51 protein-coding genes (1 of these 51 running past the window's edge) are annotated in these 57671 nt (G+C 72.8%); 15 read left to right on the forward strand and 36 right to left on the reverse strand.

Annotation, left to right across the window (positions count from 1 at the left end):
• Window positions 1-566 precede the first annotated feature (566 nt).
• Window positions 567-1058 carry a hypothetical protein gene (locus ACIGG8_RS32065; RefSeq protein ID WP_396552199.1) on the forward strand — a complete coding sequence of 164 codons (492 nt, stop codon included), beginning with the start codon at window positions 567-569 and terminating at the stop codon, window positions 1056-1058.
• A 7-nt stretch (window positions 1059-1065) separates the two neighbouring features.
• Here ACIGG8_RS32065 and ACIGG8_RS32070 read toward each other — a convergent pair whose 3' ends face one another.
• A complete protein-coding gene (locus ACIGG8_RS32070) occupies window positions 1066-2490 on the reverse strand; it encodes a BTAD domain-containing putative transcriptional regulator (RefSeq protein WP_396552200.1) in 1425 nt (474 codons plus the stop codon).
• Between the two features lie 130 nt (window positions 2491-2620).
• Between ACIGG8_RS32070 and ACIGG8_RS32075 the strand changes: the two genes are divergently transcribed.
• The 5 genes from ACIGG8_RS32075 to ACIGG8_RS32095 all read left to right on the forward strand — a co-directional run bounded on the left by ACIGG8_RS32075 (window position 2621) and on the right by ACIGG8_RS32095 (window position 9225).
• Entirely contained in the window at window positions 2621-5539 is a 2919-nt protein-coding gene (locus tag ACIGG8_RS32075) for an AfsR/SARP family transcriptional regulator (RefSeq protein ID WP_396552201.1), read from the forward strand.
• Between the two features lie 134 nt (window positions 5540-5673).
• The gene (locus ACIGG8_RS32080) at window positions 5674-6579 is read left to right on the forward strand and encodes a CAP domain-containing protein (RefSeq protein WP_396552202.1); all 906 of its coding nucleotides are present in this window, start codon (window positions 5674-5676) and stop codon (window positions 6577-6579) included.
• A 48-nt stretch (window positions 6580-6627) separates the two neighbouring features.
• Window positions 6628-7512, forward strand: coding sequence for a peptidoglycan-binding protein (locus ACIGG8_RS32085; protein ID WP_396552203.1), 885 nt, complete (start codon window positions 6628-6630; stop codon window positions 7510-7512).
• Window positions 7513-7549: 37 nt separating this feature from the next.
• Window positions 7550-8134, forward strand: a complete 585-nt coding sequence (locus tag ACIGG8_RS32090; RefSeq protein ID WP_396552204.1) for an RICIN domain-containing protein — start codon at window positions 7550-7552, stop codon at window positions 8132-8134.
• Window positions 8135-8505: 371 nt separating this feature from the next.
• Window positions 8506-9225: a hypothetical protein gene (locus ACIGG8_RS32095; protein ID WP_396552205.1), complete on the forward strand. Its 720-nt coding sequence runs from the start codon at window positions 8506-8508 to the stop codon at window positions 9223-9225.
• Between the two features lie 97 nt (window positions 9226-9322).
• Here the strand turns inward: ACIGG8_RS32095 and ACIGG8_RS32100 are convergent, their stop codons facing one another.
• Entirely contained in the window at window positions 9323-9970 is a 648-nt protein-coding gene (locus ACIGG8_RS32100; protein WP_396552206.1) for a TetR/AcrR family transcriptional regulator, read from the reverse strand.
• Between the two features lie 422 nt (window positions 9971-10392).
• Here ACIGG8_RS32100 and ACIGG8_RS32105 point away from each other — a divergent pair, with 422 nt between their 5' ends.
• From ACIGG8_RS32105 to ACIGG8_RS32115, 3 genes are all read left to right on the forward strand, one after another.
• Complete coding sequence (locus tag ACIGG8_RS32105) at window positions 10393-10851, forward strand: DUF6542 domain-containing protein (RefSeq protein ID WP_396552207.1); 459 nt, start codon at window positions 10393-10395, stop codon at window positions 10849-10851.
• Window positions 10844-12544, forward strand: coding sequence for an LCP family protein (locus ACIGG8_RS32110; RefSeq protein ID WP_396552208.1), 1701 nt, complete (start codon window positions 10844-10846; stop codon window positions 12542-12544). Before ACIGG8_RS32105 ends, ACIGG8_RS32110 begins: the two co-directional genes overlap by 8 nt.
• Window positions 12545-12694: 150 nt before the next feature.
• Window positions 12695-13075 carry a VOC family protein gene (locus ACIGG8_RS32115; RefSeq protein WP_396552209.1) on the forward strand — a complete coding sequence of 127 codons (381 nt, stop codon included), beginning with the start codon at window positions 12695-12697 and terminating at the stop codon, window positions 13073-13075.
• Window positions 13076-13169: 94 nt separating this feature from the next.
• Here the strand turns inward: ACIGG8_RS32115 and ACIGG8_RS32120 are convergent, their stop codons facing one another.
• The 20 genes from ACIGG8_RS32120 to ACIGG8_RS32215 all read right to left on the reverse strand — a co-directional run bounded on the left by ACIGG8_RS32120 (window position 13170) and on the right by ACIGG8_RS32215 (window position 37267).
• Window positions 13170-14225, reverse strand: a complete 1056-nt coding sequence (locus ACIGG8_RS32120; protein ID WP_396552210.1) for a 2-oxoacid:ferredoxin oxidoreductase subunit beta — start codon at window positions 14223-14225, stop codon at window positions 13170-13172.
• On the reverse strand, window positions 14222-16219 hold the full coding sequence (locus ACIGG8_RS32125; protein WP_396552211.1) for a 2-oxoacid:acceptor oxidoreductase subunit alpha: 1998 nt from the start codon (window positions 16217-16219) through the stop codon (window positions 14222-14224). Before ACIGG8_RS32125 ends, ACIGG8_RS32120 begins: the two co-directional genes overlap by 4 nt.
• Before the next feature lie 297 nt (window positions 16220-16516).
• Window positions 16517-17179 (reverse strand): response regulator transcription factor, encoded by a 663-nt coding sequence (locus tag ACIGG8_RS32130; protein ID WP_350524947.1) that lies wholly within the window; start codon window positions 17177-17179, stop codon window positions 16517-16519.
• 169 nt (window positions 17180-17348) lie between these two features.
• Window positions 17349-18359, reverse strand: a complete 1011-nt coding sequence (locus tag ACIGG8_RS32135) for a polyprenyl synthetase family protein (protein WP_396552212.1) — start codon at window positions 18357-18359, stop codon at window positions 17349-17351.
• A gap of 311 nt (window positions 18360-18670) precedes the next feature.
• On the reverse strand, window positions 18671-20308 hold the full coding sequence (gene nuoN, locus ACIGG8_RS32140; RefSeq protein ID WP_396552213.1) for an NADH-quinone oxidoreductase subunit NuoN: 1638 nt from the start codon (window positions 20306-20308) through the stop codon (window positions 18671-18673).
• Window positions 20305-21972, reverse strand: coding sequence for an NADH-quinone oxidoreductase subunit M (locus ACIGG8_RS32145; protein ID WP_396552214.1), 1668 nt, complete (start codon window positions 21970-21972; stop codon window positions 20305-20307). Before ACIGG8_RS32145 ends, nuoN begins: the two co-directional genes overlap by 4 nt.
• A 37-nt stretch (window positions 21973-22009) precedes the next feature.
• On the reverse strand, window positions 22010-23905 hold the full coding sequence (gene nuoL / locus ACIGG8_RS32150) for an NADH-quinone oxidoreductase subunit L (protein WP_396552215.1): 1896 nt from the start codon (window positions 23903-23905) through the stop codon (window positions 22010-22012).
• A 13-nt stretch (window positions 23906-23918) separates the two neighbouring features.
• The gene (nuoK, locus tag ACIGG8_RS32155) at window positions 23919-24218 is read right to left on the reverse strand and encodes an NADH-quinone oxidoreductase subunit NuoK (RefSeq protein WP_030235394.1); all 300 of its coding nucleotides are present in this window, start codon (window positions 24216-24218) and stop codon (window positions 23919-23921) included.
• Entirely contained in the window at window positions 24215-25135 is a 921-nt protein-coding gene (locus tag ACIGG8_RS32160; protein WP_396552253.1) for an NADH-quinone oxidoreductase subunit J, read from the reverse strand. The genes nuoK and ACIGG8_RS32160 overlap by 4 nt, the downstream gene beginning before the upstream one ends.
• Complete coding sequence (gene nuoI / locus ACIGG8_RS32165) at window positions 25135-25755, reverse strand: NADH-quinone oxidoreductase subunit NuoI (RefSeq protein ID WP_396552216.1); 621 nt, start codon at window positions 25753-25755, stop codon at window positions 25135-25137. The genes ACIGG8_RS32160 and nuoI overlap by 1 nt, the downstream gene beginning before the upstream one ends.
• Window positions 25756-25761: 6 nt before the next feature.
• Window positions 25762-27090, reverse strand: coding sequence for an NADH-quinone oxidoreductase subunit NuoH (gene nuoH, locus ACIGG8_RS32170; RefSeq protein ID WP_396552217.1), 1329 nt, complete (start codon window positions 27088-27090; stop codon window positions 25762-25764).
• Window positions 27087-29606 carry an NADH-quinone oxidoreductase subunit G gene (locus ACIGG8_RS32175; RefSeq protein WP_396552218.1) on the reverse strand — a complete coding sequence of 840 codons (2520 nt, stop codon included), beginning with the start codon at window positions 29604-29606 and terminating at the stop codon, window positions 27087-27089. Before ACIGG8_RS32175 ends, nuoH begins: the two co-directional genes overlap by 4 nt.
• Window positions 29603-30964, reverse strand: coding sequence for an NADH-quinone oxidoreductase subunit NuoF (gene nuoF, locus ACIGG8_RS32180; RefSeq protein WP_350524939.1), 1362 nt, complete (start codon window positions 30962-30964; stop codon window positions 29603-29605). Before nuoF ends, ACIGG8_RS32175 begins: the two co-directional genes overlap by 4 nt.
• Window positions 30964-31770 (reverse strand): NADH-quinone oxidoreductase subunit NuoE, encoded by an 807-nt coding sequence (nuoE, locus tag ACIGG8_RS32185; RefSeq protein WP_396552254.1) that lies wholly within the window; start codon window positions 31768-31770, stop codon window positions 30964-30966. The genes nuoF and nuoE overlap by 1 nt, the downstream gene beginning before the upstream one ends.
• Before the next feature lie 17 nt (window positions 31771-31787).
• Entirely contained in the window at window positions 31788-33140 is a 1353-nt protein-coding gene (locus ACIGG8_RS32190) for an NADH-quinone oxidoreductase subunit D (RefSeq protein WP_350524938.1), read from the reverse strand.
• On the reverse strand, window positions 33140-33853 hold the full coding sequence (locus ACIGG8_RS32195) for an NADH-quinone oxidoreductase subunit C (RefSeq protein ID WP_350524937.1): 714 nt from the start codon (window positions 33851-33853) through the stop codon (window positions 33140-33142). Before ACIGG8_RS32195 ends, ACIGG8_RS32190 begins: the two co-directional genes overlap by 1 nt.
• Window positions 33850-34404: an NADH-quinone oxidoreductase subunit B family protein gene (locus ACIGG8_RS32200; RefSeq protein ID WP_350524936.1), complete on the reverse strand. Its 555-nt coding sequence runs from the start codon at window positions 34402-34404 to the stop codon at window positions 33850-33852. Before ACIGG8_RS32200 ends, ACIGG8_RS32195 begins: the two co-directional genes overlap by 4 nt.
• A gap of 136 nt (window positions 34405-34540) precedes the next feature.
• A complete protein-coding gene (locus ACIGG8_RS32205; protein WP_030060100.1) occupies window positions 34541-34900 on the reverse strand; it encodes an NADH-quinone oxidoreductase subunit A in 360 nt (119 codons plus the stop codon).
• 497 nt (window positions 34901-35397) lie between these two features.
• Entirely contained in the window at window positions 35398-36099 is a 702-nt protein-coding gene (locus tag ACIGG8_RS32210; RefSeq protein ID WP_396552219.1) for a response regulator, read from the reverse strand.
• A 103-nt stretch (window positions 36100-36202) separates the two neighbouring features.
• Window positions 36203-37267 (reverse strand): sensor histidine kinase, encoded by a 1065-nt coding sequence (locus ACIGG8_RS32215; protein WP_396552220.1) that lies wholly within the window; start codon window positions 37265-37267, stop codon window positions 36203-36205.
• 187 nt (window positions 37268-37454) lie between these two features.
• Between ACIGG8_RS32215 and ACIGG8_RS32220 the strand changes: the two genes are divergently transcribed.
• Window positions 37455-38051, forward strand: coding sequence for a hypothetical protein (locus ACIGG8_RS32220; RefSeq protein ID WP_396552221.1), 597 nt, complete (start codon window positions 37455-37457; stop codon window positions 38049-38051).
• Window positions 38052-38064: 13 nt separating this feature from the next.
• Here the strand turns inward: ACIGG8_RS32220 and ACIGG8_RS32225 are convergent, their stop codons facing one another.
• On the reverse strand, window positions 38065-39054 hold the full coding sequence (locus ACIGG8_RS32225) for a DMT family transporter (RefSeq protein WP_396552222.1): 990 nt from the start codon (window positions 39052-39054) through the stop codon (window positions 38065-38067).
• A gap of 338 nt (window positions 39055-39392) precedes the next feature.
• Window positions 39393-40058 carry a CatB-related O-acetyltransferase gene (locus tag ACIGG8_RS32230; RefSeq protein WP_396552223.1) on the reverse strand — a complete coding sequence of 222 codons (666 nt, stop codon included), beginning with the start codon at window positions 40056-40058 and terminating at the stop codon, window positions 39393-39395.
• Between the two features lie 94 nt (window positions 40059-40152).
• Between ACIGG8_RS32230 and ACIGG8_RS32235 the strand changes: the two genes are divergently transcribed.
• The 3 genes from ACIGG8_RS32235 (at window position 40153) to ACIGG8_RS32245 (ending at window position 42428) form a co-directional block, all read left to right on the forward strand.
• Complete coding sequence (locus tag ACIGG8_RS32235) at window positions 40153-40857, forward strand: TetR/AcrR family transcriptional regulator (RefSeq protein WP_396552224.1); 705 nt, start codon at window positions 40153-40155, stop codon at window positions 40855-40857.
• A 242-nt stretch (window positions 40858-41099) separates the two neighbouring features.
• Window positions 41100-41813 (forward strand): peptidylprolyl isomerase, encoded by a 714-nt coding sequence (locus ACIGG8_RS32240; RefSeq protein WP_350524929.1) that lies wholly within the window; start codon window positions 41100-41102, stop codon window positions 41811-41813.
• 156 nt (window positions 41814-41969) lie between these two features.
• Window positions 41970-42428, forward strand: a complete 459-nt coding sequence (locus tag ACIGG8_RS32245) for a MazG-like family protein (protein WP_396552225.1) — start codon at window positions 41970-41972, stop codon at window positions 42426-42428.
• On the opposite strand, the gene ACIGG8_RS32250 is transcribed toward ACIGG8_RS32245, so the two are convergent.
• From ACIGG8_RS32250 to ACIGG8_RS32280, 7 genes are all read right to left on the reverse strand, one after another.
• Window positions 42425-43735, reverse strand: a complete 1311-nt coding sequence (locus ACIGG8_RS32250) for a geranylgeranyl reductase family protein (protein WP_396552226.1) — start codon at window positions 43733-43735, stop codon at window positions 42425-42427. The genes ACIGG8_RS32245 and ACIGG8_RS32250 overlap by 4 nt on opposite strands.
• 207 nt (window positions 43736-43942) lie before the next feature.
• The gene (locus ACIGG8_RS32255) at window positions 43943-44638 is read right to left on the reverse strand and encodes a demethylmenaquinone methyltransferase (RefSeq protein ID WP_396552227.1); all 696 of its coding nucleotides are present in this window, start codon (window positions 44636-44638) and stop codon (window positions 43943-43945) included.
• A gap of 91 nt (window positions 44639-44729) precedes the next feature.
• A complete protein-coding gene (locus tag ACIGG8_RS32260) occupies window positions 44730-45317 on the reverse strand; it encodes a hypothetical protein (RefSeq protein ID WP_350524926.1) in 588 nt (195 codons plus the stop codon).
• Between the two features lie 334 nt (window positions 45318-45651).
• Window positions 45652-46353, reverse strand: coding sequence for an imidazolonepropionase-like domain-containing protein (locus ACIGG8_RS32265; RefSeq protein WP_396552228.1), 702 nt, complete (start codon window positions 46351-46353; stop codon window positions 45652-45654).
• A 16-nt stretch (window positions 46354-46369) separates the two neighbouring features.
• On the reverse strand, window positions 46370-47590 hold the full coding sequence (gene mqnC / locus ACIGG8_RS32270) for a cyclic dehypoxanthinyl futalosine synthase (RefSeq protein WP_396552229.1): 1221 nt from the start codon (window positions 47588-47590) through the stop codon (window positions 46370-46372).
• A gap of 73 nt (window positions 47591-47663) precedes the next feature.
• Complete coding sequence (locus tag ACIGG8_RS32275) at window positions 47664-49442, reverse strand: serine/threonine-protein kinase (protein ID WP_396552230.1); 1779 nt, start codon at window positions 49440-49442, stop codon at window positions 47664-47666.
• A gap of 174 nt (window positions 49443-49616) precedes the next feature.
• Window positions 49617-50453, reverse strand: coding sequence for a menaquinone biosynthetic enzyme MqnA/MqnD family protein (locus tag ACIGG8_RS32280; RefSeq protein ID WP_396552255.1), 837 nt, complete (start codon window positions 50451-50453; stop codon window positions 49617-49619).
• 473 nt (window positions 50454-50926) lie between these two features.
• Between ACIGG8_RS32280 and ACIGG8_RS32285 the strand changes: the two genes are divergently transcribed.
• The gene (locus ACIGG8_RS32285; RefSeq protein WP_045692393.1) at window positions 50927-51130 is read left to right on the forward strand and encodes a cold-shock protein; all 204 of its coding nucleotides are present in this window, start codon (window positions 50927-50929) and stop codon (window positions 51128-51130) included.
• 259 nt (window positions 51131-51389) lie between these two features.
• Here ACIGG8_RS32285 and ACIGG8_RS32290 read toward each other — a convergent pair whose 3' ends face one another.
• Entirely contained in the window at window positions 51390-52733 is a 1344-nt protein-coding gene (locus tag ACIGG8_RS32290) for a dicarboxylate/amino acid:cation symporter (RefSeq protein ID WP_350524922.1), read from the reverse strand.
• Between the two features lie 462 nt (window positions 52734-53195).
• On the opposite strand from ACIGG8_RS32290, the gene ACIGG8_RS32295 reads away from it, so the two are divergent.
• Window positions 53196-54407 carry an MFS transporter gene (locus ACIGG8_RS32295; protein ID WP_396552231.1) on the forward strand — a complete coding sequence of 404 codons (1212 nt, stop codon included), beginning with the start codon at window positions 53196-53198 and terminating at the stop codon, window positions 54405-54407.
• 98 nt (window positions 54408-54505) lie between these two features.
• Here the strand turns inward: ACIGG8_RS32295 and ACIGG8_RS32300 are convergent, their stop codons facing one another.
• The 4 genes from ACIGG8_RS32300 to ACIGG8_RS32315 all read right to left on the reverse strand — a co-directional run.
• Complete coding sequence (locus tag ACIGG8_RS32300; protein ID WP_396552232.1) at window positions 54506-55642, reverse strand: LacI family DNA-binding transcriptional regulator; 1137 nt, start codon at window positions 55640-55642, stop codon at window positions 54506-54508.
• A 64-nt stretch (window positions 55643-55706) separates the two neighbouring features.
• On the reverse strand, window positions 55707-56051 hold the full coding sequence (locus ACIGG8_RS32305; protein ID WP_350524919.1) for a DUF4229 domain-containing protein: 345 nt from the start codon (window positions 56049-56051) through the stop codon (window positions 55707-55709).
• A gap of 177 nt (window positions 56052-56228) precedes the next feature.
• Window positions 56229-56756, reverse strand: coding sequence for a GNAT family N-acetyltransferase (locus ACIGG8_RS32310; protein WP_396552233.1), 528 nt, complete (start codon window positions 56754-56756; stop codon window positions 56229-56231).
• A 10-nt stretch (window positions 56757-56766) separates the two neighbouring features.
• Window positions 56767-57671 carry the 3' portion of an MFS transporter gene (locus tag ACIGG8_RS32315; RefSeq protein WP_396552234.1) on the reverse strand. It continues 571 nt past the right edge of the window, so the window shows 905 of its 1476 coding nt (coding positions 572-1476); its start codon lies beyond the right edge, outside the window — the gene reads right to left on this strand; the stop codon is at window positions 56767-56769.

Consider the following 57671-nt stretch of genomic DNA (forward strand, 5'->3'; position numbering starts at 1 on the left):
GCTTCGTTCTTTCGTGTTTCCAGCTTATCAGATGTTTTCCGCTCCGTTTCCGGGGCTTCATTCATCCAACTCGCCGGTGTCTTCCGGGGCTTGACGCCCCGTCCGACGTTTCAAACTCTAGCCGATCCCTGCCCCGAAAGGCGAATCGACCGCAATCCGATAAAACGACACACCAAATACATGCCGAGCCGCGACGCGGAAATGCGAACGCAACCCAGCCCGAACCTGGGAAGTGGTGTTTCAGGGGATTGGCCGCCCCGGGACCGTCCGCGCTGTTGCGTGTCCGGTGCTCCCTGCCGAGCGACTAGAGAACACTACTCCTCCTTCGCGCCCAAGCCAAACGCCCCTGCCAGGCCCCACCCAGAACCCCACCCCGCGCCCGGTCCCTAGGCGGCCGGATCCGCGCTCGGCGTCCCGCCGACGCCCCACCGACGCCCCGCCGGAGCGCCGGCCGCTCGCGCCTCAACGCGGCGTTCATCGTTTGTCTATCGCCTCCCCCCAGGATCGTCCCCGCAGGGTGCCCGACACGATGGCGGGCGCCCCCGTTCGAGAGAGGTAGCGGGGACATGAAGGCGACGAAGACACTGCAGCGGCTGGCGATCGGGGCGGCGACCAGCGGGCTGGCGCTGGCCGGGGTGCTGGTGGGAGCAGGAAACGCGACCGCGGCGATCGGCGACTACCAAGCGGTGCAGATGCCGGAGCCGGGGATCCTCTACAAGGGCTACCAGCTCAGCGCCGGCGACACCCGGCTGGTCATGCAGGACGACGGGAACCTCGTCATGTACGTCACCGACCCTTCCGGTGCGGTCACGGCCCCGTGGTCCAGCCACAGCGTCGGCTGCGGCGACAGGACGATCATGCAGGGCGACGGGAACCTCGTCGTCTACGATCGGGCCGGCAAGCGCTGCTGGGCCAACGACGTGTACAAGACCGGGCCCGGCACGGCCTCCCTCGAAGTGCACAGCGGCGGCGGTCTCCACATCAACATGGGCGCCGGCAGCACCAACTACTACATGAACCAGCTCACCCTCCGGCTGGGCTCCTCGGACCCGTACTAAAGGGCCCTCATCCCCGTTCGGCGAGCCACCTCACCAGGTCCGCCACCGACCACCAGGGCCGGGCCGCGAGCCGTGTCGCCGCCGTCCGCAGCAGGACGGGCAGGTGCCCGCAGAGGCCGGCCAGCTCCACCGCCGCCGCCGGCTCCCGGCTGATCCGCTCCACGCCCACGATCCGCGCCAGCAGCTCGTGGGCGTCGTGCGGTTCCAGCGGTCCGACCGCCAGTCGGACCGCCTCGGCGGGCAGCACCTCCGGGTCCGCCCCCGTCACCACGGCCGCGCACCCCGGTACGGCGGGCAGCAGCGGTGTGGGGTCGGCCGCCCCGTCGAGCACCACCAGCACCCGCCGCCCGGCGAGCGCCGCCCGGTAGTGCGCGGTCAGCTCGCCGACCGGGGCGCAGCCTGCGGGCCGCTCCCCCAGGGCCCGCAGGAAGGCCGCGAGGATCGTGCCGGGGTCTCCCCCGCCCGCGTACAGCTGCCCGTCCGGGAAAGCGTCCTGGACGCCGTGCGCGACGTGCACGGCCAGCGTCGACGTCCCGCAGCCCGCCGGGCCCGACAGCGCCACCACCGGCGAACCGCCGGCCGTGCGGAGGACCTGTTGGGCCTGCCCCGCCAGGCCGGCCCGGCCGACCAGGTCGGGGATGTCCGGCGGGAGCTGGCCGGGCCGCGGCAGCCGCCGCAGCGACATCGGGGCCTCCCCGCGCCGGATCCGCTCGGCCAGTTCGACCACCACCGGCACCGGTTCGAGCCCCAGCTCCCGGTCCAACCGTTCCCGCAGCGCCTCGTACACCGCCAGCGCCTCCGCCGTGCGGCCGCAGCGGTGCAGCGCCAGCAGGTGCAGCCGGTGGACCTCCTCGTCCTGCGGGTGCGCAGCCGCCAGTACGGCCAGCGGCTCCACCACGTCGGCGTGCCGCCCGAGGGCCACCTCCAGGTCGAACAGCGTCTTCACCAGGGCGAAACGGCCGGCCGACAGCCGTTCCCGCGTCCGCTCCGCGAACGCCCCGGGCACGCCGTCCAACGCGCGGTCGCCCTCCCACGTCGCGAGCGCCGCCACCAGCAACTCCCGTGCCCCGGCCGGATCCTCGTGACGCAGCGCAACGGCCTCCGCCGTCGCGCCCTCGTAACGGAAGAGGTCCACCGCCTCCCGCGGCACCGCCAGCCGGTACCCGCCCGCAGCCGCCACCAGCAGCTCGGGAGCGCCGAGCGCCCGCCGCAACCGGTGCGCATGGGTGCCGATCTGCCCCACCGGATCCTTCGGCCAGCAGGTGTCGTCCTCGCCCCACAGGCCCTCCACCAGCCGGTCCGTCGGCACCAGCTGCCCGGGGGCGAGCAGCAAAGCGGCCAGCACGGCCCGCTGCTGCGGCCGGCCGAGGTCCACCTCGCGGCCGTCGCACGTGGCGCACAACGGCCCCAGCACGCGGAATTCGAGCCGCACAGCCCACCCCTCGAAGCTCGGAATCCGGTGCACAATCTGTGACAGAGCATAGGCCGCCGGGGTATGGGGGCGCCGCTGTCCGGCCGGAAGTGGCGGAATCACGGCGCAGGGACGACTCTCGGGACGGGACATGGACGACATGGGGGGATCCGGACTGCGGTTCGGACTGCTGGGGCCGCTCCGGGCCTGGTACGGGGAACAGGAACTGGAACTGGGCAGACCGCAGCAGCGGGCCGTGCTCGCCGTGCTGCTGGCCGCCGCCGGGCGGACCGTGGCGGTCCCGGTCCTGGTCGAAGGGGTGTGGGGCGGGGCGGCCGCGCCCGCCGACCCGCGCAAGGCCGTCCAGCTCGCCGTATCCCGGCTGCGCAGCGCGTTCCGGCCGTACAGCGACGCCGCCCCGGACCGGCCGCCACTGGTCCGGGTCGGCGACGGCTACGCGCTGCGGGTGCCCGGGGCCGAGGTGGACGCGGCCGCCTGGGAGGCGCTGCTGGCCGAGGCCGAACGGCTGCGGGCGGCCGACGCACCGCCGCGGGAGGTCCGCGAGGTGCTGCGGCGCGCCCAGCAGCTGTGGGTCGGCGAGCCGCTCGCCGGGTTGCCCGGGCCGCACGCCGACGCCGTCCGGGCCCGGCTCGCCGAGCAGCGGATCTCGGCCAGGGAGACCCGGCTGGAGCTGGACGCCGAACTCGGCGACCGCACCGACCTGACGGCGGAGGCCGAGGCACTCGCCCTGGAGCACCCCGGGCGCCCCCGGCTCACCGCCGTCCTGATGCGCGCCCTCTACCAGTCGGGCCGCAAGGCCGAGGCGCTCGCCGTGTACGAGGACGCCCGCCCGTCACTGCCGCCGGACGCACCGGGCCCGGCCGAGGTGCAGCTGCGCATCCTGCGCGAGGACGCCACCCTGCTGCCCGCCGGGGCCGCGTCCGAAGCCGCCGCCGACACCTGGCAGGCGCCCAACCAGCTGCCCTGCGACCTGCCCGACTTCACCGGACGCGACGACGAGGTGGAGACCCTCGCGGACCAGCTCTCCGCGGCCGGCGGACGCGCCGTCGTGGTCTCCGCCCTGGACGGCATGGGCGGCGTCGGCAAAACCACGCTCGCCGTGCACGTCGCCCGGCAGATCCGTGCGCGGTTCCCCGACGGGCAGCTCTTCGCCGACCTGCGCGGCGAGGACCGCACCCCGCCCGACCCGGGAAGGGTCCTCGCCGGATTCCTGCGCGTCCTGGGCGTCGACCCCGCGGACGTCCCGCCGGACACCGGCGAACGCAGCGCGCTCTACCGCTCGGCGCTGGCCGGGCGACGCGTCCTGGTCGTCCTCGACAACGCCGCCGATTCCGCCCACGTCGAACCGCTGCTGCCCGGCTCGGCCGGCTGCGCCGTGCTCATCACCAGCCGCCACCGGCTGGCCGGTCTCGCCGGGGCGCACCAGTTGCGCCTGGACACCCTGCCACCGGAACGGGCCCTGGAGCTGCTCACCCGCATCGTCGGCGCCGAACGCGTCGCCGCGGAACCCGCGGCCGCCGAGGAGGTCGTCCGGGCCTGCGGGCTGCTCCCGCTCGCCGTCCGCATCGCCGCCTCCCGGCTCGCCACCGACCCCGCGCTCACCCTCGCGGCGCTCGCCGAAGGCCTGCGCCACGAACACCGGCTGGCCCAACTCAGCGACGGCGAACGGACCCTGGAAGCCACCTTCGCGCTGTCCTACCGCCGTCTGGCACCCGAACTCGCCCGCGCCTTCCGCCTGCTGTCGCTGCCCGACGCCCCCGACCTCCCGCTGCCCTGCGCCGCCGCCCTGCTCGGCCGCGACGAGGACGAGGCCGACCGGCTCCTCGAAGAGCTCGTCGACCTGAACCTGCTGCACTCCTTCCGGTTCGGCCGCTACGGCTTCCACGACCTCGTCCGCGCCTACGCGCGCGGCCGGCTCGCCGCCGAGGAGAGCGCCGCCGAACGGACCGCCGCCACCGACCGGCTGCTCGACTTCTGCCTCGCCACCGCCCGCAACGCCGACCTCGCCGCCCGCAAGGCCGAGCCCGCCGAGCTCAGCCTGCTCGGCGCACCCGTGGCCGTTCCCGGCCGGCCGATCGCCGACGGCCCGGAAGCCGTGCAGTGGATGCGCGACCAGGCCGAGGTGCACGCCGCCGTCATCGCGCTCGGCTGCGCCGATCCGGCCCTGCCGCTCGACCGGGCCGCCGAACTCGCCGACCGGATGGGCGCCGTGCTGCCGGAACGCACCCAGACCACCGTCATCGTCGACCTCGCCGGAGCCATCGCCCGGCAAGCGGCCGCCCGGGGCGAGCACGGGCCGCTCGCCCTCGCCCGCTACCTGCGCGGCAGCATGCTCTGGCACATCAACCGCTACGCCGAGTCCGAGGAGGAGATCGGCCGGGCCGTCGCCCTGTCGGACGGGGACGAGCGGACCGAACGCGTGCTCGCCAAGGCCCTGGTCACCCTCGGCAGCAACGCCCGGACGCACGGCCGGTACGCGGAGGCCGCCGAACACGCCGGCCGCGCCGCCGGCCTGTTCCACCGCCTCGGCGCCCAGCGCGCGGAAGGCAGCGCGCTCGGCGAGTTCGCGTTCAGCGCCGCCCAGACCGGGCGCCTCGACGAAGCCCGGGACGCCGCCGAACGCAGCGCCCGCCTGATGAGCGCCTCGGGGCCGGTCTCCGCGGCGATCGGCCGCTACTACCTCGCCCGGGTGCTGCGGCTGTGCGGCGACCCGGAGGCGGCGCTGGACCACGCCGTCGGTGCCCGCGAGGAGTTCACCGAGCTCCAGGTCACCGTGTTCGCGGCCGCGGCCGGCGACCTCGCCGCCCGCATCCACGCCGAGGCCGGCCGCTGGCTGCTCGCCGTCGACTCCGCCGAGGCCGTCCTCCCGCTCGCCCGCCGCACCAGTGCCGCGCTGGAGGCCGGCCTGCTGCGCACCCTCGGCACCGCGCTCACCGGCCTCGGCCGCCCGCGCCAGGCCCGGGCCTGCCTGGCGGACTCCCTGGAGGTGTACGAGCGGCTGGGGCTGTCGGAGGAGGCCGCGCAGGTCAGGGGGCTGCTGGCGCAGTAGACGCGGCATCAACGCGCTTGTCTGCTACGCGTGTTGACCGCCCGTCTGCCGCGATCCTGGAACGTCCTCCTCGTCAGGCCCCGGGCCACCGCGAACGCGGCCCGGGGCGACACCACAGACGAGAGGCGCAACCCATGCCCGCGCTCCCGCAGCACGGCCAGACCCTCACCCTCAGGTCCGCCAACGGAACCGTCGCCGACGTCCGTTCCAGCCAGACCGCCGCCGGCACCGCCGTCCAGTCCTGGGGCCCCAACGGCACCGCCGCACAGGGCTGGACCTTCTGGGCCAAGGAGAACGGCAGCTTCCTCCTGGAGACCCAGCTGACCACCGGGCGCCACGCCCCCGGCCAGGCCATGGTCATGGACTACAACTACTCCATCGGCCAGGCCTGGCTGTTCAACGAGCACAACCAGCCCAACCAGCACTGGTGCTTCGAGCCCGTCGACAACGACTGGGTCCGCATCCGCACCACCCGCGCCGACGAGGGCGCGCTGTTCCTCACCGCCGCCGCCCCCGGCTCCCCGCTCACGCTGGGCCGGCAGGACGACGGCAACCCGGCGCAGCGGTGGCAGCTCGTCCCGGCCGCAGCCGGCGGCGCGGGCGGCGGTGGCCGACCGCAGCCCCAGCCGCAGCCGCAGCCCCAGCCGGGGGGCGGCGGTGACTTCCGCACCGAGATGCTGAACGCCGTCAACGCCGAGCGCGGCCGGGTCGGCGCCCCGGCACTGCTCCTGGACGACCGCCTCGGCTCGGCCGCCCAGCGCCACGCCGACGACATGGCCTCGCACGACCTCACCCAGCACGACGGCACCGACGGCAGCTCCCCCTGGGACCGCATCCGGGACGCCGGCCTCACCAACGTGGCCGCCGCCGAGAACGTCACCCCGGGCAACAGCGTGGGAGAGGCGATGCAGATGTGGATGAACAGCCCGCACCACCGGGACAACATCCTCAACCCCACCTACAACCGCCTCGGCGTCGGCTACGCGCCCCGCCAGCGCGGCAACTGGGGCCGCTACGTCCAGACCTTCGCCAAGGTCTGAGACCCGACCGACACCTTTCGAGCATCGAGCAACAAGGAGTCCACACCCATGTCCTCGAACGCGGCGGACCTGATCCGCGTCGCCCGAGACGAGGTCGGCTACCACGAGGGTCGCAGCGGCGGGCACTGGAACAACGTCCAGAAGTTCTCACCCGCCGTCTCCGGCCTGGAGTGGTCCCAGGGCGAGGCCTGGTGCGCCACCTTCGTCGCCTGGTGCGCCCAGGAGTCCGGCAACGCCGGCCTCTTCCCGGTCAGCGCCTCCTGCGCGGAGGGCGTCGCCTGGTTCACGGAGCGCGGCCGCTTCACCGAGTATCCGGTGATCGGCGGCCAGGTCTTCTTCGGGCCCGGCGGCGGCAGCCACACCGGCATCTGCATCGCCTACACCGGCTCCACCATCACCACCGTCGAGGGCAACACCGGCGCGGGCGGCGGCTCCGAGGGCGACGGCGTCTACATGAAGACCCGCGATCGCCGCTCGGACTGGGTCCACGGCTACGGCATCCCGGACTTCGCCGGCGGCGTGGTCCTCGCCGACCCGGAGTGGAAGGACCGGCCCGGGGCGATCTACTTCGGGCAGGAGGCCTCCGCGGACGACAGTCCGAGCGGCGGCGCGTCGTCCGGCGGCGCGTCGTCCGGTGGCGCCCCGTCCGGCGGCTCCGGCCCGGCGGGCGACGCCGGCGGGGACGGCTTCGAGCCCTTCCCCGGCGCCGACTTCTTCCACGACGGCCGGCACAGCGACGTCGTCACGCGGATGGGCGAGCGCCTCGTTGCCGAGGGCTGCTCGGCCTACGCCGAGGGCCCCGGCCCCGAGTGGTCCGACGCCGACCGCAAGTCCTTCCGCAACTGGCAGCACAAACTCGGCGACTCCGGTCCGGACGCCGACGGCATCCCCGGCCCCAAGCAGTGGGCCGCACTCCGGGTCCCGCGCGGCTGACGCCGGGCCCGTCCACCACACCAGAAGGAGAACACCGATGAGAACCACCACGGGAACCACCGGCCGCACCCGCAGGGTCCTCGCCTCGTTCGGCGCCGTCGCGGCCGTCGCGGGGGCGGTCGTGGCCGGTGCGCCGGCCGCGCAGGCCGCGTCGTCCGCGCAGGCCGGCTGCGAGCTGTCGCCCTCCCTGCACAGCCCCGCGAAGATCTACAACGGCGCCGCCGGCGTCCTCGACCTGCCGCAGAACAACGAGGCCAACGGCCAGCGGATCGGCGTCTACTCGTCCAACGACTGGTCCTCCGCCCAGTCCTGGTTCGTCTGGGGCTACTGCGACGGCACCACCGCCATCTCGCACGGCAGCGGCGGCAAGGTCGTCGACCTGGACACCGCTTCGGGCTCCGTCCGGCTCTGGGACACCCCCGGGGGCTGGGACGGGCTCAACCAGCCGGCCGGGGACTGGATGCCGGCCGACCAGAAGTGGCGGCTGACCGACGAGGACCGCGGCTGGTACCTGGTCCGCAACGCGGCCACCGGGCAGTGCCTCCGGGGCAACGGCGTCGGCCAGTACACCTCGATGGCGAACTGCAACGGCAGCGACCCGGCCCAGCGCTGGATGCTCTGACCCATCCCCGGGGGCCCGGTCCGTTCGTCGGCGCCGACGAACGGACCGGGCCCGGCGGTCTCCACGGTCTGGGGCCCGGCGCGGGCGGCGGCGAGCGTGTCCGGGCAGCGTTCGGCCGCCAGCCGACGGGCCTGATCGATCATTTGCGGAACCACGGCGAACAGATTCGCGCGAACATGATCGGCCCGGGGTTGCGCCCCCGCCCCGCCTCCTGATCACGGCTCGATATCCCTTGTCACGGACCCGCGGGGGAGTCGTCACGGACCAGTCAAGACGGCGTCAAAGCGATGGCACCCCGCCCCCGCACTGCGCTATGAACGTCCCTCAGGAGGACCGCCCACCGGCGGTCCGCAATGACGGGGGAACGTCACATGAAGCCCATCCGCAACAACCGCCGTGCGCTGGCCCTGGCCGCGCTGGCCGCGGTCGGCGCACTCACCATGACCGCCTGCAACGACGACGCGTCGTCGTCCGACACCGCGACGACCCCGCCGGCGGCACCGTCCGCGCCGTCCGCGTCCGCGTCCGCCACGGGTGCCCCGTCGCCGAGCGGCGGCGCCATCACCCCGGCCGCCCCGACCTCCGCCCCGGCGGGCGGCGCGGCGTCCGGTTCGGCCGCCGCGCCCGCGCCCGCCGGCTCGACCCCGGCGCCCGGCACCACGGTCAAGGTCGGCGACGCCGTCACCATCCCGTTCACCTCGGGCAGCACCAGCGGCACCATCGCGCTCGCGGTCACCTCGATCGAGAAGGGCGACCCGGCCGACCTGACCTCGCTGAACCTGGGCGACAAGGCCAAGGGGCTGGTGCCGTACTACATCCACTACAAGGTCACCAACGCCGGCAGCAGCGACCTGTCCTTCACCAGCGTCAACCACATGAAGGGCCTGCTGGCGGACGGCACCGAGGCGCAGGAGCTGATGATCATCGGCTCCTTCGCCAAGTGCAAGAGCGACTCGCTGCCCAAGGGCTTCACCAACGGGCAGTCGGCCACCTCCTGCGCGGTGGCGATGTCCCCGGAGGCGTCGAAGGTGGCGGGCGCCGAGTACTGGGGCGACCCGTACACCCTCGGCAAGGGCGTCAACTGGAAGTGACCGGTACGGACTTCGGGCGGGGGCGGCGCACTGCCGCCCCCGCCCCCGGTTCCGGCCCCGGCGGGACCCGCTCCGCCCGGACCCGGCCCGCCGGGTCTCAGCCGCGGGCCGCCGGGCCGCCGTGGATCCGCAGGAAGGCGTCGACGCCGACCGTCGCGATCCGCACGACCTCCTCGTCCGCCACCGGGAGGGCGCCCCAGAAGGAGCGCTCGGCGATGCCGTGGAAGGTCAGCAGCGTGTACTGCTCGGCGGCCAGGCCGGCGTCCTCGACCACCAGCAGTCCGCGCTCCGCGAGCGCCTCGAAGTGCGCCGCGAGGTCGCGCATCGAGGCGATCGGCCCGGCCTCCAGCCAGGCCTCCAGGACGTCCGGCGGGATGTTGGCCACCTCGGCGCGGATCGCCCGGCCGAGCGCCCCGTGCTCCCCGGCGGACAGCACCGCGCGCGCCCGCTCGACCGCGAAGTCGACCAGGTCCTGGCGGAGGTCCACCACCCGGTCGAGGTACTTCGCCATCAGCTCCCGGATCTTCTCGGTCAGTTCCGCCGAGTTCTGCAGCGCCACCGACAGGAAGAGGGTCTCCTTGTCGGCGAAGTGGTTGTAGACCGTGCGCTTGGAGACCCCGGCCTCGGCCGCGATCGCGTCCATGCTGGCCCGCACGTAGCCCTCGCGCCCGAACACCACCATCGCGGCCTGCGTGATCGCCTTGCGCTTCTCCGGACGCCCCGCCGCTCCACCCGTGGTCGCCACGGCCCACTCCTCATCCGTCGGCCCGGTGGCCGACCCGCTCAGAAACTACCCGGTGTAGTTTATCCGACGCACCGCGGACCGAGCCACGGACCGAGCAACGGACCAGGCCCCCGACCAGGCCGCCGACCAGGCCGCCGACCGGGTCGCGCGCAGAGCCGCCCGCCGATCCGTAGTCGCCCGGAGCGCTTGCCACCGGACGCACGTCATCTATGCTGCCTACGGCCTCTACACCCGCGTAGAGGCCATGCGGAACCCTCCGCCCCCGCCCACCGGCGGCCCGGCCGCGCACGGGAACCGACCGACCGGCCCGAGCGTCCAGAACTGGCAGCGCCACGAACGGAGTTCCGGACACCGGGAGGACGATCGACAACCGGCGCGCGCCATCGTGGCGCACGACACACGGGAACACCGGGGGTGAATGCGTGGCGGGACAACGAGGACGGTCATCCGACCAGGGTGCGCGGGAGCGGGCGGCGGGCAGGCCCGGGGCGTCCGTACGCCCCCTGGCCGGCGGAGCCGCCCTGCCCGTCGCCGCGGCCCTCGGGCTGCCCCTGGCGGGCGCCGCGGTCGACGAGCTGTCCGGCCCCGGCATGGGGCTCGCCTTCGCGGTGGGCGCGGTGCTCGGGACGGCGGCCGCGGCGGCGCTGAGCAGCCGGAACGGCTGGTGGTGGGTCCTGGCGGCCTCGCCGCTGGTCGTCCTGGGCGCGACGGCCGCCGTCGAACTGGCGGCCCACCGGGACGACTACCGGGGCAAGGGCCTGGCCACCGGCGCCGCGAAGTGGGTGGTGCACGGCTTCCCCGTGATGGCCGAGGCCGCGGCGGCGGCCCTGCTGGTGATCGTGGTCCGGCTGGTCCGGGACCGGAGGAGGCACCGTGGCTGACGACGCCGAGCACACCGAGGGCACCGCGGAGGCCGGGAACGGCGGCCGGGCGGCCGCCCGCAGGCGCGCCGCGGGCCGCGGGGGCGCCGAGTCCCGCCGGGGCGCCGGCGCCCGCCGGCCCTCCCCGTTGCTGATCGCGGGCCGGGTGGTGGCCTGCACCGTCGGACTGGCGGTGTTCGCCGCCAGCGGGGTGGTCTGGTACGAGGTCAAGCAGCTCACCGACGGGATGACCACCTCCAACGTCATCGCCGACACCAAGAAGGACGCCCCCAAGCACCTGGACAACTCGGTCAACCTGCTGCTGATCGGCCTGGACAGCCGCAAGAACATGGACGGCTCGGACCTCCCGCCGCAGTTCGTCCAGGACGAGCTGCACGCCGGCCACAGCTCCGACGTCGGCGGCTACAACACCAACTCCCTGATCCTGCTGCACATCCCCGCGAACGGCGGCAAGGTGCAGGCGGTCTCCATACCGCGCGACGACTACGTCATGACCTACAACGCCGACGGGTCCCAGCTGGGCATGGCCAAGATCAAGGAGGCCTACGGCGCCGCCAAGGACAAGGCGGACCCGGGCCTGCGGGCCAAGGGCCTCAAGGGCGCCGACCTGGAGAAGGCCGGCCGTGACATAGGGCGCGCGGCCACCATCCGCACCGTGCAGAAGTTCCTCGACCAGCCGATCGACCACATCGCCGAGGTCAACCTGATGGGCTTCTACGACATCGCCAAGGCGGTCGAGCCGATCCAGGTCTGCCTCACCCACGACACCAGGGACCCGGCCATGGAGGGCCAGGGCTCCGGCGCGGACTTCAAGAAGGGCATCAACACCCTCAACGCCGCCCAGGCCCTGTCCTTCGTCCGCCAGCGCCACAACCTCGACGGCCCCGACGGCAACTCCGGCGACTTCGCCCGCACCCACCGCCAGCAGGCCTTCATCTCCGCCGTCGTGCACAACCTGAAGCAGAAGGGCGTCATCGGCGACCTCGGCAAGCTGCAGCAGCTGATGGGCGTGGTGCAGAAGGACCTCGTCATCGACAACGAGTGGAACATCCTCGACTTCGCCCAGCAGGCCCCGGCGCTGACCGGCGGCAACGTCGAGTTCAACACCCTGACCTTCGACGGCTTCGGCACCCGCAACGGCCAGGACGTCAACCTGGTCACCCCGTCGAAGATCCAGAAGGTGGTCAAGCAGCTGTTCGGCTACGCGGACGCCGCCGCGCCGGCCGACGCCGCGGACGCCTCCGCCACCCCCGCCCCGTCGGCCCCCGCCGACACCCCGACACCGACGCCGACGCCGACCGCCGCGAAGGCCGTCACCGTGGACGTCCTCAACGCCTCCTCGGCCGCCGGGGTCACCTCGACGGCCGAGTCCAGGGCCCTGGTCGCGATGGGCTTCAAGGAGGGCCGGACCGGCCCGGCGGCCACCAGGCCGAAGACCACCACCGTCGCCTACGGCAAGGGCGCCAAGGAGGCGGCCGACCAGATCGCGGCCCGCTACGGCGTGACCGCCACCGAGTCCGCCTCCGTCGGCGCGGACCGCGTCGTGGTGACCCTCGGCACCGGCTTCACCGGCGTCGACGCCGACAGGCCCGCCGCCCCGACCGGTGCGCCGTCCGACCCGACCGCCAACCTCCCGATGCAGGGCCCCGGGGTCGACGCCCAGTCCGACGGCGGCATCCCCTGCGTCTACTGACGCGTCCCGCACCGAACGCCTGAGGGAGGCTCCCACCCGGGAGCCTCCCTCGGGCGTCGCGGCGGCGACCTCTGGCGTAATTCTCCGTACTATGTATAGTGTACTGCGTACGGGATAACCGGGCACGTACGGACGAGAGGGTTCTCCGCCTTGCAGATCACCAGGACCGCCGTTTCCCTGACCGTCGAGGACGTCACCAGCTCCGCCGCCTTCCTCAAGCGGCACTTCGGCTACGCCGAGGAGATGTCGGCCGACGGCTTCGTCTCGCTCGCCCACCCGGGCGGCGGAACGAACGTCGTCTACCTGCGGCGCGGCCTCGAAGTCCTGCCGGAGGACCAGCGCCACCGGATCGCGGACGGCGTGATCCTGGCGTTCGTCGTCGAGGACGTCGCCGCCGAGGAGCGCCGCCTGCGCGCGGAAGGGGTCACCGTCACCCTGCCGCTGCGCGAGGAGCCGTGGGGCGAGAAGCTGTTCCAGGTCGCCGACCCGAACGGGATCGCGATCGAGCTGGTCGAGTGGGTCGAGAAGTAGCCGGCCGGCGGCAGCCGGGCCCGCAATAGGGGGCGGAACGACGGGCGCCCCCGTCCCGGCCGGGACGGGGGCGCCGAGTCGCGTCCGGGGGCGGTCAGTCCACCGTCCAGGTGTCGCTGCCCGCCAGCAGCGCGGCCAGGTCGCCGGGGCCGCGGTCGGCGACGGCGGCCGCGAGCTGGCTCGCCATCAGTTCGTCGTAGACCGGCCGCTCGACGCTGCGCAGCACGCCGATCGGCGTGTGGTGCAGGGTGTCCGCGTCGGCGATCCGGGAGAGCGCGAAGGCGGTGGCCGGGCTCGCCGCGTGCGCGTCGTGGACCAGGAGGTCCGCCTCGTTCTCCGCCGTGACCGGCCCGGTGGACAGTTCGCCGCTCCGGCCCCGGAACACGCCGTTGGCACCCTCCGCACCGAAGCGGATCGGCTGCCCGTGCTCCAGCCGGATCAGCGCCTCGTCCCGGGTGCCGGGCTCCTTCAGCACCTCGAAGGCGCCGTCGTTGAAGATGTTGCAGTTCTGGTAGATCTCCACCAGCGCCGTGCCCTCGTGCTCGGCTGCCGCCCGCAGCACCGACTGCAGGTGCTGGCGGTCGGAGTCGATGGTGCGGGCGACGAAGGTGGCCTCGGCACCGAGCGCCAGCGACAGCGGGTTGAACGGTGCGTCCAGCGAGCCCATCGGCGTGGACTTGGTGATCTTGCCGAGTTCGCTGGTCGGTGAGTACTGGCCCTTGGTGAGGCCGTAGATCCGGTTGTTGAACAGTAGGATCTTCAGGTTGACGTTCCGCCGCAGGGCGTGGATCAGGTGGTTGCCGCCGATCGACAGCGCGTCGCCGTCACCCGTCACCACCCAGACGCTGAGGTCCTGGCGCGAGCTCGCCAGCCCGGTCGCGATGGCCGGCGCCCGCCCGTGGATGGAGTGCACCCCGTAGGTGTTCATGTAGTACGGGAAGCGCGAGGAGCAGCCGATGCCCGAGACGAAGACCGTGTTCTCCCGCTTGATGCCGAGTTCCGGCATGAAGGACTGCACCGCCGCCAGGATCGCGTAGTCCCCGCAGCCGGGGCACCAGCGCACCTCCTGGTCGGTCTTGAAGTCCTTCGCGCTCTGCGGTGCTTCGGCCTTGGGCACCAGCCGCAGGGACGGGAAGCCGCTCTCGGTCATCGGTGGTCCTCCTCGTCCAGGGTGCCGATCGCGGCCCACAGCACGTCCGCCAACTGGGCCGCCCTGAAGGGCAGTCCGCGCACCTGGTTGTAGGACTCGGCGTCCACCAGGTACTTCGCCCGCAGCAGCAGCGCGAGCTGCCCCAGGTTCATCTCGGGCACGATGACCTTCTCGTAACTCCTCAGCACCGCGCCCAGGTTGGCCGGGAAGGGGTTGAGGTTACGCAGGTGCGCCTGGGCGACCTCGCCGCCGTCCGCCCGGACCCGGCGCACCGCCGCGGTGATCGGCCCGTACGTCGAGCCCCAGCCGAGGACCAGCACGCGGGCGTCCCCGCTCGGGTCGTCCACCTCGACCGGCTTGACGGTGATGCCGTCGATCTTGGCCTGCCGGGTGCGGACCATGAAGTCGTGGTTGGCCGGGTCGTAGGAGATGTTCCCGGTGCCGTCCTGCTTCTCGATGCCGCCGATCCGGTGCTCCAGGCCGGGCGTGCCGGGCAGCGCCCAGGGCCGGGCCAGCGTCCGGGGATCGCGCAGGTACGGCCAGAAGGCGCCGTCCTCGCGGTTCGGTCCGGTCGCGAACTGCGGCTCGATCCCGGGCAGTTCGTCGACCTCGGGGATCCGCCAGGGCTCCGAGCCGTTGGCCAGGTAGCCGTCGGAGAGCAGGAAGACCGGGGTGCGGTAGGTGACCGCGATCCGGGCCGCCTCCAGTGCCGCGTCGAAGCACTCCGCGGGCGTGGCCGGGGCGACGATCGGCACCGGTGCCTCGCCGTTGCGCCCGAACATGGCCTGCAGCAGGTCCGCCTGCTCGGTCTTGGTCGGCAGCCCGGTGGAGGGGCCGCCGCGCTGGATGTCCACGACCAGCAGCGGCAGTTCGAGCGAGACCGCCAGGCCGATCGTCTCGCTCTTGAGCGCCACGCCCGGCCCGGAGGTGGTGGTCACGCCGAGCGCCCCGCCGAAGGCGGCGCCGAGCGCGGCACCGATGCCGGCGATCTCGTCCTCCGCCTGGAAGGTGCGCACCCCGAAGTTCTTGTGCTTGCTCAGCTCGTGCAGGATGTCCGAGGCCGGGGTGATCGGGTACGAGCCCAGGTAGAGCGGCAGGCCCGAGCGCTGCGAGGCGGCGATCAGCCCGTAGGACAGCGCGAGGTTGCCGGAGATGTTGCGGTAGCGCCCGGCGGGGAGCTTGGCCGGCGGCACCTCGTAGGAGACCGCGAAGGACTCGGTGGTCTCGCCGAAGTTCCAACCCGCCCGGAAGGCCTGGACGTTCGCCTCGGCGATCTGCGGCTTCTTGGCGAACTTGCTGCGCAGGAACGTCTCGGTGCCGTGGGTGGGCCGGTGGTACATCCAGGACAGCAGGCCCAGGGCGAACATGTTCTTCGCCCGCTCGGCGTCCTTGCGGGCGAGGCCGCTGTCCTTGAGCGCCTCCAGGGTCAGCGTGGTGAGCGGCACCTTGTGCAGGTGGAAGCCGTCCAGCGAGCCGTCGGCGAGCGGGTCGGCCGCGTAACCGACCTTGGCCAGCGCGCGTTTGGTGAACTCGTCGGTGTTGACGATGATCTCGGCGCCGCGCGGAAGGTCCGCCAGGTTCGCCTTGAGCGCGGCCGGGTTCATCGCGACCAGCACGTTGGGGGCGTCGCCCGGGGTCAGGATGTCGTGGTCGGCGAAGTGCAGCTGGAAGGACGAGACACCGGGCAGGGTGCCGGCGGGGGCGCGGATCTCGGCGGGGAAGTTCGGCAGGGTGGACAGGTCGTTGCCGAAGGACGCCGTCTCCGAGGTGAACCGGTCACCGGTGAGCTGCATGCCGTCACCGGAGTCGCCGGCGAAACGGATGATCACCCGGTCGAGTCTGCGGATCGGCTTGGTGCGCCCGGGTGGCGGGCCGCCCGGGGCGGCCGGGTCGGCCGGTGCGCTCGGGCCGGGGCGTGCCTCGCCGCTCCCGGTACCGGCCTCGTCGCCGTCCGAGCCGTCCACTGCCTCTGACTGATCGACCTGACTGGTCACTGCCGCGGACCTCCTAGGGCACACCACCGCGGGCGCGGCCCCGTGCCCCGTCCGCCTGGTGCACCTCTCGCATCCTATGCGGGTGGAGTCGGCCTGGGACGGAACTCCCGCGTGCGGCGGGAAATCACCGGCCCGCGCCCGTACCGCTCATGGGAAGAACGTCCGACCGCCGGAGATCATTCCGAATCCGGCGGACCTTCCCGGGTGCCGGACGGGAGCGGGCACCCGCCGGGCGTTGGCGGAGCGGGAGCGGGCAAGGCGGGGGGCGGGGCGGGGGCGGGGGCGGGGGCGGGGCGCCTAGGACTTGAGGTACGTCAGCACGGCCAGCACCCGGCGGTGGTCCTCCGGGCTCTGGGCCAGGCCCAGCTTGAGGAAGATGTTGCTGACGTGCTTCTCCACCGCGCCGTCGGAGACCACCAGCTGCTTGGCCACCGCGGCGTTGGTGCGGCCCTCGGCCATCAGCCCGAGCACCTCGCGCTCGCGCGGCGTGAGATTGGCCAGAACGTCCCCCTTGCGGCTGCGGCTGAGCAGCTGCTGCACCACCTCGGGGTCCAGCGCGGTGCCGCCCTCGGCGACCCTGACCACCGCGTCGGCGAACTCGCGCACCTCGGCGACCCGGTCCTTCAGCAGGTAGCCGACACCGCGCGTGGATCCGGCCAGCAGCTCCGCGGCGTACCGCTCCTCCACGAACTGCGACAGCACGAGCACGCCCAGCTGCGGGTAGTGCCCGCGCAGCTCGACGCAGGCGCGCAGGCCCTCGTCGGTGTGGGTGGGGGGCATCCGGACGTCGGAGACCACGACGTCGGGCAGCTCGTCGGCCGCGGCCAGGTCGTGGATGGTCTTCACCAGGGCGGCGCCGTCCCCGACGCCCGCGACGACCTCCAGGCCGCGGTCGGTGAGCAGCCGGGTCAGTCCCTCCCGCAGCAGTACGGAGTCCTCGGCGATGACGACGCGACGCATGGCGACCTTCCCGGCAGGGGTGAGCTGACGGAAGTCAGTCTCCCCCATCGCCGGGGCCCGCCCCACCGATCCGGCCGGTTCCACCGGGGCCGGGGCCCGGTCGCGCCGGGATCGGCCCGGTCACAGCCGAGAGCCCGGGGCCGGAGGCGGGACCGGGCGGGCCGGGTCGTCACATGGTGCGGATGGCCACCGCGTCGCAGAGCCCTTCCAGGGCCGCCTTCGCCGCACAGGCCGGCAGCGGGGCGAGCAGCGCCCGGGCCTCCTCGGCGCGGCGCAGCGTCTCGGCGCGGGCGCGCTCCAGCGCGGGGTGGGCCCGCATCAGGCGCAGCGCCTCGGCGTGCAGGCCGTCGTCCGAGAGGTCCTGGGTGAGCAGTTCGCGCAGCCGGGCGTCGTCCGGGTCCGCCGGGTCGGCCGGCATCTGCTGCAGCAGCAGGGTCGGCAGGGTCGGCACGCCCTCGCGCAGGTCGGTGCCGGGGGTCTTGCCGGACTCGTGGCCGTCGCTGGCGATGTCGAGCACGTCGTCGGCCAGCTGGAAGGCGATGCCGATCCGCTCGCCGAACTCGCCGAGGGTGTCGACGAGGGCGGGCTCGGCGCCGGCCATCAGCGCTCCTATCCGGCAGGAGACGGCGATCAGCGAGCCGGTCTTGCCCTCCAGCACGTCCAGGTAGTGGAGGAGCGGGTCCATGTCGGAGCCGGGGCCGCGGGTCTCCAGGATCTGGCCGGTGACCAGCCGCTCGAAGGCCTCGGCCTGCATCCGCACGGCCTCCGGGCCGAGGTCGGCCAGCACCTGGGAGGCACGGGAGAAGAGGAAGTCGCCGGTGAGGATGGCGACCGAGTTGTCCCAGCGGGAGTTGGCGCTGGGGGCGCCGCGGCGCACCGGGGCTTCGTCCATGACGTCGTCGTGGTACAGCGTGGCCAGGTGGGTCAGCTCGACGACGACCGCGGCCGGCACCACTCCGGGCGCCCCGGGGTCGCCGAACTGGGCGGCCAGCAGCAGGAGCAGCGGACGGAAGCGCTTGCCGCCGGCCTCAAGGAGGTGACTGGCGGTGACGGTGATGAAGGGGACGTCGCTCTTGACGGCCTCGCCGAGCGCCGCCTCCACCGCGTCCAGTCCGGCCTGGACGTCCCGGGTCAGGTCGCGGTCCTGCACGCTGAGCCCGAAGGGTTCCACGACGGTCACGAAGACCACTCCTCTGTCCCTGGTCGATCTAGCGGCCTGGTCCCTGAGTGCCGCCGCTGGCCATACAGGCAGGGTATCCGGTCGCGAGTGGATCACTGCACGGGCGTGCGGATCCTGTCATGATCCGGCTGGATTCCCTGGTCAGGGCCGCTGTACGGGCCGTGCGGCGGTGGGGGTGAATTCGGCTGGAAATAAAGGCGGGAGGACCGCCGGAACGCTCCGGCCCGGGGTGCCGACAAACACCCGTCCGGGCCGCGCGAACGGGGCGCGGCCCGGACGGGGCCCTGGACGGGTGCGTTCGCGACGGAAGGTCAGCGCACGAACAGGGACGCCTTCGACGCGAGGTCGAGGAAGTACTGCGGCAGCAGGCCGAGACCCAGCGTGACCAGCACCCCCACCCCGATCGCGGTCGCCGTGAAGGCGCTCGGGATCGCCACCGTGGGCCCGCCCGGCTGCGGGTCCGAGAAGAACATCAGCACGATGACCCTGATGTAGAAGAAGGCGGCCACCGCCGAGCTCAGCACACCGACGATCACCAGCGGAATCGCCCCGCCGCTCGCCGCGGCCTGGAAGACCGCGAACTTCCCGGTGAAGCCGGAGGTCAGCGGGATCCCCGCGAAGGCCAGCAGGAACAGCGCGAAGACCGCAGCGACCAGTGGCGAGCGCCGCCCCAGCCCGGCCCAGCTGGACAGGTGGGTGGCCTCTCCCTTGGAGTCGCGCACCAGGGTGACCACGGCGAACGCGCCGAGCGTCACGAAGGAGTACGCCAGCAGGTAGAACAACACCGAGGAGATGCCCTGCTTGTTGACGGCGATCACGCCGGTCAGGATGAACCCGGCGTGCGCGATCGAGGAGTACGCCAGCAGCCGCTTCACGTCCTGCTGGGTCACCGCCAGCACGGCGCCGACCACCATGGTCAGGATCGCCACGCCCCACATCACCGGCCGCCAGTCCAGCCGCAGGCCCGGGAAGGCCACGTAGAACAGCCGCAGGAAGGCCCCGAAGGCCGCGACCTTGGTGGCGGCCGCCATGAATCCGGTCACCGGGGTCGGCGCGCCCTGGTAGACGTCCGGGGTCCAGGAGTGGAACGGCACCGCGGCCACCTTGAACAGCAGGCCGACCGAGAGCATCGCCAGGCCGGTCAGCACCAGCACGTCGCTCTGGGTGCTGCTGAGCTGGGCGGGGGTGGTCATCGCCTTGCCGGAGATGACGTCGCCGATGTCGCCGAGCTTGACGCTGCCCGCGTAGCCGTACAGCAGGGCCGTGCCGAACAGGAAGAACGCCGAGGCGAAGGCGCCGAGCAGGAAGTACTTGACCGCCGCCTCCTGGGAGAGCAGCCGGCGGCGCCGGGCCAGGGCGCACAGCAGGTACAGCGGGAGGGAGAAGACCTCCAGCGCCACGAACATGGTCAGCAGGTCGTTGGCGGCGGGGAAGAGCAGCATGCCGCCGACCGCGAACATGGTGAGCGGGAAGACCTCGCTGGTGGCGAAGCCCGCCCGGACGGCGGCCCGCTCCTGCTCGCCGCCGGGGGTGGCGGCGGCCTGGGCGGCGAAGGCGTCGGCGGGCAGGCCGCCGGCCTTGGGCTCCAGCTTCCGCTCGGCGTAGGTGAGCACCGCGACCGCCGCCGCCAGCAGGATGACGCCCTGCAGGAACAGCGCCGGGCCGTCCAGCGCGACCGACTCCATGGCCAGCAGGTCGATCCGGGTGAAGCCGTGGCTCTGCACGGCCAGCACCACCACGGCGACGAAGGCACCGACCAGCCCGGTCAGCGCGAGCGTCACCTGCGTCCAGTGCCGGTACCGGCGGGGCACGAAGGCCTCCACCAGGATGCCGGCCACGGCGGCGCCGAACACCACGAGCATCGGGGAGAGTTGGCCGTACTCGATGTGCGGCGCCGGGATGCTGGGGGTGTTGCCGCCGGCGGCGGCGAGCACTGCGGTGGCGCTCACTTCTGCTCACCTCCTGGGGTGGCGGCGACCGGGTGGGCCGGCGCCGGGTCGGTCTCGTGGACCTGCGAGAGCGTGGCGTTCACCGAGGGGTTGACCAGGTCGGTGAGCGGCTTGGGGTAGACGCCGAGCAGGACGGTCAGCGCCACCAGCGGGGCGACCACGGCGAGTTCGCGGACCTTGAGGTCGGGGATCGCGTGCACGCCCTCCTTAACCGGGCCGGTCATGGTGCGCTGGTACAGCAGCAGGGCGTACAGCGCGGCCAGCACGATGCCGAGGGTCGCGACGATCCCGATCGCCGGGTAGCGGGTGAAGGTGCCGACCAGGACCAGGAACTCGCTGACGAACGGGGCGAGGCCGGGCAGCGAGAGGGTCGCCAGGCTGCCGATCAGGAAGGTCCCGGCGAGCACCGGGGCGACCTTCTGCACGCCGCCGTAGTCGGCGATCAGCCGCGAGCCGCGGCGGGAGATCAGGAAGCCGGCCACCAGCATCCACGCGGCGGTGGAGAGGCCGTGGTTGACCATGTAGAGGGTCGCGCCGCTCTGGCCCTGGCTGGTCAGGGCGAAGATGCCCATGATGATGAAGCCGAAGTGGGAGATCGAGGCGTAGGCGACCAGCCGCTTGATGTCCTTCTGGCCGACCGCCAGCAGCGCGCCGTAGACGATCCCGATCAGCGAGAGGACCAGGATCGCCGGGGCGAAGGTCTTCGAGGCGTGCGGGAACAGACCGAGGCAGTAGCGCAGCATCGCGAAGGTGCCGACCTTGTCCACCACCGCGGTGATCAGCACCGCGGTGCCGGCGGTGGCCTCGCCCATCGCGTTCGGCAGCCAGGTGTGCAGCGGCCACAGCGGGGCCTTCACCGCGAAGGCGAAGAAGAAGCCCAGGAACAGCGCCTTCTCGGCGGTGCCGGACAGCTGCAGCCTGCCGTCGGCGATCGCCGAGGTGAGGGTCTGCAGGTCGAAGGTGCCGAAGCCCTGGTCCTGCGCGATCACGTAGAAGCCGATCACGGCGGCCAGCATCACCAGGCCGCCGAGCAGGTTGTAGAGCAGGAACTTCACGGCCGCGTAGGAGCGCTGACGCGCCGACTCGGGGCCGCCGGCCCGGTCCCCGAAGCCGCCGATCAGGAAGTACATCGGGATCAGCATGGCTTCGAAGAACACGTAGAACACGAAGACGTCGGTGGCGTAGAAGGAGACGATCACCATCGCCTCCACCGCCAGGACCAGGGCGAAGAAGCCCTGGGTGCGGCGGCGCCCCTCGATGGTGCCGGGGTCGACGGTGCCGTCGGGCCCGGCCGGGCCGGGCCCCTCCTGCCCGTCGGCGGGCAAGGAGGGCGGGTCGGCGTCGTGCCAGGAGGCGAGCATCACCATCGGCACCAGGACGGCGGTGAGCAGGGCGAGGACGGCGCCGATGCCGTCCACGCCGAGCGAGAAGGTGATCCCGAAGGAGCGGATCCAGCTGTACGACTCGGTCAGCTGGTAGCGGTCGCCGTGCGGGTCGAACTGCGTCGCCACCACGGCGGCCAGCGCCAGGGTGACGGCGGAGACGCCCAGGGCGACGGCCTTGGTGGTCCGGCGCCTGGCCCCGGTCGACCCGGCGGGCAGGGCGGCGGTCAGCACCGCGCCGACCGCCGGGACGGCACAGGTGGTGCTCAGGAGGGCACTCATGCCCCCACCTCCCGACGGGAATCAGGACGACGAGTCATCAGACGGACCTCATCAGGAGAGTCGTGGCGACCAGCACCAGCGTGCCGCCGAACATGGAGAGCGCGTACGAGCGGACGAAGCCGTTCTGGATCCGCCGCAGCCGGCCGGACAGGCCCCCGATCACGGCGGCGAGGCCGTTGACGAAGCCGTCCAGACCGCGGCTGTCGAAGAAGACCAGGGTCGCGGTCAGCGCCGAGCCGGGCCGCACCAGCACCGCGTGGTTGAAGTCGTCCTGCAGCAGGTCGCGGCGGGCGGCCCGGGTGAGCGGGGAGCCGACCGGCGGGACCACCGGGACGGGCGAGCGCCCGTACATCAGGTACGCGAGGCCGACGCCGGCCAGCATGCAGACCGTGGTCAGCGCGGTGACGACCGTCGCGGTGAGCGGCGAGTCGCCCTCGCTGTACCCGGTGACCGGTTCCAGCCACTTCAGGAAGGACTCGTTGTAGGCGAACAGCCCGCCCGCGAAGACCGAGCCGAAGGCCAGCAGGACCATCGGGAGCGTCATGATCTTCGGCGACTCGTGCGGGTGCGGGGCGTTGCCCTCGGCGTCGGACTTCCAGCGCTTCTCGCCGAAGAAGGTCAGCAGCATCACCCGCGTCATGTAGAACGCGGTGACGGCGGCGCCGACCAGTGCGCACAGGCCGAGGATCCAGCCCTCGGTGCCGCCCTTGGCGAAGGCCGCCTCGATGATCTTGTCCTTGGAGAAGAAGCCGGACAGGCCCGGGAAGCCGATGATCGCCAGGTAGCCGAGGCCGAAGGTGGCGAAGGTGACCGGCATGTACTTCCGCAGGCCGCCGTAGTGACGCATGTTCACCTCGTCGTCCATGCCGTGCATGACCGACCCGGCGCCGAGGAACAGTCCGGCCTTGAAGAAGCCGTGGGTCACCAGGTGCATGATCGCGAAGACGTAGCCGATCGGGCCGAGCCCGGCCGCCAGCACCATGTAGCCGATCTGCGACATGGTCGAGCCGGCCAACGCCTTCTTGATGTCGTCCTTGGCGCAACCGACGATCGCACCGAACAGCAGCGTGACCGTGCCGACCACCACCACGGCGGTCTGGGCGTCCGGCGCCAGGTCGAAGATCGCCGAGGAGCGGGTGATCAGGTAGACGCCGGCGGTCACCATGGTGGCCGCGTGGATCAGCGCCGAGACCGGGGTCGGACCCTCCATGGCGTCCCCGAGCCAGGACTGCAGCGGCACCTGGGCCGACTTGCCGCAGGCCGCCAGCAGCAGCATCAGGCCGATCGCCGTCAGCTTGCCCTCGCTCGCCCCGGGGGCGCCGGCGAAGACCGGGCCGAAGGCGAAGGAGCCGAACTCGGCGAACATCAGCATGATCGCGATGGACAGGCCCATGTCGCCGACCCGGTTGACGATGAAGGCCTTCTTCGCCGCCGTCGCCGCGCTCGGCTTGTGCTGCCAGAAGCCGATCAGCAGGTACGAGGCCAGGCCCACGCCCTCCCAACCGAAGTACAGCAGCAGGTAGTTGTCGGCGAGCACCAGCAGCAGCATGGCCGCCAGGAAGAGGTTCAGGTACGCGAAGAAGCGGCGACGTCGCTCGTCGTGCGCCATGTAGCCGACCGAGTAGACGTGGATCAGCGTGCCGACGCCGGTGATCAGCAGGACGAAGGTCATCGACAGCTGGTCGAGCCGGAAGGCCATGTCGGCCCGGAAGCCGTCCACCTGGATCCAGGTGAACAGGTACTTGGTGAGCGTGCGGTGCTCGGCGTCGCGGCCGAGCATGTCCGAGAGGAGCGCCAGGCCGAGGCCGAACGGGAGCGCGGCGAGCGCGGTGGCCAGCCAGTGGCCGAAGCGGTCCAGCGCCCGGCCGCCGAGCAGCAGCAGGACGGCACCGGCCAGTGGAGCCGCCACCAGCAGCGGAATGAGAGAGTTCACCGAGGCCCTCCGCCTACAGCTTCATCAGGTTGCTGTCGTCGACCGAAGCGGAGTGCCTGGTCCGGAAGATGGAGACGATGATGGCGAGGCCGACCACGACCTCGGCAGCCGCGACCACCATCGTGAAGAACGCGATGATCTGACCGTCCAGGGTCCCGTGCATCCGGGAGAAGGTCACCAGCGCCAGGTTCGAGGCGTTCAGCATCAGCTCCACGCACATGAACAGCACGATCGCGTTGCGCCGGATCAGCACCCCGGACGCGCCGATGGTGAACAACAGGGCCGACAAGTAGAGGTAGTTGACCGGATTCACCGCGCTCCCTCCTCGTCCGCCCCGGTGGCGTTGTTGCCGTTGTTGGCGTTGTTGGCGTTGTTGGCGTTCGCCGGCTCCAGGGACTTGCGCGGACCGGACACCGCCGGCCGCTCGGAGGACGGACGGCCCAGCCAGTCCGCCGTGCTGTTCTCCAGCTCCGCCATCCGCTGCAGCATCGCCTGGCTGACGTCCCGGATCTGGCCGCGCTCGCGCAGCGTCGCCATCACCGAGTCCTCGGCCACCGTGCCGTCCGGCAGCAGACCCGGCACGTCCACCGCGTTGTGCCGCGCGTACACGCCCGGCGCCGGCATCGGCGGCACCTGGATGTTGTCCTTGATCCGCTGCGCCGCCAGCTCGCGCTGGGTCTTCGGCGCCTTCACGTGCTCGCGGTGGGTCAGCACCATCGCGCCGATCGCCGCGGTGATCAGCAGCGCACCGGTGACCTCGAAGGCCCACACGTAGCGGGTGAAGATCAGCCGGGCCAGGCCCGGCACGTTGCCCTCGGCGTTCGCCTCGGACAGCCCGGTGAAGTGGTCCAGCTTCGCGTTGGCGATCCCGGCGATCAGCAGCACGCCGAAGCCCAGCCCGCACAGCACCGCCGCGAACCGCTGGCCCTTCAGCTGCTCCTTCAGGGAGTCCTCGCTGGTGACGCCGACCAGCATCACCACGAACAGGAACAGCATCATGATCGCGCCGGTGTAGACCACGATCTGCACCACGCCCAGGAACACCGCCCCCTGGGCCATGTAACAGACCGCCAGCGCCATCATGGTGGCCGCCAGGCACAGCGCGCTGTGCACGGCCTTGCGCATCAGCAGCATGCCGAGCGCGCCGCCGACCGCGACCACCGCGAGCACCCAGAACTGGACGGCCTCGCCGGTGGAGGTCGTCCCGGTGGCGGCTGCGAGTTGTCCGATCACTGCTGCGCCTCCTTCTCCCGGTCGGTGCGCTCCTGCTGCACCGTGCCCGGCGCGGCCGCGGTGATCTCGCCCCGGTAGTACGCGCCCTCGTCGGCGCCCGGGAAGATCGCGTGCGGGGTGTCGACCATGCCCTCGGACAGGCCCACCAGCAGCTGCTCCTTGGTGAAGATCAGGTCCCGCCGCGAGGAGTCGGCCAGCTCGTACTCGTTGGTCATGGTGAGCGCGCGGGTCGGGCAGGCCTCGATGCACAGCCCGCACAGGATGCAGCGGGCGTAGTTGATCTGGTACACCGCGCCGTAGCGCTCGCCGGGCGAGTAGCGCTCCTCGTCCCGGTTGTCCGCGCCCTCCACGTAGATCGCGTCGGCCGGGCACGCCCACGCGCACAGCTCGCAGCCGACGCACTTCTCCAGGCCGTCCGGGTGCCGGTTCAGCTGGTGGCGGCCGTGGAAGCGCGGAGCGGTGGGCTTCTTCTGCTCCGGGTACTGCTCGGTGAGCCGCTTCTTGAACATGGCCTTGAAGGTCACGCCGAAGCCGGCGGCCGGGCCGAGGATCGACGGCCGGTCGGCCCGTTCGGGCCGGTCCGTACGGTCGGAAGGACCGGACTGGTCGGACGACATCTCGGTTCAGCTCCCTTCGGAATGGTCGGCGCCGTTGAGGGCGTCCTGGAGTTGCTTCGGGGCGCGGCTGCGCCTGCGCGGCACCGGCGGAAGCTCCTGGCCGGGCAGCGGCGGGACCGGGTAGCCGCCCGCCATCGGGTCGAACTGCCCCTCCGGGGGCGTCTCCTCGGCCTCCGGCTGCTTCCGCAGGAAGTCCCGCAGCAGCGCCAGCAGCAGCACCGCCCCGACCGGGGCGCCCACGTACAGCACCACCTCGCCGAAGTCGTAGCCCTCGTTGCGCAGGGCCCGCACGCTAGCGATCAGCACCAGCCACACCAGCGAGACCGGGATCAGCACCTTCCAGCCCAGCTTCATGAACTGGTCGTAGCGGAACCGGGGCAGCGTGCCGCGCAGCCAGATGAAGAAGAACAGCAGCAGCTGGATCTTCAGCGTGATCCACAGCATCGGCCACCAGCCGTGGTTGGCGCCCTCCCAGAAGGTCGACACCGGCCAGGGGGCCCGCCAGCCGCCCAGGAAGAGCGTCGAGGCGACCGCCGAGACCGTCACCATGTTCACGTACTCGGCCAGCATGAACATCGCGAACTTCAGCGAGGAGTACTCGGTGTTGAAGCCGCCGACCAGCTCGCCCTCGGCCTCCGGGAGGTCGAACGGCGCCCGGTTGGTCTCCCCGACCATCGCGATGACGTAGACGATGAAGGACACCGGCAGCAGCGCCGCGAACCACGTCGGCTGCTGGTGCGCCACGATCTCCGAGGTCGACATCGAACCCGAGTAGATGAACACCGCCGCGAAGGACAGGCCCATCGCGATCTCGTAGCTGATCATCTGCGCGGACGAGCGCAGCCCGCCCAGCAGCGGGTACGTCGAACCGGAGGACCAGCCGGCCAGCACGATGCCGTAGATGCCCACCGAGGCCGTCGCCAGGATGTACAGCAGCGCCACCGGGAAGTCGGTCAGCTGCAGCGGCGTCCGGGTGCCGAAGATCGACACCTCGTCGCCGGCCGGACCGAACGGGATCACCGCGAAGGCCATGAAGGCCGGGATGGCACAGACGATCGGGGCCAGGATGTAGACCACCTTGTCCGAGCCCTTGACCACCAGGTCTTCCTTCAGCGCCAGCTTCACGCCGTCCGCCAGCGACTGCAGCAGGCCCCACGGCCCGTGCCGGTTCGGCCCGATGCGCAGCTGCATCCAGGCCACCACCTTGCGCTCCCAGACGATCGCGACCAGCACCGTCAGGACCAGGAAGGCGAAGCAGAACACCGCCTTCAGCAGGACCAGCCACCACGGGTCCTGACCGAAGAAGTGGAGCGTCTCGTACGGCTGCGGAGTCATCGGTCCTCCCCTTCGCCCGCGGTCGTGTCGGCCGGGGCCTGCGCCGCCGGCTCGGGCCCGGCCTCGGCCGCCGCGATCGTGACCAGGTGGCCGACGGTGGTGCCGAGCGCGCGGTGGGCGCCGCCCGGCGTGGAGCCGAGCGGGATCCAGACCGTGCGGTCCGGGATCGAGTCGGTGACCTCCAGCGGCAGGGTCAGCGAGCCGGCCGGGCCGGTCAGCCGCAGCCCCGCGGCCGCCTCGGCGCCGATCTCCTTCGCCGTCTCGGCGGAGATCCGGGCCACCGCCCGGTGCCGGGTGCCCGCCAGGTGCGGATCGCCCTGCTGCAGCACGCCCTCGTCCAGCAGCTGGCGCCAACCCGCCAGCACCGCCTGGCCGGTGGCCGGCCGGGGCAGCAGGCCCGGGTGCGCCGCGGGATCGGCCGCGCGGTCGCCCTCCCAGGGGGTGAAGGCGTCCAGCTCCAGCCGCGCCGCCCGGACGTCGGGCAGGCCCAGCCGGTGGCCCAGCGCGTCCGCCAGCATGCTCAGCACCCGCAGGTCCGACTGCAGGTGACGGCCCATCTGCTGGTCCGGCTTGAGCGCCGCCTCGAACATCCGCACCCGGCCCTCCCAGTCCAGGAAGGTGCCGGCCTTCTCCGCCACCGCCGCCACCGGCAGCACCACGTCCGCGCGCGCCGTCACCGCGGAGGGCCGCAGCTCCAGCGACACCACGAACGGGACCGCCGCCAGCGCCTCGTCGGCCAGCGCCGGGTCCGACAGGTCGTCCGGGTCCACCCCGCCGACCAGCAGCGCCTCCAACTCGCCCTGCGCGGCCGCCGCCAGGATCTGGTCGGTGGACCGGCCCGGCTTGGAGGGCAGCTCCGCCACCCCCCACGCCTCGGCCGCCTCGGCCCGCGCCGCCGGCGCGGCCACCGGACGGCCACCGGGCAGCAGGCCCGGCAGCGCGCCGGCCTCCACGGCCCCGCGCTCACCCGCCCGGCGCGGCACCCACGCCAGCCGCGCGCCGGTCGCGTGCGCCAGCCGCAGCACCGCCGTCAACGCACCCGGCACGGCGGCCAGCCGCTCGCCCGCCAGGATCACCGCACCCGGGGCGCGCAGCAGCTCCGCCGCCCGGCCCGCCTCGTCGTTCAGCGGCTCGTCCGCCGCCAGCGCCGCGAACCACTCCGGCTCGGTGCCCGGCGCGGCCGGCAGCAGCGCGCCGCGCAGCTTGGCCAGACCCCGGGAGCCGAACGCGGCCACCGAGAACACCTTCTGGCCGCGGCCGCGGACCGCCTTGCGCAGCCGCAGGAAGACGATCGGCGACTCCTCCTCCGGCTCGAAGCCCGCCAGCAGCACCGCCGGTGCCTGCTCCAGCAGCTCGTACGTCACGCCCGAGCCGTCCACGTCCACCCCGCGCCCGGCGACCGCCGCGGCCAGGAAGTCCGCCTCCTCGCCGCTGTGCGGGCGGGCCCGGAAGTCCACGTCGTTGGTGCCCAGCACCACCCGCGCGAACTTGGCGTACGCGTAGGCGTCCTCGACCGTCACCCGGCCGCCGGCCAGCACGCCGGTCCGGGCGCCGCGCAGGCCCTCGGCGGCGCGCGCCAGCGCCTCCGGCCAGGAGACCGGCACCAGTTCGCCGTCCACCCGCACCATCGGGGTGGTCAGCCGGTCCCGCTGCTGGGCGTAGCGGAAGGCGAAGCGGCCCTTGTCGCAGTTCCACTCCTCGTTCACCGCCGGGTCCTCGCCCGCCAGCCGCCGCAGCACCTTGCCGCGCCGGTGGTCCGTGCGCTGCGCGCAGCCCGCCGAGCAGTGCTCGCACACGCTCGGCGAGGAGACCAGGTCGAAGGGGCGCGAGCGGAACCGGTAGGCCGCCGAGGTCAGCGCACCCACCGGGCAGATCTGGATGGTGTTCCCGGAGAAGTACGACTCGAAGTCGTCCCCCTCGCCGGTGCCGACCTGCTGCAGCGCCCCGCGCTCCACCAGGTCGATGAACGGGTCCCCGGCGATCTGCTGCGAGAAGCGGGTGCAGCGCGCGCACAGCACGCAGCGTTCGCGGTCCAGCAGCACCTGGCTGCTGATCGGCACCGGCTTCTCGTAGGTGCGCTTCATGCCCTCGAAGCGGGAGTCCGCGGCGCCGTTGCTCATCGCCTGGTTCTGCAGCGGGCACTCGCCGCCCTTGTCGCAGACCGGGCAGTCCAGCGGGTGGTTGATCAGCAGCAGCTCCATCACGCCGCGCTGCGCCTTCTCGGCCACCGGCGAGCTGAGCTGGGTGCGCACCACCATGCCCTCGGCCACCGGGATGGTGCAGGAGGCGACCGGCTTGCGCTGGCCCTCGACCTCGACGATGCACTGGCGGCAGGCGCCGGCCGGGTCGAGCAGCGGGTGGTCGCAGAAGCGCGGGATCTGGGTGCCCACGGCCTCGGCCGCGCGGATCACCAGCGTCCCCTTGGGGACCTGCACTTCGACGCCGTCGATGGTGAGCGTGACCAGTTCGACCGCGGGCTTGTCTCCCGTGGAGGCGGTTGGCTCTGTGATCGTCACGCGTGCACCTCCCTTTCGGTGGCGGACTGGTGGCCGGGGCGGGGGCCGTCGGCCCAGACGGTGGAGGCGGCCGGGTCGAACGGGCAGCGGCGCTCGGCCAGGTGCTGCTCGTACTCGGCCCGGAAGTGCTGGAGCGAGGAGACGATCGGGCTGGCCGCGCCGTCGCCCAGCGCGCAGAAGGACTTGCCGTTGATGTTGTCGGCGATGTCGAGGAGCTTCTCCAGGTCCCCCTCGACGCCCTCGCCCGCCTCGATCCGCTTGAGCAACTGGACCAGCCAGTAGGTGCCCTCGCGGCAGGGGGTGCACTTGCCGCAGGACTCGTGGGCGTAGAACTCCGTCCAGCGGGTCACCGCCCGCACCACGCAGGTGGTCTCGTCGAAGACCTGCAGCGCCTTGGTGCCGAGCATCGAGCCGGCCGCGCCGACGCCCTCGTAGTCCAGCGGGACGTCGAGGTGCTCGTCGGTGAACATCGGGGTGGAGGAGCCGCCCGGGGTCCAGAACTTCAGCCGGTGCCCGGCGCGGACGCCGCCGCTGAGGTCGAGCAGCTGGCGCAGCGTGATGCCCAGCGGGGCCTCGTACTGGCCGGGGTTGGTGACGTGGCCGGAGAGCGAGTAGAGCGTGAAGCCGGGGGACTTCTCGGTGCCCAGGCCCCTGAACCACTCCTTGCCGCGGGCCAGGATCGGCGGCACCGAGGCGATCGACTCGACGTTGTTGACCACCGTCGGGCAGGCGTAGAGGCCGGCGATCGCCGGGAACGGGGGCCGCAGCCGGGGCTGGCCGCGGCGGCCCTCCAGCGAGTCCAGCAGTGCCGTCTCCTCGCCGCAGATGTACGCGCCGGCACCGGCGTGCACGGTGATGTCCAGGTCGGTGCCGGAGCCGAGGATGTTCCGGCCGAGCAGGCCCGCCCGGTACGCCTCGGCGACGGCCTCGTGCAGCCGGCGCAGCACCGGGACGACCTCGCCGCGCAGGTAGATGAAGGCGTGGTCGCAGCGGATCGCGTAGGAGGCGATGATCATTCCCTCGATGAGGGAGTGCGGGTTGGCGAACAGCAGCGGGATGTCCTTGCAGGTGCCCGGCTCGGACTCGTCCGCGTTGACCACCAGGTAGTGCGGCTTGCCGTCGTTCTGCGGGATGAACTGCCACTTCATGCCGGTGGGGAAGCCAGCGCCGCCGCGGCCGCGCAGGCCGGCGTCCTTGACCAGGGCGATCACGTCGTCCGGGGGCATGGCGAGGGCCGCCTTGAGGCCCTCGTAGCCGTGGTGGCGGCGGTAGGTGTCCAGCGTCCAGGGGCGGCTGTCGTCCCAGGAGTCGGACAGGACGGGGGTGAGCAGCTTCTCGGCCGGCTCGGCGGAGGTCATCACGCCTCGCTCCCTTCCTGGCCGGTGTCCTCGGTGCGGGGCGACTCCGTGGTGGCGGACTCGTTGCGGGGTGGCTCCGTGGCGGACCCGGTCCGGGGTGGCTCGTTGCGGGGGGAGACGACCCTGGCGCCGGGGGTGCCGGGCAGGGCCTCCCCGCGGGCCAGCCGGAGTCCGGCCAGGGAGGGCGCGCCGCCGGCTCCGGACTCGTCGTTGGCGCCCGGGCGCTCGTCCGGGAAGCCGGCCAGGATCCGGGCGGTCTCCTTGAAGCCGCACAGCCGGGCACCGCGGGTGGGCCTGACCTCGCGGCCGGCCCGGAGGTCGTCGACCAGCTGCCGGGCGCTCTCCGGGGTCTGGTTGTCGAAGAACTCCCAGTTGACCATCACCACGGGCGCGTAGTCGCAGGCCGCGTTGCACTCGATGTGCTCGATCGAGACCTCGCCGTCCTCGGTGGTCTCGTTGTTGCGGATGCCCAGGTGTTCCTGCAGCTCGTCGAAGATCTGGTCACCGCCGAGCACCGCGCACAGGGTGTTGGTGCAGACCCCGACGTGGTACTTCCCGGCCGGGCGGCGCCGGTACATGGTGTAGAAGGTCGCGACGGCGGTGACCTCCGCGGTGGTGAGGTCCAGCTGCTCGGCGCAGAACCGGATGCCGGTCGGGCTGACGAAGCCCTCCTCGGCCTGCACCAGGTGCAGCAGCGGCAGCAGCGCCGAGCGGGGCTGCGGGTAGCGGGCGATCAGTTCGGCGGCATCGGAGGCCAGCCGGGCACGCACCTCCTCGGGGTACGGTGCGGCCGGCAGCGCCGGCAGTCCGAGTTCGACGTTGGTCACCGGTCCACGCCTCCCATCACCGGGTCGATCCCGGCCACCGCGACGATCACGTCGGCCACCTGGCCGCCCTCGCACATCGCCGCCATCGTCTGCAGATTGGTGAACGACGGGTCCCGGAAGTGGACCCGGTACGGGCGCGTCCCGCCGTCGCTGACCACGTGCACGCCCAGCTCGCCCTTGGGCGACTCGACCGCCGCGTACGCCTGGCCGACCGGGACCCGGAAGCCCTCGGTGACCAGCTTGAAGTGGTGGATCAGGGCCTCCATCGAGGTGCCCATGATCTTGCGGATGTGGTCGAGGGAGTTGCCCATCCCGTCCGGCCCGACCGCCAGTTGGGCGGGCCAGGCGATCTTCTTGTCGGCCACCATGACCGGGCCCGGGCGCAGCCGGTCCAGGCACTGCTCGACGATCCGCAGCGACTGTTTCATCTCCTCCAGCCGGATCAGGAAGCGGCCGTAGGAGTCGGCGCTGTCCGCGATCGCGACCTCGAAGTCGTAGTCCTCGTAACCGCAGTACGGGTCGGTCTTGCGCAGGTCGTGCGGCAGGCCGGTGGCGCGCAGGATCGGGCCGGTGGCGCCGAGGGCGAGGCAGCCGGGCAGGTCCAGGAAGCCGACGTCGACCAGGCGGGCCTTGAACACCGGGTTGCCGGTGGCCAGCTTGTCGTACTCGTGCATCCGGGAGCGGAAGACCTTGACCGCCTCGCGGATCTGGTCGACGGCACCGGGCGGCAGGTCCTGGGCGAGGCCGCCGGGGCGCACGTACGCGTGGTTCATGCGCAGGCCGGTGACCAGCTCGAAGACGTCCAGGATCAGCTCGCGGTCCCGGAAGCCGTAGATCATCAGGGTGGTGGAGCCGATCTCCATGCCGCCGGTGGCCAGGCAGACCAGGTGCGAGGCGATCCGGTTGAGCTCCATCATCATCACGCGGATGACGTTGGCCCGGTCCGGGACGTCGTCGGTGATGCCGAGCAGCTTCTCGACCGCCAGGCAGTAGGCGGTCTCGTTGAACAGCGGGGTCAGGTAGTCCATGCGGGTCACGAAGGTGGTGCCCTGGACCCAGCTGCGGAACTCCATGTTCTTCTCGATGCCGGTGTGGAGGTAGCCGATGCCGCAGCGGGCCTCCTTCACCGTCTCTCCGTCGATCTCCAGGATCAGCCGGAGCACGCCGTGGGTCGACGGGTGCTGGGGGCCCATGTTGACGATGATGCGCTCGTCGTCGGCCCGGCCGACCGCCTCGACCACCTCGCCCCAGTCGCCGCCGGTGACGGTGAAGACCCGGCCCTCGGTGGTCTCTCGGGCGTCCGCCTCCGCGGCTTCGCCGCGGGCCTCTTCGTGGTGCTGAGTGTCCATCAGCTGTACGACCTCCGCTGGTCGGGAGCCGGGATCTGGGCGCCCTTGTACTCGACGGGGATGCCGCCGAGCGGGTAGTCCTTGCGCTGCGGGTGGCCCAGCCAGTCGTCCGGCATCATGATCCGGGTGAGCGCCGGGTGGCCGTCGAAGACCAGGCCGAAGAAGTCGTAGGCCTCGCGCTCGTGCCAGTCGTTGGTCGGGTAGACGCTCACCACGGAGGGGATGCGCGGATCGGCGTCCGGCGCGGTGACCTCCAGCCGGATCAGCCGGCCGTGGGTGATCGAGCGCAGGTGGTAGACCGCGTGCAGCTCGCGCCCCTTGTCTCCGGGGTAGTGGACTCCGCTCACCCCCAGGCACAGCTCGAAGCGCAGCGCCGGGTCGTCGCGCAGTAGGCGGACGGTCCTCAGCAGGTGCTCGCGGTCGACCTGGAAGGTGAGTTCGCCGCGGTCGACCACGGTCTTCTCGATCACCTCGGCCGGGTCCAGACCCTGCTCCTCCAGGGCGCCCTCCAACTCGTCGGCGACCTCGTCGAACCAGCCGCCGTACGGGCGTTCGCTCGGACCGGGCAGCACGATCGGGGCCGCCAGACCGCCGAACCCGGAGGTGTCGCCGCTGCCCTTCGCGCCGAACATGCCCTGGCGGCGGCCGACCACCTCGACCGGGATCTCGCGGACCGGCTGCTCGCGGCGGGTCTCGGGTACCTGCTCGTTCATCGCAGCTCCCCCCGCATCTCGCTGATCGGGGTGGCCTGCAGGGCGAGCGCCTCGCCGAGTTCCTCGGCCCTGCGACGGTTCACGCCCAGCGGCTCGTGCTGGATCTTGTCGTGCAGCTTCAGGATCGCGTCCATCAGCATCTCCGGACGGGGCGGACACCCGGGCAGGTAGATGTCCACCGGGACGATGTGGTCGACGCCCTGCACGATCGCGTAGTTGTTGAACATCCCGCCGGAGGAGGCGCAGACGCCCATCGAGATCACCCACTTGGGGTTGGGCATCTGGTCGTACACCTGGCGCAGCACCGGTGCCATCTTCTGGCTCACCCGGCCCGCCACGATCATCAGATCGGCCTGCCGGGGGGAGCCCCGGAAGACCTCCATGCCGAACCGGGCCAGGTCGTAGCGGCCGGCCCCGGTGGTCATCATCTCGATCGCGCAGCAGGCCAGACCGAAGGTGGCCGGGAAGAGTGACGCCTTGCGCACCCAGCCGGCGGCCGTCTCCACGGTCGTGAGCAGAAAGCCGCTCGGCAGCTTCTCCTCGATTCCCATCAGATCCCTCTCAATGCCCTCAAGTCCTCTGGTACGTCCGGCCCGTTCGGGCTTGTCCGCTCGTTCACAAGGGCGGCGGCCACCCCGCGCTCAGTCCGCTCAGCCCCGCTCCGGGAGTCGGTCGGCCCCGCCGGACTCAGTCCCACTCCAGGCCGCCGCGGCGCCAGACGTAGGCGTACGCGACGAAGACGGTGGCGATGAAGAGCAGCATCTCGACCAAACCGAAGATCCCCAGGGCGTCGAAGGTCACCGCCCAGGGGTAGAGGAAGACGATCTCGATGTCGAAGACGATGAAGAGCATCGCCGTCAGGTAGTACTTGATCGGGAACCGACCGCCGCCCACGGGCTGCGGGGTCGGCTCGATGCCGCACTCGTACGCCTCCAACTTGGCCCGGTTGTAGCGCTTGGGGCCGGTGAGTGAGGCCATCACGACGGAGCCGACCGCGAACGCCGCCGCGATGGCACCGAGTACGAGGATCGGCGCGTAGGCATTCATAGCCCCCGCTCCCTCCGTCCAGTCGTCCTTGACTGCAGATCGGAACCGGCGGGTCACGCTCAGGTGAACCCGCCTTCCGGTTCCCGGGATCCACCTCATGTGAGGCAGTTCACAAAGCCTGGAACGAGCGCATCCTATGCCCGTCGGCTTGTGATCTGCGACACGCAGTTCACCGCGATCTTTGTGATCTACGACACCATGTGAATGGTGGCGAATGTGAACATGCCCAGATTTATCAACGCAAAGGAGCCAAATGATCACAACCAGTCGCATTTACTTGTGAAGCGGCTGGTCAGGGGCGCGCTCCTATATCAACTATGCGTCGAGCCAGGCAAATTTCCGGGCGTCATGTTGACGTGTTATTGCAGCTCACTCGCAGGGGTGGCGGGGGCCCGAACGCTCGCTTGACCCTTCGTTCACAAGCGCGCGAGGTCGGCGTCGGACGGGGTTTTCTCTGCTCTGGCACGCGTGCTCGCGGGCACGCCGGAGGGGCCCGGTTACCGGTTGCCGGCTGCCTGCTCCCACACCCAGGCCGCGATGCCCACCCGATTACGGGCACCGAGCTTGCGCTGGATGCTGGCGAGGTGGTTCTTCACCGTTCCCGGTGAGATGAACAGCCCCGCGCCGATCTCGGCGTTGGTCGCCCCGTCCGCCACCTGCTCGGCGATCTCCCTCTCCCGCGCGGTCAGTTCCTCCGTCGGTACGGCTGTCAGCGACCCCGCCGCTGCCGCGCCCGCGCCCGCGCCCGACCCAGCCTTCGGCTCCGTCCCGGGAAGCGCCATGTGCCGCAGGAGCCGAACGGTGACCTGCGGGCTGATCAGCGAGTCCCCGGCCACCGCCGCCCGGATCGCCTCGATCAGCAGCACCGGCCCCGAGCGCTTCAACAGGAACCCCGCCGCACCGTGCCGCAGCGCCGTGTGCACGTATTCGTCCAGGTCGAAGGTGGTCACCACGATCACCTTGCACTGGCCGGACAGTTGCCGGGTGACCTCCAGGCCGTCGAGCTTCGGCATCCGGATGTCCGCTAGCACCACGTCCGGCCGCAGCCTCCTCGCCTCTGCCACCGCCGCGGCACCGTCCGCCGCCTCGGCCACCACCGTCATGTCCGGCTGCGCGTCCAGGATCATCCGGAACGCACTGCGGACGTCCGCCTGGTCGTCCGCGATCAGGATCCGGACCGACCCCGTGCCGCTGCCCATCCCTGTACCTCCCCCGTGCCGACCCGTGTCGGCCTCTGTGATCGTTCCGACCCGGACCGCGGTGGCCCGGGCCGGTGCTGTCCAGGCTGCCCCTACGGCCGGGTCACTGCCGCCCGACGGCGACCGCCTCCAGCGGCAGCACCGCCGTCACCCGCCAGCCTTCCCGCTCGTACGGACCGGCTTCCAGCGAGCCGCCGAGTGCCTCCACCCGGGCCGCGAGCCCCGGGAGCCCGCTCCCGCCGCCCCGGCGCGGACGCCCGCCGGGGGCCGGCACCCCGCCGTCGTTGGTCACGGTCAACTCCAGCCGCCCGCCGCTGCAACGGGCCCGGACCTCGACCGTCTGCGCTGCCGGGGCGTGCCGACGGACGTTGGTCAGGGACTCGACCGCGATCCGGTGGACGGTGCCCTCCACCTCGCGCGGCACCGGCCCCTCCGGCAGCTCCAACCGGACTTCGGCACCACCCGCGGCGGTGAACTGCTCGGCCACCTGGACGAGTTCGGCGAGTCCGGGCTGCGGACTGCGGCCGCCCGCCTCCTCGCTGCGCAGCAGCTGTACGGTCCGGTCCAGCGAGGCCAGGGCCCGCTGCCCGGCCTGCTCTATCCGCTCGAACAGCTCGGCGGACCGCGCCGGGTCGACGGAGGCCAGGTACGCCCCGGCCTGGGCCTGGGCCACCATGCCGCTGACGTCGTGCGCCACGAAGTCGTGCAGGTCGTGGGCCAGTTCGAGGCGCTGGGCACGCCTGGCCTCGGCCACCGCGCGGGCCCGGCCGTCGTCCAGACCCCGCAGGTAGAGCCCGATCAGCACGGTCGGCAGGGACAGCATCGATCCGAACCCGAAGAGCGTCAGCGCGTCGACGGGCCCGTCGAACCGGGACGGCCAGAGCGCGACCGCCCCGCACGCCGTCCAGGCCGCCGCCGCGACCCGGGGGCCGTCCCCGGCGCGCAGGCTGAGGACCACCGCCAGCAGCAGGGCCGCCAGTTCGACGAGACCGACCAGCCCGGTCCAGCGGTCCGCCTCCGTCCAGGGGCCGGCGAACCGGACGGCGACCGAGACCCCCGCCGACACCGCGCCGAGCACGGTCGTCACGGCGGCCGGCCCGCGGCGCCCGCGGACCGTCCAGGCCGGCAGCAGCAGGGCCGGGACAACCAGCGACAGGATCTGAGTCATCGTCACCGCCTCTCTTCGACTGCTGTCACATTACGACGCGGTTCGGGCGGTCCGCCTGTGCCGATCGGCATATTTCGCAAGCCGGTTGAGCAGCAGGGACAGCCCGATCGGCACTGCCGCGAACCCCTCGCGGACCTCCAGTCTTGAGTCATCGCACCGGCCGAGGGGCCGGACCGGAAGGGAGTCCATGATGTCCAGGCTCATGATCAACGCCCGCACCACCGCCCACCGCCCCCCCGCGGTCGGCACGGCTGGTGGGGCCGCCCCGGACGTCCCGCCCGCAGCGCGCTGGGCCGAGCTCGCCGCCAAGGCCGCGGCCCTGAGCACCGTCCCCTCGGGGGTGTGGCGGATCGCCTTCGGCTTCGGCGTCCCGGTCGGCTTCACCGGCGCCACGGCCGCGGCCTACAACGAGCACCAGCCGGGGTGGGGCGCCGTCTACTGCGTGGTGCTGAGCGCCCTGACGGAGGCGCTGGCCTTCCTGACCCTCGGCCTGGTCCGGCCCTGGGGGCGGGTGGTTCCGCGGTGGATCCCGCTGATCGGCGGCCGCCGCGTCCGCCCGCTCGCCGCGATCGTCCCGGCGCTGCTGGGCTCGGCGATACTCACCGTCCTCGGGATGGAAGGGCTGTTCGGCCGCTGGGCCGCGAACCTGGCCGAGCCGGATTCGCCGCGCGGCCTCGCCGCGCTGGTGATGACCGCCGCCTACGCACCCCTGGTGCTCTGGGGCCCGCTGCTGGGCGCGGTCACCGTCGACTACGCCCGGCGGACGCTGTGGCGGCGCCGGTGACCACGACGACGGATCACGCCGGGGTCGGCTCGCGCCCCTGCTCCCCGCCCCCCGCAGCCACAGCCACCTCGGCGCCCGTCCCGTCCCCGTCCCCGGCCGGGCGCGCTGCGGGGGCGGTACGACGGCCCCACTCCGTCGCGACCAGCACCAGGGCTCCGCCGAGCAGGGCGAGCGGGCCCATGCGGTTCCCGGCCACGGTGATGCCGAAGACGGCGGCCCACAGCGGCTCGGTGCCGAGCAGCAGGCTCACCCGCGAGGGGGAGGTGGCCCGCACCGCCCACATCTGGACGAAGAAGGCGAACAGCGTGCAGAACAAGGACAGATGCAGCAGCCAGGCCCACTGGCCGGCCCCGTACGAGCGGGCGAGGGTCCACGGCGCCGGCCCCGCGGACAGCGCGACGGCGGCGAACACACCGGTGGCCGTCGCGAGTTGGACCCACGTCACGGCAAGCATGTCGGTGTCGCGGAGCGCCCGGGTGCGGGCCATGGCGAGGACGTACGCGGAGCGGACGAGGGCGGCACCCAGCACCAGCAGGTCACCGAGCGACGGAGCACGCAGCCCGCCGTCACCGGTGAGCAGGGCGACACCGAGGACGGCCAGTCCGGCGGCCGCCAGGAAGGCCCGCGGTGGCGCGGTCCGGCCGAGGGCGCTCTCGCCGAGCGGGGTGAGCACCATCGCGAGGCTGATGATCAGCCCGGCGTTGGTCGCGGAGGTGTGCACGGCGCCGTAGGTCTCCAGCAGGAAGATCCCGCTGAGCACCAGCCCCAGTGCCGCGCCGCCGAGCCACTCGGCACGGCGGAGCCTCCGCAGGGCCCGCCAGGCGACCGCTCCGAGCAGCGGCAGCACCAGCCCGAAGCGCAGGACGAGCATCGCCACGACCGTTCCGGGCTCGGCCACCCGCTGGACGGCGAGGAAGCTCGATCCCCACACCACCGCCACCAGCAGCACCGGAAGATCACGAAGGGCCGTCGAGGACGAGCCCTTGGACAGAGAGGCAGGCATGGCGAGGATCCCTCCGAGCGAACGGAACCGACGGGCGCGAGGACCGTACGGCGTCGGACGGACCCAGGAGCCGGGCGGAAGGCCCGGCGACGAACGGGGCACAGCGTGGAGCGAGGGGGGCGCCATCCTCGCGCACCGGACGGCGGATGATCAATGCCGTTCCGGACACCGGATGGCCCGACTGGTCCGCATGGCCCGGCCCGTCCACGCGGTCCGCACGGTCGGCGCACCGCCCTCTGTCGGCCCGGCCCTTCCCGTCCTCCCGGTCCACTCCGTACGCCCGGCCCCCGCCGGGCGCCGCTCCCCGGCCGGGCGCCCCGCGCGGAACGTCCTCGCCGTCAGGCGTCGAGCAGACCGCTCGCCGTGGCGATCGCCTCGATGTCGGCTGGCGTCCCGGACATGATGACGCGGACGTGCTCGGTGACGAGTTCGACCGGCCAGTCCCACCAGGCGGCGCGGAGCAGGCGTTCGATGTCGGCGTCGTCGAAGCGTCGGCGGATCGGCCGGGCCGGGTTGCCGCCGACGACGGTGTAGGGCTCGACGTCGGCGGTGACCACCGCACCGGCCGCGACGATGGCGCCGTCGCCGATCCGGACACCGGGCAGGACGGTGGCCCCGTACCCGAACCAGACGTCGTTGCCGATCACGGTGTCGCCCCGGGTGGGCAGGTCCGTGACGAGGTCGAGGGTCCGCTCGGTCCAGCTGCCGCCGAACATGGTGAACGGGAACGTGGAAACGCCGATGTCCGGGTGGGCGGCCCCGGCCATCAGGAAGCGGGTCCCGGTGGCGATCGCACAGTACTTGCCGATCACCAGCCGCTCCGGACCGTACGCGTAGAGGACGTTGCGCTCCTCGAAGCGGGTGGCGCCGTCGGGGTCGTCGAAGTAGGTGTACTCACCGACCTCGATCCGCGGGTCGGTGACGAGCGATCGCAACAGCACGACCCTGTCGTGGCCGGCGAGCGGGTGGAGCACGGTGGGATCGGGGATGGCGGTGGTGGTCACACGGACTCCTCTCGTAATGCGACGCAAGTCGCATTACGATGAGCATCGCACGATCGCCACCCCACAGCAAGCACTAATGCGACTGGAGTCGACTTTGAACGGAGCAAGTCACCACGGGCAGCCGCCCCGCACCCCCACCCCGCGCCCGGGTGGCCGCAGCGCACGGGTCCGGGCGGAGGTGGTCGCCGCCACGCTCGCCGAAGTCACCGCGAAGGGCTACGACGGCCTGACCGTCGAGGCGGTCGCCACCCGCTCCGGCGTCCACAAGGCGACCCTCTACCGGAGGTGGGGCGGCGTGGACGGCCTGGTCGCCGACGCCCTGACCGCCTCCGCCGACCAGCCCTGGCCCCTGCCCGACACCGGGGACCTGCAGCAGGACCTCCGCCGGATCACCCGGGAGGTGTTCGACGTCTTCACCGACCCCGAGCTGGGCCTCACGCCGACCGCGCTGATCTCCGCCGCCCAGCGCTCCGACGCAGGCGCGGCCGCCCTGCGCGCCTTCTTCGCCGCCCGCCACCGACAGGCCGCCGAGGTGGCCGAACGAGCGGTCGCACGGGGCGAGTTGCCCGTCGGCACGGACGGCGCCGAGGTGGTCCGCGCCGCCACGGCCCCGCTCTACTTCCGCCTGTTCGTCTCCGGTGAACCATTGGACGCCCGCACCGCCGAGCGGGCCGCCGACGCCGCCGCCCTCGCCGGCCGCGCCGGGCTCTTCACCCCCGCCGAGAGCGCCACCGCCGCACCGGAGGAAACGTCCGCCTCGCAGGAAGCAGCCGCACCAGAAGCAGGACCGGCAACATAGGCAAGACCGGCAAGACCGGCAAGTCCCGTAACACCGGCAACATGCGCAACACCGACACCACCAACACCGCACCGCCGACAGTACCGACAGCACCGACAGCACCGACCCTGGCGAAGTCGGCAGCCCCGGCCGACTCCCCTCCCCCGCAGCTCGCCTGACAGACCCTCGCGGCTCCGGGGCCCGGGGAGTCACGGCCGTCGCGCCCCCTACCGCATCCCCACCCGGCCGTGGATGATGCCTCCATGACAATCCAGCCGTCCACCACCCCCCGGAAGGCCCGTCACGTGAAGCGCACGCACTGGGCGCTGGTCGCCGCCGCCACCGTCCTCCCGCTCGTGGCGAGCACCGGCACCGCCGTCGCGGACACCTCCGCCGCCGCAGCCGCCGGCACCACCGCTGCCTGCACCTACACACCGGCCGTGCCGGCCGACAACTTCAAGGGAATCCCGGTCTTCGACGCCAAGAAGGCGGCCCGGCCCTACCGCGCGACGCTGCGGACCAGCCAGGGCGCGATCACCTTCGAGGCACTGACCGACAAGGCGCCCTGCACCACCTTCTCGTTCCGCTTCCTCGCCGAGCACGACTACTTCGACCGCAGCCACTGCCACCGCCTCACCACCCAGCGGATCTACGTCCTGCAGTGCGGCGACCCGACCGGGACGGGCAGCGGCGGGCCCGGTTACTCCTTCCCGGACGAGAACCTGACCGGCGCCACCTACCCGGCCGGCACGGTGGCCATGGCCAACGCCGGTCCGAACACCAACGGCAGCCAGTTCTTCTTCGTCTGGAAGGACACCAAGCTCTCCCCCGCCTACACCCCGTTCGGCCGGGTCACGGCGGGCCTGGACGTCCTGCAGAAGATCGCCGCCGGCGGCGAGGACGACCAGAACAACCCCGGCGACGGTTTTCCCAACCTGCCCGTGAACATCCGCAACGTGAAGATCGGCACCCGCTGACCGATCGGACCGGGCCGCTCGGACCCTCGAACCCCTGAGCCGCCCGGCCCCCGGGCCGTTCTCGGCTCGTCCGGGCCGCCCCCGACCCACCGGCTGCCCGCCGCGCCGCTCCCGTACGGTGGCAGCACCAACCACACCGCAGGGGAGCAGCGCCGCATGGACAGCCGGATCTGGGAGAGCGTCGACCACCTGGTCGCATGGCTGGACGAGCAGAGCACGCAGTCGCCCCGGGAGGAGCGCCTGCTGCGGATCCTCAAGCTCTCCGAGGAGGTCGGCGAGGTCGGCGCGGCCGTGATCGGCGCCACCGGCCAGAACCCGCGCAAGGGCGTGACCCACAGCTGGGAGGACGTCCAGCACGAGCTCTGCGACGTCGTCTTCTCCGCCCTCGTCGCGCTGCGGACGCTCACACCCGACGCGGCCCGGGTCTTCGCCGCCCGGCTGGCCTACGTCGAACAGCGCTCCGCCGCCTCCCGGCGCCCGGTCGCCACGGCCCCGGAGGCGGCGCAGGAGCAGCCCACCGACCCCCGGGCCGAGCCCACCGCGTCCCCGGCCGAGCCCAGCGGTTCCCGGGAACCCGAGGGCTCCCGGGACCAGCCCGCGGGCTCCCCGGACTAGGCGTTCGGCGCGACCCGGGCGAGCCCGTTGATGACGCGGTCCATCGCGTCGCCGCCCTGCGGGTCGGTCAGGTTGGCGAGCAGCTTGAGGGTGAAGCGCATCAGCATCGGGTGGGTGAGGCCGCGCTGGGTGGCGATCTGCATCACCTTCGGGTTGCCGATGAGCTTCACGAAGGCACGGCCCAGCGTGTAGTAACCGCCGTACACGTCCTTGAGGACGCGCGGGTAGGCCTGGAGGGCGCGCTCCCGGCCGCCGTCGGTGACCCGGGCGAGGGCCTGCACGATGACCCCGGCGGCGATCTGGCCGGATTCCATCGCGTAGGCGATGCCCTCGCCGTTGAACGGGTTGACCATGCCGCCCGCGTCGCCGACGAGCAGCAGACCGCGGGTGTAGTGCGGCTGCCGGTTGAAGGCCATCGGCAGCGCGGCACCGCGGATCGGCTCGGTCATGTTCTCGGGGGTGTAGCCCCACTCCTGCGGCATGTTCGCGCACCAGGCCTTGAGCACCTCGCGCCAGTCCAGCTCGCCGAAGGCCGGTGAGGAGTTGAGGATGCCGAGGCCCACGTTGGAGGTGCCGTCGCCCATGCCGAAGACCCAGCCGTAGCCGGGCAGCAGCTTGCGCTCGCCGGCCCGGGTGTCCCACAGCTCCAGCCACGACTCCAGGTAGTCGTCGTCGTGCCGCGGCGAGGTGAAGTACGTGCGGTAGGCGACGCCCATCGGGCGGTCCTCGCGCCGGTGCAGGCCCATGGCGAGCGAGAGCCGGGTCGAGTTGCCGTCGGCGGCGACCACCAGCGGGGCGCGGAAGGTGACCGGCCGCTTCTCGTCGCCGAGCTTGGCGGTGACGCCGACGATCCGGCCGGTGCGCTCGTCCAGGACCGGCCCGCTGACGTTGCAGCGTTCGTAGAGCCGCGCGCCGGCCTTCTCGGCCTGACGGGCCAGCAGCTCGTCGAAGTCGGCGCGCTTGCGGACCAGGCCGTAGTCCGGGAAGGAGGACAGCTCGGGCCAGTCCAGCTCCAGCCGGACGCCGCCGCCGATGATGCGCAGGCCCTTGTTGTGCAGCCAGCCGTTCTCGGTGGAGACGTCGATGCCCATGTCCACCAGCTGCTTGGTGGCGCGGGGGGTGAGGCCGTCGCCGCAGACCTTCTCGCGCGGGAAGGCGGTCTTCTCCAGCAGCAGCACGTCCAGCCCGGCCTGGGCCAGGTAGTACGCGGTGGTCGAACCGGCCGGGCCCGCGCCGACCACGATGACGTCGGCCGTGCTCTCCACCGGGCTGTCCGGCTTCGTCAGATCGGCTGCGGTCTCGGACACGTGGACACACTCCTGGAGCTGCGGCGGGGGACGGCGGCTTTTGTCTCCGGCAGTCTAGTTCCGCTCACGCCGCCGGAAGCGCCCGCGCCCCCGCCACACCCGCCCCCGCCACACCCGCCGCCTCACCCGCCGGCGGGCACCGAAGCGACGGTCCGAAGCAACGATCCGAAGCCGACGACCCGAAGCCGACGGTCCGACAGTGGCGGACTACGCGGTCTTGTACGCCCGGTGCAGCGCGACGATCCCGCCGGTCAGGTTCCGCCAGGCGACCTTCGACCAGCCGCCCTCCTGCAGCTTGGCGGCCAGCCCGGCCTGGTCCGGCCAGACCCGGATGGACTCGGCGAGGTAGACGTACGCCTCCGGGTTGCTGCTGACGGCCGTGGCGACCGGCGGCAGCGCGCGCATCAGGTACTCGGTGTAGACCGTCCGGAACGGCGTCCAGGTCGGCGTGGAGAACTCGCAGATCACCAGCTTGCCGCCGGGCTTGGTGACCCGCAGCATCTCGCGCAGCGCCGCGTCGGTGTCCTGGACGTTGCGCAGCGCGAAGGAGATCGTCACCGAGTCGAAGGTGTCGTCCGCGAACGGCAGCCGGGTGGCGTCCCCGGCGGTGAGCGCCAGCTCGGGGTGGCGGGCCTTGCCCTCGGCGAGCATGCCGACCGAGAAGTCGCACGGGACGACCTGGGCCCCGGCTTCGACGAAGGGCAGCGAGGAGGTGCCGGTGCCGGCACCGAGGTCGAGCACGAGGTCCCCCGGTCCGGCGGCCACCGCCTCGGCCACCGCCCGCCGCCAGGCGCGGGCCTGGCCGAGGGAGAGCACGTCGTTGGTGCGGTCGTACTTGGCCGCGACGTCGTCGAACATGGCGGCGACTTCGTGCGGCTGCTTGTCCAGAGAGGCTCGGGTCACGCCCCCATTGTTCACCCTCGCACGGACACCCCGACCAACGGGGCGCACCGACGGACCGTACCGACGGGTCACTCCGCCCGGCGCGGCGCCCTCAGTGCTGCCCGCGCCGCCCGCCCGCGCGCCGCTTCCGCCGGGAGCGCTTGCCGTGCGTGATCGCGGGCATCCCGTCCGCCAGTGCCTCCGTCGCCAGGGCGAGGTTGGCGGCCAGCCGTCCTTGCCCGGCGCGGATCGCGACGGCCTTCCGGTGCCGCCAGATGCGCAGCACGCAGACCGCGAACAGCACCACGGCGACCGGCACGCTGAACCGGGCGAGGCCCACCCCGACCGGCTGCGGGTAGGTGTCGCCGCAGATCCGCACCGCGCCCGCGTCGTCGGCCGCGTGCTCCAGGCAGATCGAGTCACCGACCTTGGCGCCGTCCGCGAGCGGCAGCGCGGCCGCGGTGTGCGACTGCCCGCCCACCCGGTAGCTGACGGCGCTGTAGGTGCCGCCGCCGGTGGGGAGCTGGGTGACGACGCCCTCGACTCTCACCGGGTGCGCCTCGATCCGGTCGGCCTGGTCGGCCTGACGCCAACCGAGCAGGCACATGCCGACGGCCAGCACGGCGCTGAGCACGGCGGCGAGGTACCAACCACGGCCCAACCGCGGGGCGCGCGGCGGGGGAACGATCGCGGTTCGCATGGTTCCTGTCCTGGCTTGCCTTCGGGACCGGGGACGCGGCCCCGCCACCCGCGGGCACGGGCGGTGGTGTGGTGAGGGTACGGAGTGAGCTGTCCGGGATCGTATCCGCTGGCGGGCCCTCAGGTCACGGCGAAGGGACAATCACCCCCGGCCACCGGCACCGGAGTTCGAGTGCACACGAAGGAAGTTCCGTGCACTGCAAGGGAATCGGTCTACTGACGAGTACGTCACACCGGCGCTGCCGATCCCGGCCCGTCCGACGCCGTTCGTCCACCGTTCGTCCGCCGCTCCCCGGCCGGCCGCACCGGCCCGCACCGGCCCGCAGCGGTCCCGCTCAGCGCCGGCGGTACACCAACCGCCCGCCCAGCACCGTGGCCAGGCACCCGCCCGCCGCCGGCTCGGCGAGCCCGTCCCCCGCGGCCGCGAACACCGCGAAGTCGGCCCGGTCGCCGACCGCCACCCGCCCGTGCACGGCCTGCGCGAAGGGCAGCACGGCGAGCGGGTCCAACGGCCCCGCACCCTCGTCCCCCGAAGCCCCTGGAGCCCCCGCCGAGCCCGGAACCCCCGCCGAGCCCGAAGCTCCCGAAGCCCCCGCCAGCCCCGACCGCGCCACCGCCAGCCCCGACCGCGCCACCGCCGTCCGCACCGACGCCCGCTCGAACGGCCCGGCCACCGCCGTCACCCCGAACCCGAGCATCCGCTGCAGCCCGCGCCGCGCACTCGCCCCGCACCGCGTCTCGTCCGTGGATCCGGCGAGCCCGTCCGCCACCGGCTCGACGCCGATCTCCTCCCGCGGATCCGGGTGGTACGCCCGCTCCAGCAGCCAGTGCCCGTAGGGGTTGCGCAGTCCGGGCGCGAGCACCGCCGAGCCCCAGTCCCGCACCCGCGCGCCCGGGTGCGCCGCCGCCAGCTCCGGGTACGGCCCGACCGCCTCGACGCGCTCGCCACGCACCACCACCGCCCCGTCCGGGAAGGACGGGGCGGTCGGATCGGCCGGGTCGGGCAGCACGAGGGCCGCCCGGTGCAGGGTCAGCACGGTTGCGGGGAGGGCCTCAGTTGTCCAGGATCTTCAGCTCGGGGTGCGCGGTGCCGCCCTCGATCGCCGTGGAGGCGATGTGCGAGGCGACCCGCGGGTCGACCGGGTCGTCGGCCGGGTCCTCCAGCACCCGCAGGTGCTCGTACGTGGTGGAGCGCTGCGCCGGGACGCGGTCGGCGGCCCGGATCAGGTGGATCAGCTCGGTGAGGTTGGAGCGGTGCTTGGCGCCGGCCGCTGAGACGACGTTCTCCTCCAGCATGACCGAGCCGAGGTCGTCCGCGCCGTAGTGCAGCGACAGCTGGCCCGCCTCCTTGCCGGTGGTCAGCCAGGAGCCCTGGATGTGGGCGACGTTGTCGAGGAACAGGCGGGCGATGGCGATCATCCGCAGGTACTCGAAGACGGTCGCCTGGGTCGACCCCTTCAGGTGGTTGTTCTGCGGCTGGTAGGTGTACGGGATGAAGGCCCGGAAGCCGCCGGTGCGGTCCTGCACGTCGCGGATCATCCGCAGGTGCTCGATCCGCTCGGCGTTGGTCTCGCCGGTGCCCATCAGCATGGTGGAGGTGGACTCGACGCCGAGGCCGTGCGCGACCTCCATGATCTCCAGCCAGCGCTCGCCGGACTCCTTCAGCGGGGCGATCGCCTTGCGCGGACGCTCCGGCAGCAGCTCGGCGCCGGCGCCGGCGAAGGAGTCCAGGCCCGCCTTGTTGATCCGGGCGATCGCCTCCTCGATGGAGACGCCCGAGATCCGGGACATGTGCTCGACCTCGGAGGCGCCCAGCGAGTGGATCACCAGCTGCGGGAAGTCGGCCTTGATCGCCGAGAACGCGCGCTCGTAGTACTCCACGCCGTAGTCCGGGTGGTGGCCGCCCTGGAACATGATCTGGGTGCCGCCCAGCTCGACCGTCTCGGCGCAGCGGCGCAGGATCTCGTCGAGCTCGCGGGACCAGCCCTTGTCGCTCTTCGGCGGCACGTAGAACGCGCAGAACTTGCACGCCGTCACGCAGACGTTGGTGTAGTTGATGTTCCGCTCGATGATGTACGTCGCGATGTGCTCGGTACCGGCGTAGCGGCGGCGGCGCACCGCGTCGGCGGCGGAGCCGAGCGCGTGCAGCGGCGCGGAGCGGTAGAGCTCCAGCGCCTCCTCCGGAGTGATCCGGCCGCCGGCGGCGGCCCGGTCGAGCACGGCCCGCAGGTCGGTGCTGGACGCATCGAGGGTGGTCGCTGCGAGCTCGGTCACCTGGCGGCCTTCTCTCTCTCAAGTGCTACTCGGGTACGGCCGAACCAGCCTACGCCAGGCCTTTCGGGCACTTTCAGCCCGCCGCCCCGTTCACCCTGCGCATCGTTCCGGTCGGGTTCCCACCCGGCGGATCCGCGGAGGTGAACCGGATCGTCCCGTCGGCCTGCAGGGTGAGCGTTTCGGCGTTGGCACCGCCGGTGCAGGCGCCGGGCAGCGAGGAGCGGACCAGCCGGGACCGGAACACCAGCCGGGTGTCGGAGACGGAGGTGAGCGTCCAGCTGCCCTCGCAGCTGATCGGGATCAGTCCGGTGACGGCGTTGCGGCTGGTGGTGGTCTCCTGGCCGATCGCCGCCGGGCGGACGGTCAGCGTGGTGGTGCCGCCGGGCAGGCCCTTGTCGGTGACCATGTCCCCGCTCCAGGTGCCCAGGAACGCGGCCGGCACCGTGTTGGGGCCGCCCGTCGAGGGCGCCGCGCCGGTCGGGGAGGCCGCGGGCGTCGCGGGGTTCGAGGCCGTGGCGGAGGCGGACGGAGCCGCTGACGGGAGCGCTGACGGGGAGTCCGTCCCGCCCGGGCCGGTGGACGGGACCGGCAGCGGTCCTGCGGCCGGGGCCACCGGATCGTCGTCCCGGTGCGACCACTCGTACAGGCCGTACCCGGAGCCCCCGAGCGCCGCGGCCACCAGCACCGCCACCGTCGCGAGCCCGGCCGGCCGCCGCCACCAGGACGCGCCGGCCGTGCCCGGAGCCTCACGCTCCCCCGACCCCGACCCCGACCCCGACCCCGATCCCGAGCCAACCGGCGAGCCCGACCCCACCGGCGAGCCCGGCGGCGGCCCCACCCACGCCCCCGCCCCCGCCCCCACCCGCGAGCCCGACTCCGCCCCCGGCGCCCGGTGGCCCCTGGGCACGTAGGTCGGCGTCGCCACCGCCCCGGCCCCGCCCGCAGCCCCGGACTCGTCCTCCAGGTCCAGCAGCTCCACCGCGCTGCGCCCCACCCCCGCCGCCAGCTCCGGCGGCAGGAAGCCCCACAGCCGGGCGGCGCCCTGGCGGTCCGGGTCCAGCCGGGCGGCGAGGTGCTGCGGGGTGGGCCGGGCGGCCGGATCCTTGGCCAGGCAGTCGAGGACGACCGCCCGCAGCCGCTCGGGCAGTCCGGCGACGTCGGGCTCCTCGTGCAGCACCCGGTAGAGCAGGACGGCCGCGCTGACCCCCTCCCCGAAGGGGTGCACGCCGGTGGCGGCGTAGGCCAGTACGGCGCCGAGCGCGAAGACGTCCCCGGCCGGCCCGACGGGCTGCCCGGCTGCCTGTTCGGGTGACATGAAGCCCGGCGAACCGACCACATGACCCGAACGGGTGAAGCCGCTGGTCGCGTCCAGTGCCCTGGCGATGCCGAAGTCGATCAGCCGCGGCCCGTCCAGGGTCAGCAGCACGTTGGACGGTTTGACGTCGCGGTGCACCAGATCGAGCCCGTGCACGTGGGCGAGCGCCCCGGCGAGCCCGACACCGAGGGCGCGGACGGCCGGTTCGGGCAGCGGCCCGTACTGCTGGACGGCGGCGGTGAGCGAGGGCCCGGCCACGTAGCCGGTGGCGACCCAGGGCCGCTCGCCCTCGGTGTCGGCGTCCAGGACCGGCGCGGTCCAGGTGCCGCCGACCCGCCGGGCGGCGGCCACCTCGTGCCGGAACCGGGCGCGGAACTCGGCGTCGTCCGCCAGCTCCGGGCGCACCACCTTCACGGCGACGGTGCGCCCGCCGGCCGTCCGGCCGAGGTAGACCCGGCCCATCCCGCCCGAGCCGAGCCGCCGCAGCAGCCGGTAGGCGCCCACCTGACGCGGGTCGTCCGACCCCAGTGCCCGCATGGCCCCGCACGCTCCCCTCGCGCCGGCTCGCGCGGCACCGGGCGGGTTTGCCCGGCCGCGAAAGCCGCTTCCGGAGCGCCTCCCGCGGGCCACCCGCCGGACGCGCCTCGGGGCAGACCGTACCGGGCCGGGCCGTGCCGGATCAGCCCCGACGACGCGATCGGTGCGAAGGGTTCACGGACCGACCGGCAGCGCGGCCGGCTCCAGCAGCCGCACCGTCACGTCCGGCGCGAAGCCGCTGTCGTGCGCGACCCGCCGGGCGAACTCGGCGACCCCGGCCAGCTGCCGCTCGCCGAGCGAGAAGTCGAGCGCCTCGCTGAAGTAGCGCTCCAGCACGTCCGCCCCGAAGGCCTCCCAGCGGGCGGCCTGCTCGGCGACCTTGGCGGCCTCCACCAGCGAGAGGTCGCGGGACTCCAGGAAGGCCCGGTGCACGGCCGCGGTCAGCTCCGGGCAGCGCTCGGCGAACTCGCGGCGCACGGCCCAGACCGCGAAGACGAACGGCAGGCCGGTCCACTCCTTCCACATCTCGCCGAGGTCGTGGACGGTCAGCCCGAGGTCGGCGGCCTGCCCGAGGTAGGCGCGCAGCGCCGGGTCGCCGATCAGGACGGCGGCGTCGGCCTCGGCGAGCATCGCGCTGAGGTCCGGCGGGCAGCTGAAGTAGTCGGGGCGCACGCCCTCGCGCTCCTCCAGGAGCAGCCGGGCGAGCCGGACCGAGGTGCGGCTGGTGGAGCCGAGGGCGACGCGGCGGCCGTCGAGGTCGGCGAGCGGCACCTTGCTCACGATCAGGCAGGACATCACCGGGCCGTCGCTGCCGACCGCGATGTCGGGCAGGACGAGCAGGTCGTCGGCGTTGCGCAGGTACTCCACGCAGGTGATCGGACCGATGTCCAGGGCACCCTCGACGAGCCGGTCGCTCAGCTTCTCCGGGGTGTCCTTGGTGAGGTCCAGATCGAGCAGATTGCCCGTCCTGGCGAGCCCCCAGTAGAGGGGAACGCAGTTCAGGAACTGAATATGGCCGACCCTGGGCCTGAGCGGGGGGTTCTCTCCGACCGGGGTGTTCTGGGGCTCCCGCGTTTGCGCGTCCGGTGTTTGTGCGTCCGGTGCTGCCACTGCGCCGCTCCCTTGCTGTTCGTGCGCCTCCCCGCAGCGTATGCCCGCCGTTCACGGCGGCTCGCACCGGCCACCCGACACGCCCTCACACGCCCCCAACGCCCCTTTCTGCGCCCGCTCCCGGCCTTACGACACGCGCCTTCCGCGCCGCAAGCGACCTCTGGTCGTCACAGCGGCCGCATGCTAGCGTTGCCCTCAGTTGCAGTTTGATTCCCCTTGCAGTACTTGAAGCCTGCGGAGCATGTAACCGCGGGCTTTTTGTAGTTTTTCAGCAATATCGAAAAACTTCGGACTCGTCCGGAGGCAGGGCGATCAGCGCAGCGGACCGGGGGCCACACGGTGTGGTCCCCGACACGCCTCGCAAGGAGAACGGCATGGCCACGGGAACCGTCAAGTGGTTCAACGCTGAGAAGGGCTTCGGCTTCATCGCCCAGGAGGGCGGCGGCCCGGACGTCTTCGTTCACTACTCCGCCATCAACGCGAACGGCTTCCGTTCGCTGGAGGAGAACCAGGCGGTCACCTTCGACGTCACCCAGGGCCCGAAGGGTCCGCAGGCGGAGAACGTCACCGCCGTCTGACCATCCTCTGATGATCTGATCGCTCGGGACCCCGACGGGTCCACCGGCGGCTCCCGACAGCCGTCACCATGAGCACAAGAGCAGTACCCAAGGGGGCCCGCCCGTCGGCGGGCCCCCTGCCTTTTCGAGCGGGGCTCGAAGAGGAACGGAGAACGCGGAAGGGCCCTCCCCCGGTGATGGGGGAGGGCCCTTCCGCGTAGGTCGACGCGGGTCGAGGTCGACGCGGGTCGAGGTCGACGCGGGTCGAGGTCGACGGGGATCAGGCGGCGGCAGGGCTCGCGACGGCACCCGCGGGGGCGCCCGCCGGGGCGTCCTCGCCGTACAGGTCGCCCGAGGGGTTGTTGTACGCGGCCACGTCGAGGATCTTCTCCCGCGCGGCCACCACGACCGGTACCAGGACCTGACCGGCGACGTTGGTCGCGGTGCGCATCATGTCCAGGATCGGGTCGATGGCGAGCAGCAGGCCGACGCCCTCCAGCGGCAGGCCCAGGGTGGACAGGGTGAGCGTCAGCATGACGATCGCACCGGTGAGGCCCGCGGTGGCGGCCGAGCCGACCACCGAGACGAAGGCGATCAGGATGTAGTCCTTGATGCCGAGGTCGATGTTGTAGACCTGGGCGACGAAGATCGCGGCGATCGCCGGGTAGATCGCGGCGCAGCCGTCCATCTTGGTGGTGGCGCCGAACGGCACCGAGAAGGAGGCGTACTCGCTCGGGACGCCGAGGCGCTCGGTGACGCGACGGGTGACCGGCAGGGTGCCGACCGAGGATCGCGAGACGAAGGCCAGCTGGATCGCGGGCCAGGCGCCCTTGAAGAAGTGCAGCGGGTTGAGGCCGGCGGCGAAGCGCAGCAGCAGCGAGTAGACGACGAACAGGACCAGCGCGCAGCCGACGTAGATGTCGAGGGTCAGCGTGGCGAAGGGCTTGAGCAGGTCCCAGCCGTACTTGGCGACGGACTTGCCGATCAGGCCGAGGGTGCCGAGCGGGGAGAGCCGGATGACCCACCACAGCGCGGTCTGGGTCAGCTCCAGCACGGACTCGCTGAGCTTGAGGACCGGCTCGGCCTTGGCGCCGAGCTTGATGACCGCCGCGCCGACCACGACCGCCATGAAGACGATCTGCAGCACGTTCACCTTGGCGAAGGCGTCGACGATGTTGGTCGGGAAGATCCCGGTCAGGAAGTCGATCCAGGTGCCCTTGGAGTCGAGCGCCTTGAGGCCCTCGGTCTTCAGGTTGGTGCCCCTGCCGGGGTTGGTCAGCAGGCCCAGGCCCAGGCCGATGCCGACCGCGATCAGCGAGGTGACCATGAACCAGAGCAGCGTGCGGGTGGCGAGTCGGGCCGCGTTGGTGACGTTGCGCAGGTTGGCGACGCTCACCACGATCGCGGTGAACACCAGCGGCGGCACGGCCAGCTTGAGCAGCTGGACGAAGATCTTGCCGATCGTCTCCAGGGTGGTGGCCAGCCAGGAGATGTCGGCGGCGCGGGCCAGGTAGCCGAGGCCGACGCCGAGCACCAGGCCGGCGACGATCTGCACCCAGAACGGTGTCTTGCGGATACGGGCGAGCACGGACGGCGACGAGGTCGCCTCGGGCGCTGTGGACATGGGGGTGCGACTCCGGGGGAGGGCGTGGCTGAACGGTGAGGTGTGGGGCGGAGCGGGCGGCACGGCGCGGGGCCGGACGGAAGGGGTCGGGGCCCCGGTCAGGGGCGTGCCGCCGACGTACAGCTCAGGGCAGTACAGCGCATGGCGCGACAACGGCGCGGGCTGTCCACAGCACCGGTCAGAGCGCACGGGCGGGCGGCGCCGGGCAGGAGGCCCGGTCCGTGCGTCCGCAGTGCGTCTGAGGCTGACATGGCCGATACGTTAGCAGCAAAGGTTTGAGATGTTCAAAGTACTTGTTTGAGATCGTCCGAAACCCCTCCCTACCTTGCTGCCGAGGTCCGGACACGAACGACGCTGACGCCCCATCAGTCCGGACCGACAGGCCGATTGACCGGCGAGTAGTTATACGTATAACCTTGACGGCGTCCCCGCCCCCGCCTGCCCAGACCGGAGAAGACGCCGATGGGCTACCTCGCCCTGCTCCGCGCCCCGCACGTGACCCGCCTGCTCCTCGGCACCCTGCTCGGCCGCCTGCCCGCCGGCATGACCGCCCTGGTGATCGCCCTCGCCCTGCGCGAGGCCGGCGCGCCGTACGGGCGGATCGGGCTGGCCACCGCCGCGTACGCGATCTCGGCGGCCGTCGGCGGGCCGGTGCTCGGCCGGATCGTGGACCGCACCGGACAGCCGCGCGTCCTGCTCGCCTCGGCCGTGGTGGCCGGCGGCGGATACGCCCTGCTCGCCCTCTCCCCCGGCTCCGCGCTCGCCGCGCCGGTCGGCGCCGCGGTCGCCGGCCTCGCCATGCCCCCGCTGGAGCCCTGCCTGCGCTCGCTCTGGCCGGACGTCGTCGAGGCCGAGCAGCTCGACACCGCCTACGCCTTCGACTCCGCCTCCCAGCAGATCCTCTACGTCGCCGGGCCGCTGGCCGTCGCCGGGATCGCCGGCCTGTTCAGCCCGGTCGTCGCGCTCTGGGTGGCCGCCGGACTGGGCCTGGCCGGCGCCCTGATCGTGGCCACCACCGCACCCGCCAGGGCCTGGCGCGCCCCGGTCCGCGAGCACTCCGCCGGACTGCTCGGACCGCTGCGCTCCCCCGGCCTGGTGCTGCTGCTGGTCGGGCTGGCCGGGGCCGGCTGGGCCGTCGGCGCGCAGAACGTGCTGTTCATCGCCTACGCCGAACGCCACACCGGCGCGCTGCCGGGCGGCGCGGGCACCCTGCTGGCGCTGGCGGCGCTCGGCGGACTGCTCGGCGCGCTCGCCTACGGCGCGGTCAAGTGGCGGCACACCACCGCCACCCGCACCTGGGTGATGGCGGTCGCGATGGCCGCCAGCTACCTGCCGCTGATCGCCCTGCCCGGGCCGTACCCGATGGCCGCACTGGCCTTCCTCTCCGGGATCATGCTGGCGCCCCTGCTCGCGGCGGCGTTCGTACTGGTCGCCGAGCTGGCGCCGACCGGCACCGTCACCGAGGCCTTCGCCTGGCTGGTCACGCTGTTCGCCACCGGCAACTCGCTCGGCTACGCCGTCTCCGGCAGCCTCGCCGAGAGCTCGCTGCAGTCGGTCGCGCTGTGCGCGGCGGGCGGGATCGCCCTCGGCGGGCTGCTGCTGTTCGGCTCCCGGCGCTGGTTCCACCCGGCGCCGGTCGTACCGGGCGCGGCCCGGCCCGTCCCGGTGGGCTGAGCCCACCCCACGAACGACTGCGCCCACCGGTGGTCTGGCCGGTGGGCGCAGTCCTCTCCCCGTCCGGTCCGGCCGGGCGAACCTCCGGGACCGGGGCGCTACGCCGAGGCCGTGGAGGCCCGCAGCACCAGCGAGGTGGCCAGCGGCGCGACCGGCTCCACCCGCTCCCCGCGCAACAGGCCCGCCAGCGCGGCGGCGCCCGCCCGGCCCAGCTCCTCGCCGGGCAGGTCGACGGTGGTCAGCGGCGGGGCGAGCAGCGCGGCCACCGGAACGTTGTCCATACCGACCACGGACACGTCCTCCGGCACCCGCAGCCCCAGCTCGGCGGCGGCCTGGTAGACCCCGGAGGCGACCACGTCGTCGTCGCAGATCACCGCGCGCGGCCGGTCCGACCGCGCCAGCAGCCGGTCCGCCACGGTCCGCGCGGCCCGGTGCCCCTCGTTCAGGCTCACGCCCAACTCCACGACGTCCAGGCCGAGTTCCCGCACCGCCCGCTCGAAGGCGGCCTGTCGCACCCGGAAGGTGTACGCGGAGTGGGTGGAGCGCAGCCGGCCGATCCGGCGGTGGCCCAGCGCGGCCAGGTGCTCGACGGCGGCGCGCATCCCGCCGGCCACGTCGAGCTCGACGGTCGGGCGGGTGCGGTCGGTGCCCGGGTCGGCGTCCAGGAAGACGGCGGAGGTGTCGGCGGGCAGCTCACCGAGCTGGCTGTCGTCCGGGGAGCAGATCAGCAGGCCGTCGAAGCGCCCGGCGGTGGCGGCCTCGGCGAGGGTGGCGCTGCCCCAGCCGGAACTCACCACGACGGCCAGGCCGTTGCGGCCGGCCTCCTGGTGGACACCGTCCAGCACCCGGCCGAAGAACGGGCCCTGGAGGTTCGGCACGGCGAGCAGGATCATCCCGCTGCGGCCCAGCCGCAGCTGCCGGCCGGCCGCCTGCGGACGGTAGCCGAGGCTGCGGGCGGCCTCCCGGACCCGTTGCCGGGTGGCTTCGGAGACCCGCCGCCCGGCCTCGGCACCGGAGAAGACCAGCGACACGGTGGCCTGGGAGACCCCGGCGAGCCGGGCCACGTCCCGCCCGGTGGGCCGGCGCACGGGCGCCGGCCAGGTCCCGAGCTCGCTCTCGGCGGACGACGACTCGGGCGACGAACCGGACGACAAGTCGGGCGATGAGTTGGGCGACGAACCGGACGGCTGCGCGGACGGCTCGGACTGCAGCTCGACCGGCTGCTCGGACGGCACGGGATCCGGGGTGGCGGGCACGGCGGCTGCGGCGGCGGCTGGGCGGTCGGGGGTGGGGCCGGGGTCAGTTCTGCCCGGCGGTCGCCGCGCGGGCGGCGTCGTCGGCGGCGTCCTCCTCGGCGTTCTGCGCGGCGATCCGGTCGGCGGTACGGCTGCGGATCCCGGTGACCTTGCCGCTGATCTGGGCGGACATCTCGTCACGCTGCTTGCTCAGCAGCGCGTAGCTGAGCGGCGCGGAGGCGATCGCGGCCAGCAGGAAGAGGAAGATCACGCCCGCCTCGCCGCTGACCGGAATGATCTGGAAGTGCCCGAGCAGCAGGGCCACCAGCAGGCACCCGAGGAAGATGCTGACCCGCATGGAGGTGTAGCGGAGCGTGGCGTGCGACTTTCCCGGGCCGTTGCTGCTCACTGGAACACATCCTTCTCGTTGCGCGGGGCGGGCCGGCGGGGCGGCCGGCGGGGTCGGGGCGGGTCCTCCAGTCAAGCATGCCTGACGGCCGGCCCGGCCGGGGCCCCTCCTGCCCGGTGCCGGACGAGGAGGGCGGGCCGCCCGCCGCGGCCGGCCGCAGCCGCCCGGGGCCCGGGATCAGCGCAGATCGAGCCACATCGTGATGTCGTCGCGGTCGTCCCCGGGGGCGACCCGGATCGCGGCCGGCACCCGACCGACCTCGCGGTAGCCGCTGCGGGCGTAGAACTTCTCCAGCCCCAGGCCGCCGCGCGCGGTGAGCCGCAGCGACTGCAGGCCCCACTCCCTGGCGACCCGCTCGGCCTCGGCGAGCAACTCGGCGCCGTGGCCCCGGCCCTGGCAGTCGGGGTGCACCATGACCCGCTTGAGCATCCGCCAGTGCTCCATCGGGCCGAAGCGCATCGACGCGAAGAACAGCACGCCCACCAGCCGGCCGGTGTCGGCGTCGTGCGCGGCCAGCAGCCGGTCCGGACCGTCCGGGCCGACCCCGTCGAACTGGTGGTCGGCGGTGTCCCACACCTCCTCTTCGGTGACCGGCGCCACGAAGCCGACCGCGCCGCCGGCGTTGGTCACGTCGGTCCAGAGGCGGACGATCTCCGTCCGCAGGTCGGGGTCGAGCTTGGGATCCAGCGTGAAGGTGAGCGCCATGGAGCGGAGCCTAGACCTCCGCGGTGACAGCCTTCCCGCCGGCACCGGCGGCACCGGCAGCACCGGCAGCACCGGCGGCACCGGCAGCACCGCCGGCACCGGTCGTGCCCGGCCGGTCGGTCCGCCCGGTCCGCAGCGCCAGGCAGAGCCCGACCGCGACCGCGCACAGCCCGCCGGCGCCGTACCAGGTCAGGTCGTAGTTGCCGAGCGCGTCGCGGGCCAGGCCCGCCAGCCCGGCGACGACGGCCGCACCGATCTGGTGGGCGGCCAGGACCCAGCCGAAGACGATCGGGGCGTCCTCGCCGAAGTGCCGGCGGCACAGCGCGACGGTCGGCGGCACGGTGGCGACCCAGTCCAGGCCGTAGAAGACCACGAAGGCCAGGATCGGCGGGTGCAGCGAGCCGGCCAGCAGCTGCGGCAGCAGGAGCAGGGAGAGGCCGCGCAGCCCGTAGTAGACCGTCAGCAGCACCCGGGAGTCGAGCCGGTCGGTGAGCCAGCCGCTGAAGACGGTGCCGACCACGTCGAAGACGCCGATCAGGGCGAGCAGGCTCGCCGCGGTGGTGACCGGCATGCCGTGGTCGTGCGCGGCCGGGATGAAGTGGGTGCCGACCAGGCCGGCGGTGGTGGCGCCGCAGATCGCGAAGGAGCCGGCCAGCAGCCAGAAGGCCCGGGTGCGGGCGGCGGAGCGCAGCACCCGCAGCGAGCGGGCCAGCGCGCGGGTGTCACCGACGGGCGGGGCCGGCGGCTCCTCGGTGGCGCCGTACGGGAGCAGGCCGACGTCGGCGGGCCGCTCGCGCATCAGCAGCAGGACCGGGACGGCGACGGCACTGGCGGCGAGCGAGACCACGACCACGGCCGAGCGCCAGCCGTGCTGTTCGACCAGCCAGGCGCCGACCGGCAGGAAGACCAGGTTCC

The organism is Kitasatospora sp. NPDC085464 (assembly GCF_044541955.1).
GTDB lineage: Bacteria > Actinomycetota > Actinomycetes > Streptomycetales > Streptomycetaceae > Kitasatospora.

Coding starts and splice junctions, on each gene's coding strand:
- ACIGG8_RS32065 (WP_396552199.1), top strand. CDS start 567: ATGAAGGCGACGAAGACACTGCAGCGGCTGGCGATCGGGGCGGCGACC.
- ACIGG8_RS32075 (WP_396552201.1), top strand. CDS start 2,621: ATGGACGACATGGGGGGATCCGGACTGCGGTTCGGACTGCTGGGGCCG.
- ACIGG8_RS32080 (WP_396552202.1), top strand. CDS start 5,674: ATGCCCGCGCTCCCGCAGCACGGCCAGACCCTCACCCTCAGGTCCGCC.
- ACIGG8_RS32085 (WP_396552203.1), top strand. CDS start 6,628: ATGTCCTCGAACGCGGCGGACCTGATCCGCGTCGCCCGAGACGAGGTC.
- ACIGG8_RS32090 (WP_396552204.1), top strand. CDS start 7,550: ATGAGAACCACCACGGGAACCACCGGCCGCACCCGCAGGGTCCTCGCC.
- ACIGG8_RS32095 (WP_396552205.1), top strand. CDS start 8,506: ATGAAGCCCATCCGCAACAACCGCCGTGCGCTGGCCCTGGCCGCGCTG.
- ACIGG8_RS32120 (WP_396552210.1), bottom strand. CDS start 14,225: ATGACCGAGAGCGGCTTCCCGTCCCTGCGGCTGGTGCCCAAGGCCGAA.
- ACIGG8_RS32130 (WP_350524947.1), bottom strand. CDS start 17,179: ATGCGTCGCGTCGTCATCGCCGAGGACTCCGTACTGCTGCGGGAGGGA.
- ACIGG8_RS32145 (WP_396552214.1), bottom strand. CDS start 21,972: ATGAGTGCCCTCCTGAGCACCACCTGTGCCGTCCCGGCGGTCGGCGCG.
- nuoI (WP_396552216.1), bottom strand. CDS start 25,755: ATGTCGTCCGACCAGTCCGGTCCTTCCGACCGTACGGACCGGCCCGAA.
- nuoH (WP_396552217.1), bottom strand. CDS start 27,090: ATGACTCCGCAGCCGTACGAGACGCTCCACTTCTTCGGTCAGGACCCG.
- nuoF (WP_350524939.1), bottom strand. CDS start 30,964: ATGACCTCCGCCGAGCCGGCCGAGAAGCTGCTCACCCCCGTCCTGTCC.
- ACIGG8_RS32190 (WP_350524938.1), bottom strand. CDS start 33,140: ATGGACACTCAGCACCACGAAGAGGCCCGCGGCGAAGCCGCGGAGGCG.
- ACIGG8_RS32195 (WP_350524937.1), bottom strand. CDS start 33,853: ATGAACGAGCAGGTACCCGAGACCCGCCGCGAGCAGCCGGTCCGCGAG.
- ACIGG8_RS32200 (WP_350524936.1), bottom strand. CDS start 34,404: ATGGGAATCGAGGAGAAGCTGCCGAGCGGCTTTCTGCTCACGACCGTG.
- ACIGG8_RS32205 (WP_030060100.1), bottom strand. CDS start 34,900: ATGAATGCCTACGCGCCGATCCTCGTACTCGGTGCCATCGCGGCGGCG.
- ACIGG8_RS32210 (WP_396552219.1), bottom strand. CDS start 36,099: ATGGGCAGCGGCACGGGGTCGGTCCGGATCCTGATCGCGGACGACCAG.
- ACIGG8_RS32215 (WP_396552220.1), bottom strand. CDS start 37,267: ATGACTCAGATCCTGTCGCTGGTTGTCCCGGCCCTGCTGCTGCCGGCC.
- ACIGG8_RS32220 (WP_396552221.1), top strand. CDS start 37,455: ATGATGTCCAGGCTCATGATCAACGCCCGCACCACCGCCCACCGCCCC.
- ACIGG8_RS32225 (WP_396552222.1), bottom strand. CDS start 39,054: ATGCCTGCCTCTCTGTCCAAGGGCTCGTCCTCGACGGCCCTTCGTGAT.
- ACIGG8_RS32240 (WP_350524929.1), top strand. CDS start 41,100: ATGACAATCCAGCCGTCCACCACCCCCCGGAAGGCCCGTCACGTGAAG.
- ACIGG8_RS32245 (WP_396552225.1), top strand. CDS start 41,970: ATGGACAGCCGGATCTGGGAGAGCGTCGACCACCTGGTCGCATGGCTG.
- ACIGG8_RS32260 (WP_350524926.1), bottom strand. CDS start 45,317: ATGCGAACCGCGATCGTTCCCCCGCCGCGCGCCCCGCGGTTGGGCCGT.
- ACIGG8_RS32275 (WP_396552230.1), bottom strand. CDS start 49,442: ATGCGGGCACTGGGGTCGGACGACCCGCGTCAGGTGGGCGCCTACCGG.
- ACIGG8_RS32285 (WP_045692393.1), top strand. CDS start 50,927: ATGGCCACGGGAACCGTCAAGTGGTTCAACGCTGAGAAGGGCTTCGGC.
- ACIGG8_RS32290 (WP_350524922.1), bottom strand. CDS start 52,733: ATGTCCACAGCGCCCGAGGCGACCTCGTCGCCGTCCGTGCTCGCCCGT.
- ACIGG8_RS32295 (WP_396552231.1), top strand. CDS start 53,196: ATGGGCTACCTCGCCCTGCTCCGCGCCCCGCACGTGACCCGCCTGCTC.
- ACIGG8_RS32310 (WP_396552233.1), bottom strand. CDS start 56,756: ATGGCGCTCACCTTCACGCTGGATCCCAAGCTCGACCCCGACCTGCGG.